This window comes from Acinetobacter baumannii, from assembly GCF_009759685.1.
Classification (GTDB): Bacteria; Pseudomonadota; Gammaproteobacteria; order Pseudomonadales; family Moraxellaceae; genus Acinetobacter; species Acinetobacter baumannii.
The window spans coordinates 2,535,483-2,593,153 of sequence record NZ_CP046654.1 but is presented as its reverse complement, the minus strand read 5'-3'; the positions used below and the strand labels follow the sequence as shown (position 1 = coordinate 2,593,153).

The 57,671-nt window shown below is 41.8% G+C and carries 50 protein-coding genes and 6 pseudogenes (2 of these 56 cut by a window edge); 22 read left to right on the top strand and 34 right to left on the bottom strand.

Annotation, left to right across the window (positions count from 1 at the left end):
• Together kdgD and gudD are read right to left on the bottom strand one after the other, a co-directional pair.
• On the bottom strand, window positions 1-114 hold the start of the coding sequence (gene kdgD, locus GO593_RS12405; protein WP_000339250.1) for a 5-dehydro-4-deoxyglucarate dehydratase. It extends 798 nt beyond the left edge of the window; the window shows 114 of its 912 coding nt (coding positions 1-114); it begins with the start codon at window positions 112-114; its stop codon lies beyond the left edge, outside the window.
• A gap of 163 nt (window positions 115-277) precedes the next feature.
• Window positions 278-1,612 carry a glucarate dehydratase gene (gudD, locus tag GO593_RS12400; RefSeq protein WP_000235940.1) on the bottom strand — a complete coding sequence of 445 codons (1,335 nt, stop codon included), beginning with the start codon at window positions 1,610-1,612 and terminating at the stop codon, window positions 278-280.
• A 285-nt stretch (window positions 1,613-1,897) separates the two neighbouring features.
• Between gudD and GO593_RS12395 the strand changes: the two genes are divergently transcribed.
• The 3 genes from GO593_RS12395 (at window position 1,898) to GO593_RS12385 (ending at window position 5,897) form a co-directional block, all read left to right on the top strand.
• Window positions 1,898-3,256 (top strand): MFS transporter, encoded by a 1,359-nt coding sequence (locus GO593_RS12395; protein WP_000369462.1) that lies wholly within the window; start codon window positions 1,898-1,900, stop codon window positions 3,254-3,256.
• Window positions 3,257-3,326: 70 nt separating this feature from the next.
• Window positions 3,327-4,874, top strand: a complete 1,548-nt coding sequence (gene garD / locus GO593_RS12390) for a galactarate dehydratase (RefSeq protein ID WP_000917354.1) — start codon at window positions 3,327-3,329, stop codon at window positions 4,872-4,874.
• A gap of 126 nt (window positions 4,875-5,000) precedes the next feature.
• Window positions 5,001-5,897, top strand: coding sequence for a DMT family transporter (locus tag GO593_RS12385; RefSeq protein WP_001181019.1), 897 nt, complete (start codon window positions 5,001-5,003; stop codon window positions 5,895-5,897).
• A 15-nt stretch (window positions 5,898-5,912) separates the two neighbouring features.
• On the opposite strand, the gene GO593_RS12380 is transcribed toward GO593_RS12385, so the two are convergent.
• Window positions 5,913-6,983, bottom strand: a complete 1,071-nt coding sequence (locus GO593_RS12380; RefSeq protein WP_001125598.1) for an AraC family transcriptional regulator — start codon at window positions 6,981-6,983, stop codon at window positions 5,913-5,915.
• A gap of 129 nt (window positions 6,984-7,112) precedes the next feature.
• On the opposite strand from GO593_RS12380, the gene GO593_RS12375 reads away from it, so the two are divergent.
• The gene (locus tag GO593_RS12375) at window positions 7,113-8,573 is read left to right on the top strand and encodes a coniferyl aldehyde dehydrogenase (protein WP_000438219.1); all 1,461 of its coding nucleotides are present in this window, start codon (window positions 7,113-7,115) and stop codon (window positions 8,571-8,573) included.
• 34 nt (window positions 8,574-8,607) lie between these two features.
• Here the strand turns inward: GO593_RS12375 and GO593_RS12370 are convergent, their stop codons facing one another.
• The 7 genes and pseudogenes from GO593_RS12370 to GO593_RS12340 form a co-directional block, all read right to left on the bottom strand.
• Window positions 8,608-9,165, bottom strand: coding sequence for a hypothetical protein (locus GO593_RS12370; protein WP_000564984.1), 558 nt, complete (start codon window positions 9,163-9,165; stop codon window positions 8,608-8,610).
• A 73-nt stretch (window positions 9,166-9,238) separates the two neighbouring features.
• Window positions 9,239-9,571 carry a hypothetical protein gene (locus tag GO593_RS12365; RefSeq protein WP_000332832.1) on the bottom strand — a complete coding sequence of 111 codons (333 nt, stop codon included), beginning with the start codon at window positions 9,569-9,571 and terminating at the stop codon, window positions 9,239-9,241.
• A 51-nt stretch (window positions 9,572-9,622) separates the two neighbouring features.
• Window positions 9,623-10,069: a DUF4265 domain-containing protein gene (locus GO593_RS12360; RefSeq protein WP_001060374.1), complete on the bottom strand. Its 447-nt coding sequence runs from the start codon at window positions 10,067-10,069 to the stop codon at window positions 9,623-9,625.
• Between the two features lie 72 nt (window positions 10,070-10,141).
• Entirely contained in the window at window positions 10,142-10,516 is a 375-nt protein-coding gene (locus tag GO593_RS12355) for a hypothetical protein (RefSeq protein WP_001984926.1), read from the bottom strand.
• Window positions 10,517-10,783: 267 nt separating this feature from the next.
• Window positions 10,784-12,247: an amino acid permease gene (locus GO593_RS12350; RefSeq protein WP_000041930.1), complete on the bottom strand. Its 1,464-nt coding sequence runs from the start codon at window positions 12,245-12,247 to the stop codon at window positions 10,784-10,786.
• Between the two features lie 398 nt (window positions 12,248-12,645).
• A pseudogene (gene astA, locus GO593_RS12345) lies at window positions 12,646-13,739 on the bottom strand (arginine N-succinyltransferase).
• Window positions 13,736-14,971 carry an aspartate aminotransferase family protein gene (locus GO593_RS12340; RefSeq protein WP_001058609.1) on the bottom strand — a complete coding sequence of 412 codons (1,236 nt, stop codon included), beginning with the start codon at window positions 14,969-14,971 and terminating at the stop codon, window positions 13,736-13,738. Before GO593_RS12340 ends, astA begins: the two are co-directional and overlap by 4 nt.
• A gap of 135 nt (window positions 14,972-15,106) precedes the next feature.
• Between GO593_RS12340 and GO593_RS12335 the strand changes: the two genes are divergently transcribed.
• The 9 genes from GO593_RS12335 (at window position 15,107) to GO593_RS12295 (ending at window position 24,864) form a co-directional block, all read left to right on the top strand.
• Window positions 15,107-15,529 carry an Lrp/AsnC family transcriptional regulator gene (locus GO593_RS12335; protein WP_001984922.1) on the top strand — a complete coding sequence of 141 codons (423 nt, stop codon included), beginning with the start codon at window positions 15,107-15,109 and terminating at the stop codon, window positions 15,527-15,529.
• Between the two features lie 320 nt (window positions 15,530-15,849).
• Window positions 15,850-17,280 (top strand): gamma-aminobutyraldehyde dehydrogenase, encoded by a 1,431-nt coding sequence (locus GO593_RS12330; protein ID WP_001140782.1) that lies wholly within the window; start codon window positions 15,850-15,852, stop codon window positions 17,278-17,280.
• 28 nt (window positions 17,281-17,308) lie between these two features.
• A complete protein-coding gene (locus GO593_RS12325) occupies window positions 17,309-18,079 on the top strand; it encodes a nuclear transport factor 2 family protein (RefSeq protein ID WP_001041176.1) in 771 nt (256 codons plus the stop codon).
• Window positions 18,080-18,138: 59 nt separating this feature from the next.
• Window positions 18,139-18,858 (top strand): FadR/GntR family transcriptional regulator, encoded by a 720-nt coding sequence (locus tag GO593_RS12320; RefSeq protein WP_001277437.1) that lies wholly within the window; start codon window positions 18,139-18,141, stop codon window positions 18,856-18,858.
• Between the two features lie 65 nt (window positions 18,859-18,923).
• Window positions 18,924-19,631 carry a cache domain-containing protein gene (locus tag GO593_RS12315; RefSeq protein ID WP_000193721.1) on the top strand — a complete coding sequence of 236 codons (708 nt, stop codon included), beginning with the start codon at window positions 18,924-18,926 and terminating at the stop codon, window positions 19,629-19,631.
• Window positions 19,632-19,826: 195 nt separating this feature from the next.
• Window positions 19,827-21,158: an APC family permease gene (locus tag GO593_RS12310; RefSeq protein WP_000428065.1), complete on the top strand. Its 1,332-nt coding sequence runs from the start codon at window positions 19,827-19,829 to the stop codon at window positions 21,156-21,158.
• Between the two features lie 19 nt (window positions 21,159-21,177).
• Complete coding sequence (locus tag GO593_RS12305; RefSeq protein WP_000691961.1) at window positions 21,178-22,623, top strand: NAD(P)/FAD-dependent oxidoreductase; 1,446 nt, start codon at window positions 21,178-21,180, stop codon at window positions 22,621-22,623.
• Between the two features lie 144 nt (window positions 22,624-22,767).
• On the top strand, window positions 22,768-24,126 hold the full coding sequence (locus tag GO593_RS12300; protein ID WP_001984920.1) for an amino acid permease: 1,359 nt from the start codon (window positions 22,768-22,770) through the stop codon (window positions 24,124-24,126).
• A gap of 378 nt (window positions 24,127-24,504) precedes the next feature.
• Window positions 24,505-24,864 (top strand): hypothetical protein, encoded by a 360-nt coding sequence (locus GO593_RS12295; RefSeq protein ID WP_000416091.1) that lies wholly within the window; start codon window positions 24,505-24,507, stop codon window positions 24,862-24,864.
• A 140-nt stretch (window positions 24,865-25,004) separates the two neighbouring features.
• Here the strand turns inward: GO593_RS12295 and GO593_RS12290 are convergent, their stop codons facing one another.
• From GO593_RS12290 to GO593_RS12280, 3 genes are read right to left on the bottom strand one after another with little or no spacing between them, the layout of a single operon-like run.
• A complete protein-coding gene (locus GO593_RS12290; RefSeq protein ID WP_000592254.1) occupies window positions 25,005-25,682 on the bottom strand; it encodes a DUF799 domain-containing protein in 678 nt (225 codons plus the stop codon).
• The gene (locus GO593_RS12285; protein WP_000721818.1) at window positions 25,679-26,047 is read right to left on the bottom strand and encodes a DUF4810 domain-containing protein; all 369 of its coding nucleotides are present in this window, start codon (window positions 26,045-26,047) and stop codon (window positions 25,679-25,681) included. Before GO593_RS12285 ends, GO593_RS12290 begins: the two co-directional genes overlap by 4 nt.
• A 17-nt stretch (window positions 26,048-26,064) precedes the next feature.
• Entirely contained in the window at window positions 26,065-26,736 is a 672-nt protein-coding gene (locus tag GO593_RS12280) for a CsgG/HfaB family protein (protein ID WP_000721905.1), read from the bottom strand.
• Between the two features lie 299 nt (window positions 26,737-27,035).
• Between GO593_RS12280 and GO593_RS12275 the strand changes: the two genes are divergently transcribed.
• Complete coding sequence (locus GO593_RS12275; RefSeq protein ID WP_000735024.1) at window positions 27,036-27,506, top strand: hypothetical protein; 471 nt, start codon at window positions 27,036-27,038, stop codon at window positions 27,504-27,506.
• 140 nt (window positions 27,507-27,646) lie between these two features.
• Here the strand turns inward: GO593_RS12275 and GO593_RS12270 are convergent, their stop codons facing one another.
• Entirely contained in the window at window positions 27,647-28,189 is a 543-nt protein-coding gene (locus GO593_RS12270; RefSeq protein WP_001984914.1) for a TetR/AcrR family transcriptional regulator, read from the bottom strand.
• Between the two features lie 789 nt (window positions 28,190-28,978).
• Window positions 28,979-29,857: a MetQ/NlpA family ABC transporter substrate-binding protein gene (locus GO593_RS12265; protein WP_000732870.1), complete on the bottom strand. Its 879-nt coding sequence runs from the start codon at window positions 29,855-29,857 to the stop codon at window positions 28,979-28,981.
• An 842-nt stretch (window positions 29,858-30,699) separates the two neighbouring features.
• On the opposite strand from GO593_RS12265, the gene GO593_RS12260 reads away from it, so the two are divergent.
• Both GO593_RS12260 and GO593_RS12255 read left to right on the top strand, forming a co-directional pair.
• Window positions 30,700-31,788: a YjgN family protein gene (locus GO593_RS12260; RefSeq protein ID WP_001153950.1), complete on the top strand. Its 1,089-nt coding sequence runs from the start codon at window positions 30,700-30,702 to the stop codon at window positions 31,786-31,788.
• Between the two features lie 20 nt (window positions 31,789-31,808).
• Entirely contained in the window at window positions 31,809-32,900 is a 1,092-nt protein-coding gene (locus GO593_RS12255) for a M48 family metallopeptidase (RefSeq protein ID WP_000076010.1), read from the top strand.
• A gap of 391 nt (window positions 32,901-33,291) precedes the next feature.
• Here GO593_RS12255 and GO593_RS12250 read toward each other — a convergent pair.
• A pseudogene (locus GO593_RS12250) lies at window positions 33,292-35,634 on the bottom strand (type VI secretion system Vgr family protein); the annotation flags it as partial.
• A 160-nt stretch (window positions 35,635-35,794) separates the two neighbouring features.
• Between GO593_RS12250 and GO593_RS12245 the strand changes: the two are divergent.
• Window positions 35,795-36,385, top strand: a complete 591-nt coding sequence (locus GO593_RS12245; RefSeq protein WP_000990621.1) for a TetR/AcrR family transcriptional regulator — start codon at window positions 35,795-35,797, stop codon at window positions 36,383-36,385.
• Between the two features lie 122 nt (window positions 36,386-36,507).
• Here the strand turns inward: GO593_RS12245 and GO593_RS12240 are convergent, their stop codons facing one another.
• The 5 genes and pseudogenes from GO593_RS12240 to GO593_RS12220 form a co-directional block, all read right to left on the bottom strand.
• Complete coding sequence (locus GO593_RS12240) at window positions 36,508-37,404, bottom strand: recombination directionality factor (protein ID WP_000589666.1); 897 nt, start codon at window positions 37,402-37,404, stop codon at window positions 36,508-36,510.
• Window positions 37,405-37,580: 176 nt separating this feature from the next.
• Window positions 37,581-38,546: pseudogene (locus GO593_RS12235) on the bottom strand (YqaJ viral recombinase family nuclease); the annotation flags it as partial.
• Window positions 38,547-38,781: 235 nt separating this feature from the next.
• Window positions 38,782-42,033, bottom strand: coding sequence for a type I restriction endonuclease subunit R (locus GO593_RS12230; RefSeq protein ID WP_001046789.1), 3,252 nt, complete (start codon window positions 42,031-42,033; stop codon window positions 38,782-38,784).
• Entirely contained in the window at window positions 42,030-43,436 is a 1,407-nt protein-coding gene (locus GO593_RS12225; protein WP_001151877.1) for a restriction endonuclease subunit S, read from the bottom strand. Before GO593_RS12225 ends, GO593_RS12230 begins: the two co-directional genes overlap by 4 nt.
• Window positions 43,436-45,721 carry a type I restriction-modification system subunit M gene (locus GO593_RS12220; RefSeq protein WP_000183811.1) on the bottom strand — a complete coding sequence of 762 codons (2,286 nt, stop codon included), beginning with the start codon at window positions 45,719-45,721 and terminating at the stop codon, window positions 43,436-43,438. The genes GO593_RS12225 and GO593_RS12220 overlap by 1 nt, the downstream gene beginning before the upstream one ends.
• Window positions 45,722-46,022: 301 nt before the next feature.
• On the opposite strand from GO593_RS12220, the gene GO593_RS12215 reads away from it, so the two are divergent.
• Together GO593_RS12215 and GO593_RS12210 are read left to right on the top strand one after the other, a co-directional pair.
• Complete coding sequence (locus GO593_RS12215) at window positions 46,023-46,193, top strand: YhfG family protein (protein WP_000935322.1); 171 nt, start codon at window positions 46,023-46,025, stop codon at window positions 46,191-46,193.
• Window positions 46,194-46,205: 12 nt separating this feature from the next.
• Entirely contained in the window at window positions 46,206-46,802 is a 597-nt protein-coding gene (locus tag GO593_RS12210) for a putative adenosine monophosphate-protein transferase Fic (protein WP_000362163.1), read from the top strand.
• 67 nt (window positions 46,803-46,869) lie between these two features.
• Here the strand turns inward: GO593_RS12210 and GO593_RS12205 are convergent.
• From GO593_RS12205 to merT, 7 genes and pseudogenes are all read right to left on the bottom strand, one after another.
• A pseudogene (locus GO593_RS12205) lies at window positions 46,870-47,445 on the bottom strand (ISL3-like element ISPpu12 family transposase); the annotation flags it as partial.
• Complete coding sequence (locus GO593_RS12200; RefSeq protein ID WP_425265850.1) at window positions 47,442-47,525, bottom strand: hypothetical protein; 84 nt, start codon at window positions 47,523-47,525, stop codon at window positions 47,442-47,444. The gene GO593_RS12200 and the pseudogene GO593_RS12205, both read right to left, overlap by 4 nt.
• A gap of 17 nt (window positions 47,526-47,542) precedes the next feature.
• Window positions 47,543-47,785 (bottom strand): annotated as a pseudogene (merD, locus tag GO593_RS12195) (mercuric resistance transcriptional repressor MerD); the annotation flags it as partial.
• Window positions 47,786-47,801: 16 nt separating this feature from the next.
• The gene (gene merA, locus GO593_RS12190) at window positions 47,802-49,487 is read right to left on the bottom strand and encodes a mercury(II) reductase (protein WP_000209295.1); all 1,686 of its coding nucleotides are present in this window, start codon (window positions 49,485-49,487) and stop codon (window positions 47,802-47,804) included.
• 38 nt (window positions 49,488-49,525) lie between these two features.
• Window positions 49,526-49,951: an organomercurial transporter MerC gene (merC, locus tag GO593_RS12185; RefSeq protein WP_000522996.1), complete on the bottom strand. Its 426-nt coding sequence runs from the start codon at window positions 49,949-49,951 to the stop codon at window positions 49,526-49,528.
• 27 nt (window positions 49,952-49,978) lie between these two features.
• Window positions 49,979-50,254 carry a mercury resistance system periplasmic binding protein MerP gene (gene merP, locus GO593_RS12180; protein WP_004178136.1) on the bottom strand — a complete coding sequence of 92 codons (276 nt, stop codon included), beginning with the start codon at window positions 50,252-50,254 and terminating at the stop codon, window positions 49,979-49,981.
• A gap of 13 nt (window positions 50,255-50,267) precedes the next feature.
• Entirely contained in the window at window positions 50,268-50,618 is a 351-nt protein-coding gene (gene merT / locus GO593_RS12175; RefSeq protein WP_001294659.1) for a mercuric ion transporter MerT, read from the bottom strand.
• A 71-nt stretch (window positions 50,619-50,689) separates the two neighbouring features.
• Here merT and merR point away from each other — a divergent pair, with 71 nt between their 5' ends.
• Window positions 50,690-51,124, top strand: a complete 435-nt coding sequence (gene merR / locus GO593_RS12170; RefSeq protein ID WP_001166630.1) for an Hg(II)-responsive transcriptional regulator — start codon at window positions 50,690-50,692, stop codon at window positions 51,122-51,124.
• 32 nt (window positions 51,125-51,156) lie between these two features.
• On the opposite strand, the pseudogene GO593_RS12165 reads toward merR, so the two are convergent.
• From GO593_RS12165 to GO593_RS12155, 3 genes and pseudogenes are all read right to left on the bottom strand, one after another.
• A pseudogene (locus GO593_RS12165) lies at window positions 51,157-51,369 on the bottom strand (transposase family protein); the annotation flags it as partial.
• A 21-nt stretch (window positions 51,370-51,390) separates the two neighbouring features.
• Window positions 51,391-51,903, bottom strand: a complete 513-nt coding sequence (gene lspA, locus GO593_RS12160; RefSeq protein WP_000905420.1) for a signal peptidase II — start codon at window positions 51,901-51,903, stop codon at window positions 51,391-51,393.
• Window positions 51,904-51,906: 3 nt separating this feature from the next.
• Window positions 51,907-52,803: a cation transporter gene (locus GO593_RS12155; protein WP_000041515.1), complete on the bottom strand. Its 897-nt coding sequence runs from the start codon at window positions 52,801-52,803 to the stop codon at window positions 51,907-51,909.
• Between the two features lie 95 nt (window positions 52,804-52,898).
• Here GO593_RS12155 and cadR point away from each other — a divergent pair, with 95 nt between their 5' ends.
• Window positions 52,899-53,306: a Cd(II)/Pb(II)-responsive transcriptional regulator gene (gene cadR, locus GO593_RS12150; RefSeq protein WP_001219640.1), complete on the top strand. Its 408-nt coding sequence runs from the start codon at window positions 52,899-52,901 to the stop codon at window positions 53,304-53,306.
• Between the two features lie 189 nt (window positions 53,307-53,495).
• Here the strand turns inward: cadR and GO593_RS12145 are convergent, their stop codons facing one another.
• The 3 genes from GO593_RS12145 to GO593_RS12135 form a co-directional block, all read right to left on the bottom strand.
• Entirely contained in the window at window positions 53,496-54,392 is an 897-nt protein-coding gene (locus tag GO593_RS12145) for a recombination directionality factor (protein WP_000589668.1), read from the bottom strand.
• 139 nt (window positions 54,393-54,531) lie between these two features.
• A complete protein-coding gene (locus tag GO593_RS12140; protein WP_001069149.1) occupies window positions 54,532-55,623 on the bottom strand; it encodes a YqaJ viral recombinase family nuclease in 1,092 nt (363 codons plus the stop codon).
• Between the two features lie 88 nt (window positions 55,624-55,711).
• Complete coding sequence (locus GO593_RS12135) at window positions 55,712-56,752, bottom strand: DUF932 domain-containing protein (RefSeq protein ID WP_000940839.1); 1,041 nt, start codon at window positions 56,750-56,752, stop codon at window positions 55,712-55,714.
• Between the two features lie 687 nt (window positions 56,753-57,439).
• On the opposite strand from GO593_RS12135, the gene GO593_RS12130 reads away from it, so the two are divergent.
• Window positions 57,440-57,671, top strand: the 5' portion of a protein-coding gene (locus GO593_RS12130; protein ID WP_000845021.1) for a hypothetical protein. It continues 26 nt past the right edge of the window; the window shows 232 of its 258 coding nt (coding positions 1-232); it begins with the start codon at window positions 57,440-57,442; its stop codon lies off the right edge, out of view.

Genomic DNA, 57,671 nt, shown 5'->3' with positions numbered 1-57,671 from the left:
CTCAAGACGTTTTGCATAAGAAGATTTATTAAAATCTCCGTTTTGATCGAAATCTGTTACCGGGAAAGACAGTAAACCATCAGAAATAATGTTTTTTAACTCAAGAGCATCCATTTGCAAGTTTCCATACGTGTTTATGTTGTCAGACATCTTACATCATCAATCTAATTTCTTTCAATATCTTTTTTCTTTTTAAAATTAATTTTTTTTATAGCAATAAAAAAGCTGCCCCAAAGGACAGCTATCAATTCAATATTTAAATACGAATCGAGTCAGATTAACGAACCAAACATGGCTTTTTATTATTAAAAGTCCAATTAGGAATCAGAAATTGCATCGCATCCGCATCATTACGAGCTCCTAAACCTTTTAACTTATAAAGTTCATGGGCTCGATTAATTCGATCCCAATCAAGTTCGACGCCAAGTCCCGGTGCTGTTGGTACCTGAATTTTACCGTCTTTAATTTCAAGCGGTGCTTTAGTCAGTTGATCTGTACCTTCTTGCCAAATCCAGTGCGTATCAATTGCAGTCACATTACCCACGGCAGCCGCCGCAACATGGGTAAACATGGCAAGGGAAATATCAAAGTGATTATTTGAATGCGATCCCCACGTTAAGTTATACATTTTACATAACTGAGAAACACGCACCGAACCTTCCAATGTCCAGAAATGCGGGTCAGCTAATGGAATATCAACAGCTTGCAATTGAATACTATGCGACATTTCCCGCCAGTCGGTCGCAACCATATTCGTGGCGGTCGGTAACCCCGTTGCTCGCTTAAACTCAGCCATAATTTCACGGCTTGAATAACCTTGCTCTGCACCACACGGGTCTTCTGCATAGGCCAGCACACCTTTTAAATGTTTACCTAAAGCAATTGCTTCATCTAAAAACCACGCACCATTTGGATCAAGCGTCACACGTGCATCCGGGAAACGGCGCGCAATTGCAGTTACTGCCTCAGCTTCTTGTTCGCCCTGTAACACGCCACCTTTTAACTTAAAGTCTTTAAAACCATAACGGTCATAAGATGCTTCTGCTAAACTCTGCACAGCCTCAGGTGTTAACGCTTTTTCATGACGAACTTTATACCAATCATGGTTATGTTGAGGTGTAGTCGCATAGTCTAATGAAGTCTGTTTGCGGTCACCAATAAAGAATAAATACCCTAATACTTCAACTTCACTACGTTGTTGCCCTTCACCAAGTAAACTTGCAACATTTACATTTAAATGCTTACCAAGCAAATCAAGTAATGCCGATTCATAGGCCGTTATAACATGAATTGTGGTACGTAAATCAAAGGTTTGATTGCCTCGACCACCACTGTCACGATCGGCAAAAGTTTGCTGAATTTTTTTGAGCAAGTTTTTATATTCACCAATCGGCTGCCCTTCTACCAAGGCTTTAGCATCATTTAATGTCGCTAAAATTTTCTCTCCGCCTGGAATTTCACCTACACCAATATTGCCAGAGTTATCTTCAATGATGAGTATATTACGAGTGAAATAAGGTCCATGGGCACCACTCAAATTGAGCAGCATACTGTCATGCCCAGCAACAGGGATTGCTCGAATGGATTTAACAAGAGGTGTAGAGGTCGCCATTAAAATACTCCTTGGCATACTGATACTATTTTTTCATTACCAAAACTTATAAGACATCAGACAACTTGTCAATATAAACTCGCACAAAAATTATTTTTCGAGCCTACTTGCCAAAATAATATTTTTAATCATATGATGTCATACATCTAAAGGCGCGGTTTTAGAATTAGGACTATAGAGTAGATACAACATTCCGTTTTCTCATCTATTCTATCGATGAATTTGACATGACGTCACCTATTTCACGGATATGCAAATAGGTCGATTATTAAAAAGAGTTTGTATATGGATAATCTGCAAACAAATATTGCTGTAGTGACTCAGCAAAGAGCCAAGCATACAAAAACTCGCTATTACATTCTTGCGATGATTTTTTTGGTCACGGCTTTTAATTACGGTGATCGTGCAACTCTCTCAATGGCAGCAACGCCAATGTCTCATGAACTGGGAATTGACTCAGTCACTATGGGATATATTTTCTCGGCCTTTGCATGGGCCTATGTGATTGGTCAAATTCCAGGCGGCTGGCTACTCGATAAGTTTGGTGCTCGCCGTGTATATTTCTGGAGCCTGTTTTTATGGTCTTTGTTCACTGTTTTAATCGGTTTTACCGACATTTTAGGTGATACTGCAACCATCATTACTTCGCTCTTTATACTCAGATTTTTAGTCGGTCTGTCTGAGTCACCTGCTTTTCCGGGTAACAGTAAAATTGCTGCTGCATGGTTTCCAACAAAAGAACGTGGAACTGCCGCTGCCATTTTTAACTCATCCTCTTATTTCTCGACCGTACTTTTCGCTCCCCTCATGGGCTGGCTTGTTGCAACCGTCCACTGGCAGTCTATTTTCTGGGTCATGGGTGGTTTAGGAATCATTCTTTCCTTTATCTGGCTCAAGGTCATTTATAGCCCGACCAATCATCCAACAGTAAATCCTGAAGAAGTAAAATACATTGCTTCAGAAGGTGCTTTACTCGATATGGGCGAAAACAGCCAAAACGCTAAAAAAGAGAAAATTACTTGGAGTAAAGTTAAACAACTTCTTGCTTCACGTATGATGCTCGGTATTTTTATTGGCCAATATTGTGTAAATACACTGACCTATTTTTTCTTGACTTGGTTCCCTGTTTACCTTGTCAAAGAAAGACATCTCAGCATTTTAGAAGCGGGTTTTGCAGCGGTTGCACCAGCACTCTGTGGCTTTGTAGGCGGAATTTTAGGTGGCTTAATTTCAGATAAGTTAATTCGAATGAATTACAGCTTAAGCTTTTCGAGAAAGCTCCCTATCGTAGTCGGCTTCTTGGTTTCAACCTCAATTATTTTATGTAATTACGTAGATTCTCAAGCAGCAATTGTATTCTTTATGTCCTTATCATTCTTCGGTAAAGGAATCGGCTCTTTAGGTTGGGCAGTGATGTCTGACGTTGCACCCAAAGAAATGGTTGGTTTATCAGGTGGAATGATGAATGCATTTGGTAATACAGCAGGAATCGTGACCCCAATTGTGATCGGCTATATCTTGGCAAGTACTGGCTCTTTCAACCTTGCATTAACTTATGTCGGTGTACATGCCATCGCAGCTGTCATTTGCTATACCGTTATTGTCGGTAAAATTCAGCGTTTCGAATTAAAACCTACTTCTTAAACCTTTACACCATAACGCTTAAACACATTAAGCGTTATGACCTCTCTTCAAATGTATACAAGGAACGATCATGCTGAAGCCTCTCCTAATAAGAATCAGTCCTCTCGATAATGTAGCCATTGTGGTCAATGACGGTGGCTTACCATCCTCTACATATATTGAAGAATACCAACTCACCTTGGTTGATGAAGTACCACAAGGACATAAGGTTTTATTGGAGCCGTTAAAGCAAGGTGAAGCAATTGTTCGTTATGGCGAAATCATTGGCTATGCCAATAAAGATTTAACCGCAGGTTCTTGGGTGAATGAAGCCGTTACCCAAATGCCAGAGGCACCTGAGCTAGATGATCTTGAATTAGCAACTCGCCCCGATCCTAAGCTTCCTCCACTGACCGGATATACATTTAAAGGTTATAAAAATAAGGATGGCAGCGTCGGCACAAAAAATATTTTAGGTATTACGACCAGTGTTAACTGTGTAGAGGGTATTGTCGATTATGTCGTTAAAATTATTGAACGTGATTTACTTCCGAAATATCCAAATGTAGATGGTGTAGTTGGATTAAACCATTTATATGGTTGTGGTGTGGCAATCGATGCACCCGCTGCAATTGTTCCTATTCGTACCATACATAACCTTGCACTCAACCCTAATTTTGGTGGAGAAATTATGGTGGTGAGTCTGGGCTGCGAAAAAATGCAACCCGAACGACTTTTAAATATTCCTAAAGAAAACAAATATATTCCCCTAGCAAACGAAGATATTATTCAATTGCAAGATGAGCGCCACAACGGTTTTGAAAGTATGGTGAACCATATTTTAACCGTGGCAGAACAACACCTTGAAAAGCTTAATCAACGTACTCGAGAAGAAGTTCCAGCCTCTGAATTAGTTGTAGGCATGCAATGTGGTGGGAGTGATGCATTTTCCGGAGTTACCTCTAACCCTGCCGTTGGTTTCGCAGCTGACTTGATTGTGCAATGTGGCGGTACAGTCATGTTCTCTGAAGTTACGGAAGTCCGCGATGGTATTCACCTACTTACTCCACGTGCAGCAAATGAACAAGTTGCCAAAGATCTAATTCGGGAAATGAAATGGTACGATGACTACTTAGCAGCAGGCCAAGTAGACCGAAGTGCCAATACCACACCCGGCAATAAAAAAGGTGGACTGAATAACATTGTAGAAAAAGCGATGGGATCAATTGCAAAATCGGGCCGTTCACCGATTGTAGAAGTTCTCGCACCGGGCCAAAGACCGACTAAAAAGGGTTTAATTTTTGCGGCCACCCCTTCGAGTGACTTTATCTGTGGTACGCAGCAAATGGCATCGGGTATTACCGTTCAAGTCTTTACCACAGGCCGCGGTACACCCTATGGGTTAGCAGCCGTACCTGTCATTAAAATGGCAAGCCGAAACAATATTGCAAACCGTTGGTATGACCTGATTGATATCAGTGCTGGCGATATTGCGATTGGGAAGAAAACTATTGAAGAAGTGGGCTGGGAACTTTTTGAGCTGATTTTACTCGTGGCTAGCGGTGAGAAACAAACGTGGTCGGACCGTTGGGGTATTCATAACTCACTCGCTGTATTTAACCCTGCACCAGTGACCTAATAAGGTTTAAAAGATGAGGCATATCACCTCATCTTTTTCACATTTCCCCTATTAATTACGACACATTTCACCAAAACTTAACATCGCTGCTAAAATAACATCGAAAATTAAGAACTCTATTTCTCTATGCAAAATCAGACTGCTTCAAATCTCCCCTCAACTCAACTTGGAAAAGCGCTGCTTTGTCTTATGACATCAGCGTTATTGTTTTCCATTATGGGAGTGTGCATTCGTTTTGCTTCACAAACGGTAGATAACGCGACCGTCGTGTTTTTTAGAAATGCAGTGGGTTTATTTATTTTTATTCCGATGCTCTTTAAACAAGGTTTAGACTTTATTAAAACCGATAAACTCTGGATGCATACGTGGCGAAGTATTGTCGGGCTAGCCGCAATGTATGGTTTTTTCTATGCTATTGCGAACTTAAAACTATCGAATGCTATGGTTTTTAGTTACTCATCTCCTATCTTTATTCCACTGATTGCATGGCTTTTCTTAAAAGAAAAAATTACTAAATCGATGATTTTTGCTGCTGTTATTGGGCTCGTTGGGGTTTTATTTGTCGCTAAACCCGACCAAGGTTTATTTAATGCACTATCTTTTATTGGCTTGGGTGCATGCTTTTTATCAGCAATGGCTTTTGTCACCGTAAGAGCTTTAACCAGTACAGAGCCGCCTGAACGTATTGTTTTTTACTTCTGTATTTTTGGTAGTTTAATTTCCTCTATTCCGATGTTTTGGCATTGGCGTATTTTCACTTGGCACGAATTAAGCCTACTGATTGCCGCAGGACTTTTAGCAAACATTAGCCAACTATTTATGTCTTATGCCTATAGCTTAGCGCCAGCAGGACAAATTGGCCCCATGAATTACATTGCTATTATTTTTGCAGGAATATGGGGATTTGTTTTTTGGCATGAATTACCGGATCTGTTTAGCATTATCGGCATATTTATTATTTTATTTGCCATTTTGCTCTGTAATCCATTTTTGCAGAAAAAGTTACTTTCTCGATTTAAATAGCCGGCATACCTGATTCTAATTTAGATACTGTATTCGATACTCATTTGGTGAAATGCCCGTCCAGTGGCGATAGGCTTTTCTAAAATTAGAAGTATCTGAAAAGCCAATTCTTTCGGCAATTTCATCTACGGTTAAAGTTGTTTCTCGCAAATATTCATCCGCAAGACGGCGCCGAGTCTCATCTAACAACTCTTGGTAAGTCAAATTAAACCCTGCCAAGCGTCGATGTAAGGTCCTCTTTGACATATGTAAGCGTTCGGCCATTTCTTGAGCCGATGGAAAAAGCCCTATTCCATCCAATAATATTAAACGGATTGTTTTCACCAACTCGGGCTCCTCAAGTTCAGCAGCACCTAACATCCGCTCACAAAACGACTTACACATATCAGCGGTAATCGGGTTGGCATTTGGGCAAGGTACATCGAGCCACTTTAAATCAAAGTGCCATTGCATCACCCCAGCATTAAACTGAACAGGACAATGAAAAATTTTTTCATATTCTTCTGCATAGTCAGGCGCTGGATAGGGCAATAAAAGCTTCTTCGCTTGAAATGGTCCTTCAAGCACACGTTCAATTAAGGTTTGCATGGAGCTAAACCAAAACTCGCACACTAAAGGCAAAAGTTTACCAAGTGCAATAATGTCCTGCCCTTCAAAAATGGCAACATCATCTCGAATATAAAATGACTTCTTTAAAATAGGCCCTGCAAGCTTAATGTGTCGGATACCAAGCTCTACCGCTTGTCTAAAATTACGTGAGGAATATAACGCATAGCCATATACCCCAAAATCAGACAACCGCTGCTTTTGCCCTGCGCGCAGACCAATGAGTGGATCATGTGATAGCTTTTGAATATTTTGAAATAGCTGAATTTTTTGGACTTGGGAAATATATAAAGAGGATTGATTTATCTCATCTGTTGAAATATTCGTGCCAGATAAAACATCGGATATTGAATGGCCTTGCAAACCCATTTCATCAAATAAACTGGTTAAACCTAGCAAATATGTATTGGCACCCAAGAGTGTATTATCATAATTTCCTTCGATAACACTATTTGCATTTTTATAAATATTTTTAGGCATTTAATTCACACCATCCCTAGAGTGACGTGCATAATGGCACTAAACTACCTCTTGTTGTCTCAATTTAACATCGACCATATGACGCTTCAAGCATAAAGTATGATAAGCAAAAGTATGGAAGGAATAATAATGGAACAGTCCACCTTAAAAGAATATAGCGGCTCTGCCACTGAACATATGGAACTTATTTTTTCCAAACAACGTGCCAATTTTGAGGCAGATCCTTACCCAAGTCTTGAAGCACGCCGCACAAAACTGCATAAACTTAAAAAACAAATTATCCGTTATCAAGATGCTTTGGCTGCCGCGATTAATGCTGACTTTAGTTCAAGATCACTCGATGAATCTAAACTACTAGATTTGCTTGGTTCTGTGTTGGAAGCTGATCATGCGATTCATCATTTACGCCGCTGGATGCGTCCAAGTAAACGCCGTACCGAGCTTTTATTTTTATCGAACCGTTTAAGTGTGCAATACCAACCTAAAGGCGTGGTTGGTGTGATTGTTCCTTGGAATTTCCCCGTTTATTTAGCACTTGGCCCGCTCATTGCAGCTTTGGCTGCGGGCAACCGAGTCATGATTAAACTCCCTGAAATTACACCGAATACCAATGCAATGCTAAGACGCATGCTTGCTGAAGTCTTTAATGAAGATGAAGTGGCGGTTTTTGGTGAAGAAATTACAGACCCAGCAAGATTTACCTCTTTGCCATTTAACCATATTGTATTTACAGGTTCTCCTGCCATTGGCAAAGTCGTCATGCGAGCTGCTGCTGAAAATCTAACACCTGTTACACTTGAGTTAGGTGGCAAATCACCGGCCATTGTGAGCCGTAATTACCCACTTGCCGATGCGGCAAAACGTATTACCCATGGCAAAGCAACTAATAGTGGTCAAATCTGTGTAGCGCCTGACTACGCGTTGGTTCCCAAAGAAAGTATTGATGAATTTGTTGAAGCTGCGAAATCAAGCTTTATAAAAATGTTTGGTCAAAACATTGAAAATAATGAGAATTACACATCCATTGTGAACGACCGCCATTTAAAACGTATTCAAGATATTTTGACCGATGCGCAAGAAAAAGGTGCCCTTATTATTCCTTGCGATACTTATAGCTTTGACCAACAAGGTCGCAGGATGCCTGTGCACATTGTGCTGAATTGCACGCCAGACATGCGGATTATGAAAGAAGAACTCTTTGGCCCTATTTTACCTGTGGTGGCTTATGATTCTTTAGATGATGCGATTACCTATGTGAAATCGGACGAACGGCCTTTAGCACTTTATTGCTTTACGCATAGCTCAGTAGAACGCGACCGGATTTTACGTGAAACTCATTCGGGTGGTGTGACCATCAATGACTGGGGTTGGCATGTAGTTAACCATGATGCTCCTTTCGGGGGTATCGGCAACTCAGGTATGGGTTCATATCATGGCGAAGAAGGTTTCCGCGAACTTTCACATGCAAAAACTGTATTTATTCGTCATCGGTTTTTCCCGACTCAGCTTTTCCACCCTCCTTATGGAACATTCCTTCAAAAGTTAGCGATTCGCTTTTTCTTGAAAAAAGGCGATCCAAATATTAAGTAACCATTATAGAAAAAGCCTCGTAATGAGGCTTTTTCTATAACAAACGACCTGTAATAGATCTATTAATTTGTTCTTCTGTTAAACCAAAATCTACAAATCGATTTCTTTTAGTTTTTTCAAAAACATAATCTTTTAAATACTCTAATAAAGTTATATTTGTTTTTTCTAATACACAGTCGTCAGCATCATGTAATGACCATATAAAGTCATCATTTTCAGCAGTTAATAGATAGTAAAAATATGTCTCATACTCTCTTGATAAGTAAAACATTTTCATATCAACAGGATCTAGTTTACCTTTACTTGTTAATATATAACCCAAATCTTCTTTTTCAGATTGTTGAGCATGTCTAAACTTGTTTGGGTTCCATAAATTTTTATACATATAGAACTCATCACTCCATATTAATCCCCCAGAACACCTCCCCATTTGAAGAAGAAATTCTCTAAATTGTCCATGTATATCAAGATTAAGATTTTTAGCAATCAACTCTACCTCTTTCTCAGTATAACCTTGTACTTTTTCAGGATAAAAAGGAAGTTTTGTTCCCTCAACACGGCAGGCAGATAGTTCTTTAACAAAATCGATCATTTTCTTCTCAATAAATTAATTTATATATAGACTAAATAAATTTCCAAATGAAAAATTTACTATTTTATAAAAATTACTCTTCCAACAATTCAAAGTTAAAAAATTTAAAGAGAATTCTATCCTCTTCTAATTGATTTAAGTTGTATTTAACACCATCCCATCCATCTAAATTTTTCTCAATATACATTCTACAAAACTGAGTAAACCTATTACCAACATCATTCAGACAAAGATTAGTAATATTAAAGAATCTAATTTTTATTTTTTCACTATATATATCCGATAAATCTTTGGCTAAAACCATATCTAAATTATAGACTCCATCAAAATAATCAAAATATATATTAATAGAGTATAATTGATCATATTTAACAAATTTTCCATTTAAATTATCAATATCACACATGGCTAAATTCTCCTCTCTTTCATTTTTAATATTTTAAAATAATTGTAAAAGCTAAAACAAATCACTTGAATGCTTATCTGACAAGCATGATTCCTCATAATCAAGAAAATCACTCTTATCATCTAAACATTTTTTAATTAGAGCATAATCAACCTTTTTAGGTATATTAATTGCATAATAGAGTCCACCTTCAAACCCCTCCCAACCACATAAATGAGACTCCAAAGTAGTTAATATTTTTTCAATATATTTAATATCGTTATTTAAAAATACAATTCTTAATGTTGAATTATTAGATGGCTTTATTAAATCATCAAAATAGAGCGTTTTATCATCCATTTCAACCTGAATAAGATCATTAAATGCAAGGTTAGGCGCAAAGAAAGGAATACTTCTAACAAAGTATTGATCAGTCTTGCACATCTCTCCCCATATTAACTCTTTTGAGAGTTCATTGTTTTTATCTAAGTAGTCTATTACAATTTTTTTATTATTCATGATATAACCTTTTATTTAAATATTTGTTGTTTAAATGATATATATTTTAAATACTATTTTCCCCTTATAGATTTAATCATAATATCCTTCTATAAATATTATAATTGCTTCAACTGGTAAAAATGGTTCTTCTTCATAATTCGGCTCACAAAAGCCTATCCCAAATTTAAATGAAGTTAGACCATCCCCATCAATAGCAATATCTTTATCTAATGAAGCCATTAGTTTATAAGCTTCTGATGCAGAAATATTAAATATCTCTATACCATTAAAAGCAACTTGAGCGGGTTCATAAAATTCTAATGCTATAGTTTTATCAGCACTATCATAATATATATTAATACCAATTTCATCATAGCCATCAGTAGCAGACTCTGAATAAGAATTTCGCCAAAATGCTCTAGGCTCATACTCAGAAAAAACCTTTCTTACTTCTTCTCTTTTCATACCAAACTTAATTAAACTAGCTCCCACATATGGGGTTATTTCAAACATTATTATTTCTCAACTATTTTCTAGGTGATTAGTATCTATAAGTAGTATATATAAACACATTTATAATTTTCATCATATCTCTTTTAAAATTTAATTTATATATCACCTATCTATTTTAGTTAATATTCTTCTTTAAGTTTTATCTTTTAATTAGCTCCTTATTTTAAAAATAAAAAAGCTAGACATGCGCCTAGCTTTAAAAATGTTTCATCCTCTAGCTTAAATATAATCAACCTTTTGAGCTTTTAAGATATCAAGCTGCAACATCTTTTTCTTTTTATATTTATAAGCAATAAATAAACCTATAAACCAGATTGGTGAACACTCAAGTGCAATTAAAGTATCATGGTCTAAAGCCAAAATTACGATAGTAAACACTAAAAACAACATGGTCATCCATGCCATAAATAAACCACCTGGCATTTTATATTTTGACTGGATATGTAGCTCAGGACTTTTCTTACGATAATAAATATATGAAAGCACAATCAACATAAACGTAAAAATACATAAAATTGAAGTGAGTGCTGAGATAATCGTAAACGCGGTCATGACATTAGGCACAATAAATAAAATAGAAGTACCAACCGTTACGCATGCCATTGAAAATACGAGTCCGCGAATTGGAACTTTTCTTTTTGACAGCTTACTAAAGCTTTTAGGTGCATCGTTGTCTAAAGCCAAACCGTATAGCATCCGGCTAGTTGCAAAGATTCCACTGTTTGCAGAAGATAAAGCTGAAGTCGCAACAACAAAGTTGATTAAACCTGCCGCAATTGGTAATCCAACCAAGGTAAACATTTCTACAAACGGGCTTTTTTCTGGTGAAACTTTTGCCCAAGATGTGACTGCAATAATACAAACCAACGCGCCCACGTAGAACAATAAAATGCGTAAAGGAATAGAGTTAATCGCTTTTGGAAGTGATTTATGCGGGTCTTTGGTCTCAGCGGCAGTTGTACCAACAAGTTCAATACCTACAAACGCAAATATGGCAATTTGGAAACCAGCCAAGAAACCTGTTACACCATAAGGAAACATCGATTCTGTTTCAAATAAATGGCTCATCGAGGCCTTAACCCCATTTGGAGAAGTAAATCCGGTACCTATTAAATAAATACCCGCCAGAATAAACAGAATAATTGCGGTAATTTTGATGAGGGAGAACCAAAACTCAAGTTCACCAAAAAGCCGCACAGCCACAAAGTTGAGTATGGTTAAGATCGCCAATGAAGTAAATGCCGGAATCCAAACAGGTAAATCAGGATACCAAAACTGCATATACCCCCCGATCACGATTACATCGGCAATGGCTGTAATAATCCAGTTACACCAGTAGGACCAACCAAGGAAAAACCCCGCCCATGGACCCAGATAAGCCGTTGCAAAATCGGCGAATGTTTTAAAATTGGTATTCGCAAGCAACAATTCACCCATTGCCCGCATTACGAAGAAAAAGAAAAAACCAATAATTAAATAGGTTAAAACAATTGAAGTACCCGAAACACTTAATGTTTTCCCGGAACCCATAAATAATCCAGTACCAATTGCACCACCGATTGCGATCATTTGAATATGACGATTTGTCAATGAGCGCTGCAATTTCTCTTCTTCTTGCTCAGTCATATGTTGACTACCAAGAAGATCTCCTTCCAGGAATTGCTTTCCTTTATTCTTACTCATGTAATATTTACTCCAATTTATAGTAACCGTCGTAAATGCTTTAATAATAAATAAATTATATGATTATTAATTTAGTCCATTAAATCATATTAAAAATATTATTAAATCATTTAAAACCTTATAAATTCCTTTTTAAAAGCTATCACCTATAACAATAAAAATTATTCATCATTCCTTTCCTTCATTATTATATTAGCCTGCATTTAAAAATATAATTTTGAAAAATTCTTAAAACATATAAATTAATTACACATTTTATTGAATTATCTTTTATATAATAAAACAGGCTAATTAATCCCAGCTCAGCGAGCAAGATTGTATTTATCCATATACCCATCTTGCGCTAGCGATAATATAGTATTCCTTCTTAAATTTGGTGAAATGTATAGTATTTCTGTTTAATTAACAGCCATTCGCAAATGTTCTGTTTCTTTAAGTTTGTTCACTATCTGTGGGTTCGAGTCCTGTTTAACATGGACGCTTAACACACGGACTAAACCACCATTTTCAACATTTAATTGTTTTGCTTGTGCTTTTGTTATTTGCAATGACTCCTGATAAGGTGTGCCGAATACAAGAATTGCTCGATAATTTTCATAGTTATCGTTGGCCACAATATAGGGTTCATCACCTGAACTAAGAGGAATAGACTCTACAACTTGTACAGTTAAAATCTGGCTTTCTTTAATTGCTCGTAAATTTTCAATATCTGCTTGCAGCGTTGCACCACCATCAAAAATATCTATATAGCCTTTGTAGCGCAGTCCTTCTTCAAGCAAGAGATTGTAGGCTGGTCGAGTATTGGGATGAACAATACCAATCGCGGCTTTAGCATCATCAGGCAGCATATCAACATAGAGTGGATGTCTCGGCATCAACTCAGCAATAAAAGCCTTTTGTCCCACCCCACTCAAATAATCGGCTTTGGTAAATTCAATATTAAAAACTTATGGCCTACCGCATTCCAAAATGGTGACTGCCCATTTGCATCAGAGTATCCACGCATTTCGGCAACAATCGTTTCTTCAAAATATTGGCGAAAGGCAGAGAGAAACAAAAAACGGACTTTAGATAAAAATTTGCCATTTTTATTTAAGCGATAGTCAGGATCTAAAAATAAAGTACAAAGCTCGCTACAGTTAGTATGGTCATTACTCAAATACAAAGTAGGTAAAGCATTATAAACACTTAACGGTTCTGAAGCATGAACTTGGGTTCCTACATGGAAATTGTACCAAGGCTCTTTTAAACCAAGTGCGACTTCAATTCCGCAAACCCCGATAACTTTGTTGAGTTCAGTATCTTCTAAAACAAATAAGTAAACCTGATCTGCTTTTGGAAGTTCACCTGCTACGGTTTTACAGGCCCGTTCAATACGTGCAGCCAACTTTTCCATATTTGGCTGCAAAGATGTCAAACCAAAACCTGCTTTTTGCGCCAACAGGTAAAGGTCATTAACATCCCTAGGTTCAATGTAGCGAATAATCATCATGCTGCTTGTTCATCCTTTTGAATTTCCACAAAGCGAGCAAGCGCACGTTCAAAGCGTTTTAAACCTTCATCAATATCAGCAAATGGAATAATTAAAGAAGGTGTAAAACGTACAACATTTGGACCAGCAATAAGACTCAGCAGACCTTCTTCACCCGCAAGGTTATTAATATCTTTTGCTTTACCAGCAAACTCGTCTTTTAAAACACATCCGAGCAATAAACCACTGCCACGAATTGCTTTAAAGACTTCATATTTTTCATTTAATTGATTTAAAGCGTTTTTATAGTAGTCGTGACGCTCTTTCACACCTTCAAGTACTTCTGGAGTATTAATAAACTCGAATACAGCGCCAGCAACCGCACTTGCTAGTGGATTACCGCCATAAGTTGTACCGTGTGTGCCTACAGAAAAATGCGGCGCAAATTTGTCAGTTGTTAACATTGCACCGACCGGGAAACCACCGCCCAATGCTTTTGCAGTCGTAAGTACATCTGGAATCACACCGTAGTTCATGTAGGCATAAAGTGCACCGGTACGGCCAACACCCGTTTGTACTTCATCAAAAATAAGTAAGGCACCAAACTGATCACACAGTTCACGTAAACCTTTTAAAAATTCGATATCAGCCGGAATAACCCCGCCCTCACCTTGTACAGGCTCTACAATTACTGCACAAGTTTGTTCATTTATGACTGCTTTGGCAGCTTCTAAATCATTAAAGGCAACGTGATTAATGCCATTTGGAAGTGGTGCAAAGTCTTGTGAATATTTAGGTTGACCACCCGCTGAAACGGTAAATAAGGTACGGCCGTGGAAAGCATTGTTAAATGCCACAATGCCACTTTTACCTGCAACACCGCTGTCGAGTCCAACTTTACGCGCAAGTTTTAATGCTGCTTCATTCGCTTCAGCACCTGAGTTACAGAAGAATACCTTATCGGCAAATGTATTTTCAGTGAGTTGTTTAGCAAGGCGTAGTACTGGTTCATTGGTATAACCATTACCGACGTGCCAAAGTTTTTTTGCTTGTTCTGTTAACGCATTGACTGCCACTGGATGCGCATGACCTAATGCATTTACTGCAATCCCGCCTGCAAAATCGATATATTCTTTATTTTCTTGATCCCAGATACGTGAACCTTCACCACGTACCGGAATGAAATTTGCCGGTGCAAATACTGGAACCATCCACTCGTTAAAGTCACCACGAGAAACTGCAAAATTATTCATCTTATCTAGTCCATTAAATTGAATTATTCGGGTTAACTGATGACCTTATTATTCAAAATCAAATTGATTCACAAAATTTGTAATTCAGTAAAAAATGAATTATTTTTTACCAATCTGATAATTGACAATTACATTATGGACAATATTGATCAAATTATTTTAGGTTTACTTAAAGATAACGCACGGATGTCTGTAACCGAGTTAGCCGAAAAAGTTCACGTCTCAAGAGCAACGATTAAAAAGAGAATGGAGTATCTTGAATCTTCGGGCATTATTACCGGATATAAGGTTCGTTTTAAACCAAATGCGGAACGGAATGTCATCCGTGCATGGATGAGCATTATGGTCGAAGGCACCAAAGCACAGTCTGTGATTAAAGAACTACGCCTAGAAAGTGCGGTTGAATGTCTGCATAAAACCAACGGTAAATGGGATATTCTGGTTGAGCTACGTTCCGACACTTTAGAAAACTTCGATAAAGTATTAGAAAGAATTAGAAATATTTCAGGTATTTATAACAGTGAGACCAGTATTTTACTTGCTAGCCATAAGACCTAATTACTGCGTTCAAACTTAAATTAAACATGGGGTGAGCCAACTATACGGCTGAGCTCATCCATTCCCTTTCATTCAAAAATTTCTCTATCACCGCTCGTTAAATCTAAAAGTGCCATCCTCATGATGAACCTCCCCTAACAATCCTCAATAAATTTTTAATTTTTTAAAATAATCAAAATCAAAAACTTAAAATCTAATTTGATTTAAATTCCTACTTTTTTCACTCACTCCCCTCATCAAAGCATTTGACAGAAAATTTAAAACATAATACATATAGTATTATATGTTATATGTTAAAACCTAAGGACAAGGTATAAAAAATGGCTAAAACTCAACTACAACACTTCATTAACGGCGAATATGTTACTAGCAAAGGAAATGATTTCTTCGATTTGGTAAGCCCAGTCACTGGTGAAGTCTATGCACAATCGCCGAATGCGACCGAGGCAGAAGTTGATGCAGCTTATGCTGCTGCAAAAGAAGCATTTAAAATTTGGGGACGTAGTACACCTTCGACTCGTCAAAAAGCATTACTTAACTTGGCAGATGCTATTGAAGCAAATGCTGACCGTTTGATTGAAGCTCAAAGCCGCAATACAGGTCAGTTAAAACATTTAATTGCATCTGAAGAAGTAGGTGCATCGGCAGATCAAGTTCGTTTCTTTGCAGGCGCTGCCCGCTTACTCGATGGCACAGCAACTGGCGAATATTTAGAAGGTTTAACTTCTTCTATTCGTCGTGAACCAGTCGGTGTGGTTGGTCAGGTTACGCCTTGGAACTATCCACTCATGATGGCTGTTTGGAAAATTGCTCCAGCTTTAGCCGCAGGTAATACTGTCGTATTAAAACCAAGTGACACCACTCCTGAAAGTACCCTTTTACTTGCAGAAATTGCTGCACCATTTTTTCCGAAAGGTGCATTTAACGTGGTGTTAGGCCAAGCGCAAGTTGGTTCAAAAGTTGTATCACACAAAACCCCTGCTCTTGTTTCGATTACAGGTTCAGTTCGCGCCGGATTACAAGTTGCTGCTTCTGCTGCGGCAAATTTAGCAAAAGCTCATCTTGAACTTGGCGGTAAAGCACCTGTACTGGTTTTTGAAGATGCAGACCTTGATAAAGCCGTTGAAATGATTGCTTTAACAGGCTATTTCAACGCAGGCCAAGACTGTACTGCTGCAACACGTGTGATTGTGGCTGAATCTGTTCATGACGAGTTTTTAGCTAAACTCGTTGAAGCTGCAAAAAATACCCGTTTTGGCGATCCAGATGATCAAGATGCACTTTATGGTCCACTTAACAATGCCAATCAATTAAAGAATGTTAAAGCGTTTATCGACAACTTACCTGCTCATGCCAAAGTTGAAACAGGTGGAAAACAGGCAGACCGCCCAGGCTTCTATTTTGAACCGACTGTTATTAGTGGCCTAAAACAACACGACGATGCTATTCAGAACGAAATTTTTGGGCCAGTGATTACCGTTCAGAAGTTTACGGATGAAAATGATGCGATTGAAAAAGCCAACGATGTTGAATATGGCCTAGCTTCAAGTGTTTGGACCAAGGATCATGCTCGCGCAACACGTCTGTCACGTGAACTTGATTTCGGTACAGTTTGGATTAATACCCATATTCCTTTAACCGCGGAAATGCCACACGGCGGCTTCAAAAAGTCAGGATATGGTAAAGATTTATCTGGCTACGGTTTTGAAGAATATACCCGTGTTAAACATGTGATGAGTTCAAACGAATAATAACAATGCGTTTTGAAAGGAGATCAAAATGAATAAGCAAGAAATGAAAGATTTGGTGACTAAAGCACACCACGAGTTATTTAATTTGCATGACACCACTGCTCTAGACCGTTATTTTTCTGAAGACTTTATAGAACACTCACCACTCGTTGCAAATGGTATTTCAGGTTTACGTCAACTGGTAGAAGATTGCCCCGATATGCAACATGAAGCTGTACGTGTACTCGCAGATGGTGATTTGGTTGCGATTCATGGCCGCTTTCAAGGCTTAGATGAAAACCCATTGGTTGGTTTTGATATTTACCGAGTAAAAGACGGCAAAATTGTCGAGCATTGGGATGGTCTTGTGGCAGAAGCTGCGCCAAATGTAAGCGGTAGAACTCAACTAGATGGTCCCACTGAAATCGTAACTCACCATGACCCAGAGAAAAACCGCGAGATTGTGACGTCTTTCTTTAAGAAGTCATTAATTGATGGCAATTATGATGCCTTTAAAGAATATACCGACGGCGACCAGTTCATTCAACATAGTCCAGATATTGGTGATGGCGTTAAAGCCGTGATTGATTTTTTGAACAATATCCGTAATGAAGGACAAGGTTTGGTATACTCAAAAACGCATCGCTCCATTGCTGATGGTCAATTTGTATTGACACATTCCGAAGGCAGTATTGCTGGTAACCGACATGCCTATTTTGAACTATGGCGTGTAGATAATGGCAAAATTGTTGAACTTTGGGATGCAATACCTGCTGTGCCTGAAGATGAACAGGCTGTCCATGGTTATGGCGTGTTTTAATAACTATTTATCCGCTTCATTAAGCTAAGTCTTTTGACTTAGCTTTTAGAGAATTCGCCATGTCAGCATATACGATAATTTTTGCACCTATTGCTCAAGCAACTCGTTCGGAACAAGTTGTAGAACGCTTGGAAAATGCAATTATCTCTGGTTTGCTCAAGAGCAATGAACAACTTCCTAATGAAGCAGACTTAGCACGCTTAATGGGAGTTTCACCAATTACCGTTCGCGAAGCACTAAATACTTTACGCGTAAAGGGTTTAATTGATACACGTCGCGGAAGAAATGGTGGAAGTTTTGTTTGTGAGCTACCTTCTGATTTACTTTTAAATCAACATCCTTTGCGCCAAGCTTCAAATGAGTATCTTGCCGATTTAGGCGAGTTTCACAGTGCAATTTTAAGTCATAGTGCCTATCTGGCCGCTCAAAGAACTACTGAATATGAACTTAACAAAATAAAAGAGTTAATTGAACAATTTGAACAAGCCGTTGAAGCAGATACACGTGCACAGCTTGATTTACGTTGTTTACTCACACTCACCTCATTTGCCCAGTCTTCAAGACTGGCAAATCAGGAACTCACGATTCAGGCTGAATGGGCTCCGCTTATCGCCGTACTTTATCAAGATGATGATTTTCACCGTGAGGTTGTAAAACAATATCACCATCTTTTGTCGTCTTTTATGCAAAACAATGAAAATGAAGCTGTGATTCAAGCCCGAAAAATAGTTTCAATGCTGACTGACCAAATGCTTCGATATAAGTTATCGAGTGAATAAAAATAATAAATATGATGGCTTATCAATACACAAGTTAGAAATATGGAATTTTAGGAGTTATAGGAATGACCCAACAGTTAGATATAGAAGAGCTACAAAATTTGTTAAAGACGGTGGTTGACGAAACAACCTCTATTACAGAAAAACTCGCAACTAAGGCGAGCAAGATTTTGTCAAAGCATGCATCTGAAAAAAATGCAGATATTAAGCTTTCAACTTCAGAACGCTCTGCTTTGCAAAAGGAAATTAAAAAAGCACTTAATCAGAGCCATTATAGTCAAGGAACTGGTTTTGCGAGTTATAGTCCGGCAACTCAAGAGGAACAAGACTACTGGACACTCGAATGGTGGTATAAAAAAGAAGATCAATTACAACAAGCAAAACTTGAAAACTATCAAAATGCGCAGCGTTTTTTAGATTTCCGCTCATTTGAGTGGTTCCATAAACCTGCACAAAATAAAAGTCCATGCATACATGGACCTTATGTTGATTATATCTGTAATGGTGCCTACACCATTACCATTGCCCACCCTGTCATGATTCATGACCACTTTATTGGCGTCATTGCGACCGATATTTTAGTTTCGGCTCTCGAAAAACTGCTTATGCCCAAACTCAAAAATATTAAGCAAAAGACTGTCATTATGAATGATTCATCTCGGGTCATTACTTCAAATGACATTAGCATCAGAACCGGGACATTATTTAAAGAAAAGACTGATCAACAGTTTTTCTCGCAACCATGTCAGTCTTTCCAGCTGGTTGTCATCTAAAAAGCAAAGAATATTGGCCTTTTATTCTCGCTTTAGTGTGCCATCAAGGTGATATAGCACTTTAAGCCATTAGCTGTTGTTCAAACTTTCTTCAAACAGACTTGTTTATTCAGGTCTAGGGGAAGTTTTGGCCTAAAAATAGCATCGCCTTTCTGGATGAAAAGCAAAAACAACGAAATTTGAGGTTGAAAAGACATGGAAAATAAAGCGTCTTCCTTAAAAAAACTATCACTATGGCAAGTCACAATTATTGGTATTGCCTATATGACCCCCATGACGGTTTTCGATACTTTCGGTATTGTTTCCGGAATTACCAATGGTCATGTTCCCCTCGCATATTTACTTGCTTTAGGCGCGATGCTGCTTACTGCTTGGAGCTATGCGAGGTTTAGTAAAAACTCAGAAAGATCAGGTTCGGCCTATAGTTATACTGCAGAAAGTTTAGGGCCTAGAAGTGGATTTTTCGTTGGCTGGTGCTCTCTACTCGACTATCTGTTATTACCGCTTATTAATGTGTTGCTGGCTGCAATTTATCTCACCGCACTCATTCCGAGTATGCCTTATTGGTTTTGGGTGCTGGTATCGGCGGGCCTTGTGACTTTAGTCAACTGTTTCCGTATTCGGTTACTTGCCAACTTAAGTCTCGTATTTGTGTTTGCTCCGATTATCCTCATGGTCATTTTTGTATATTTAGTGGTTCGAGGTATTGGTTCGACCCAAGGTTATGAGCATGTGCTTACTCTGGCTCCACTATGGCATGGTCAACAATCGCTATTACCGCTTGTTGCTGGTGCTTCGGTTTTATGTTTTTCATTTTTAGGTTTTGATGCAGTTACTACCCTTTCAAATGAAACCAAACAACCCACCAAGAATATTCCCCGAGCAGTCATGTTAACCACACTTGCGGGTGGGCTTATTTTCTTCACAGCTGCTTGGTTTATTCAACTTTATTTTCCAAACAATGTTCGCTTTCATCATCCTTCAGAAGCATTACCAGAAATTGTGCTTTATGTGGGTGGTGCTTTGTTTCAGTCCATATTCTTATGCGGCCAAATTATGAACACAGTCGCCTCAGGTCTTGCCTCACATGCCAGTGCTTCGCGTTTACTGTATATAATGGGGTCCGACAATATTTTTCCTAAAAAGTATTTTGGAACCATCCATAGCTCTTTAGGGACACCATTTTTCTCGGTTTTATTTGTCGGGCTTATTTCAATGTCGGCTATTTTCTTAGATTTAGCTCAAGTTGTTAGTCTGATCAGTTTTGGTGCGCTCGTTGCTTTTACAGCCGTAAACTTCTCAGTTTTTATGAAATTTTATATTAAAGATAAACAACGTTCAGGTTTTAAAAATAAATTTCTAAACCTATTTTTACCGTTGTTATCGGTCATTAGCATTATTTGTTTATGGCTCAATCTCGACTCATCTTCACTGATTTTTGGATGCTTCTGGTTAACTTTAGGCATTCTCTTATTCATTTATAAAACGATTAAAAAACAAAGTATTGCAATTAGTAATGCTTATTAATTTTTTAAGGAACATCGTCATGAAAATTATTTCTAAACCTCAACTTTTAAAAGATGTGGAATATAAACCAAGTCAGTCTTTACAAGTGGGTAAAGAATGGAGCTGGTTAAATCCAAAACACGCGAAATTTGACTCAACTACGGTTAATGGCACTTCGGTAAATAACCCAGCAAACTACTATGAAAGTTCCCTGTCCGATTGGCATACATTTGACAGTTTAAATGCTGATATTGAATGTGATGTCGTGGTTATTGGTGGTGGTTTATTAGGTTCATCGACTGCCCTACACTTAGCTGAACAAGGCGTAGATACCGTTTTATTAGAAAAAAACCGTATTGGTAGTGCAGCTTCAGGGCGAAATGGCGGACAACTTACCCCAGGTTTAGCACGCTGGGAAGCTCAAGAAATGGCTGACCGATTAAGTTATGAAGATGCCAAAAAGCTATGGCATTTTACTTCTACGGAAGCCATGCAACTCATTGATGATATCTCTGAAAAATACCAACTCAACTTTGACCGTAAATACGGGCATATTACTGCCGCCGTTCATGAAGGACATTTGGTTGGCTTAACCCAAGGTGCCGATGCCCGAAAATACTTAGGTGAAGACCATACTCGTATTGTGGGTAAACATGAACTCATGGACTTTATTAAGTCAGACTACTATACAGGCGGTTTAATTGATGAGTTAGGTGGACAAATTCATCCGTTGGCTCTAAACCGTGGTTTAATTTATGGCTTTTGCAAAAACGGCGGTAGTGTTTATGAACAAACAGAAGTTATTTCAATAGAAGAAAAGGCAGATGGTATTTATGTTCACACAGCAAATGCAGTCGTGAAAGCCAAAAAGTCTGTAGTTTTAGCGGTACACCATGCCTCGTTTAAACTTTTATCTGAGCAGAACAATACCACTATTCCGTTTTACACTTATGTCGCGACCACCGCTCCTTTAGAGTTTGATACCAAAGAGCTTCTGCCATTTGGACATCCGGTTTATGACACTCAGTTCCAGATTGATTACTACCGTCCTGTGTTTAACAACCGCTTATTATTTGGTGGGCAAGGTACTGGCACATGCTGGGGGCCAGAGAAAACTTTAAATTACCTAGAGCATCGAATTCATACAGTTTTCCCTCAAATTAAAAATCTAGAAATGGATTTTGTCTGGAGTGGCACTACTGATTTAACCGTTAATGGTGCAGTCGACAGCCGTAAGTTTGGTAACAAGTTCCCGATTTATGCAGTTCACGGCTGGAGCGGTCACGGCGTGGCACAAACGGTACGTATTGGTAAAGCCATTGCAAATGACTTTGTTGGGCAATCTAATGACTTTGAAATGTTATCTAACATTGACCATCAAAATATTATTTTTGGCCGTACGCTTGCCCCTGTCGTTATTCCACTCGCAAAAAGTATGTATGGCATCGGTGCAATGATTAACCCAGGCAAAATGGTATCTTTCTAATTTAGAAAAACATCATTTTCTAAAAAGGATTCGTACAGTTTTGTGCGAATCTTTTTATATAAAGGCAATATTGCTTTTCAAACTAGGTTATCCCTATTCAATCCATTACAATAGCGCCAGCTTTTTTAGACAGCGCATAGTATTTTGAGTAACTCATCTTCCCAATTAAAACGTGGACTTAAAAATCGTCACATCCAGTTAATCGCTATGGGTGGTGCTGTGGGCACAGGACTTTTTTTAGGCTCTGCACAAGTCATTCAGTCTGCTGGTCCTTCAATCATTTTGGGTTATGCCATTGTTGGTTTGGTTGCATTTTTAATTATGCGCCAAATGGGTGAAATGATTGTCGAAGAACCTGTAGTTGGCTCTTTTAGCTATTTTGCACAAAAGTATTGGGGAAGATTTCCCGGTTTTTTATCGGGCTGGAACTATTGGGTTGTGTACATTTTAGTTGCGATGACTGAGCTTACCGCCGTGGCTAAATATGTACATTATTGGTGGCCTCATATTCCAGCATGGGTTTCGGTTTTATTTTTCTTTGTGCTGGTCACGTGCTTGAACTTAGGCAATGTTAAATTTTATGGCGAATCTGAATTTTGGTTAGCCATTATTAAAGTTACCGCAGTCATTTCAATGATTGTGTTTGGCTTATATTTATTACTTACAGCCGGCAATGATTCTATAGCGAGCTTTTCAAACCTATGGCAACATGGCGGATTTTTCCCGCATGGCTTTTCGGGTTTGTTCTATATGCTCGCCTTTTTAATGTTTGCATTTGGCGGTATTGAACTGATTGGAATGACCGCTGCTGAAGCAGAAAATCCTGAAAAAAGTATTCCACAAGCGATCAACCAAGTTATTTTTCGAATTTTGGTTTTTTACGTGGCCTCGCTCGCAATTATTATGTCGCTTATTCCATGGAACCAACTGGACCTTGGTGGTTTAGATAAAAGCCCTTTTGTCATGATTTTTAGTCAGCTTGGCATTGGTTGGGCGGCACATTTACTTAACTTTATTATTTTGACTGCTGCACTTTCAGTTTATAACAGCGGCATGTATGCCAACAGCCGAATGTTGTATAGGCTGGCAGTACAGGGCAATGCCCCTAAAGTCTTTGCAAAAGTAAGCAAACAAGGTGTACCCACAGCTGCTGTGATCTTCTCTTCTATCCTGATTTTTGGGTGTGTTTTACTCAACTACTTTGTACCAGAAGAAGCTTTAAGCCATCTTATGTATATGGCTGTTGCAGCTTTGGTTTTGAACTGGGCAATTATTAGCTTTACCCATTTAAAGTTTAAGCAAGCTATGAAACTAGATGGAAAAGTTGCCAAATTTCCTGCTCTATTTTCGCCTTTGAGTAACTATGTCGTGCTCGCTTTTATCGGCATGATTTTATACATTATGTGGACTCAAGGCTTTAAAGAATCAGTAATTTTAATTCCGATCTGGATTACTTTAATGCTTGCTTTATATAAAGTTTTAAGGTTAGATAAATCACTCTGAACGTCCTAAAAGGCTTATTCAAACAGAATAAGCCTTTATTGTTTTAAGCGGTTGTAAACAAGTCTCACCTCTTTGCAAATTTCAACAGACCAAATATCTGCATCTCGTCTGATCAATCATCCATCACTTAGTAGTTTTTAGTTATATGCTATCCATTTAAAAATAGTGCTTAAGACATTTTTAAGAGATGATTATTAAGGTACAAGTGTTTACATGATCTATAAATATTTGTGTCAATGTTCAGCTAAAATCGTGGCTGACCAGATATATCGCGATCATCAATCAGGAAAAGACGCTTCATAAATAGCTCTTTTATCCACTTTACTGATTTTGCTCCATTCACTGCGTCGCTTAATGATGAAAGACAGGAAAAATTTTATGGAAAAAACGCTGCAATGCCCAAAGTGTGGTTCTACAGAAATTGAAACACGTGACCATGACAAACTACTTAAAACCACTGGCGGTGTTTTATTAACAGCTGCAGGGACTACAGCGGGTACCGTAGGTGGTGCTGCAACAGGTGCTTCTATAGGAGCAGCGATTGGTACTGTAGCTGGACCATTGGGTGTAATTGTTGGCGGTACTGTAGGCACATTTGTCGGTGCAATCAGTGCAGGTATTACTGGCGGTGTAGTGGGTAATATTTTTGGTAAAAAAGCAGGTGTAATGATCGATAAAAATATATTTCAGGACTACCGCTGCCTAAAATGCAAATACCGTTTTAAAGTAAAGAAATAAACTAATTTCAATTGAATTAAGCAGGTAAAATCAATTTTCAACTGACTCTCCTGCTTAAACTCAACTTTTATAAAGTGCTCCACATAGCAAATATATGAAGCAACTTATTTAAGAAATTAAGAAACTAGCTTGAGTTTAATTTACTTAGCTACGCCATCTTGTTGAAATTTAGGTGAACGTGGTCCGTATAATAACCCCATACCTGGATTATAATTAGTCGGGGTAAACAGTTGAGTATTGACCATACTTGCTAATGGATAAGCTCTATCATTAAAGCTGCCAGCAATCTGTTCAACTAAAGCCCCAACGACCATCCCTATTAAACCCGCATTACCATCACTACTCGCTTGAACAAGTTTTTTCTCACCTGTCCAAATCACATCTCCCGTTTTCAAATCAACAAGTTTTGCATCTGCACTTACTGTAGCAACACTTTGAATGACTTGATATTTAGAGCCATATTCTTTAATTCGAATATAGAGAGCAGCATCTGCGCCAAAAATTTCTTGTAATTTCTGAGGTGAAATAGACTGAGCATCGTTGCCATTAGTAACGCCATTCTCTTTAAACATGTTGTCTACAACAGAGATTGGAAAAACATAATAGCCAGCTTCTGCTACAGGTGCCACCACGGTAGGCCAATAACTATAGGTCGCTTTTACATCAGGTGAATCATTGACTGGTGGCAATACCAAAATTGACTTTGGCATATGGGCTTTATAGGCCGTAATATCTTTATTAGGTGGTGCAGTAACTGCACATCCTGTAAATGCAAGGCTAGAAATGACCAAGCTGGCAATGAGAAGTTTCTTAATCATGATTTTGCATTCCCACCATTCGCATTCATTTTTTGCAATAAGCGATCCATTAAAACAGTAGATTCTGGATATACTTGACGTTCAAGTTGGAAATACTCGATTGCTTTTTGAGAATTATTTTCTTGTAAATACAATAATCCTAAATGAGCATATAACCCCGGTGGTACAGCTAGGCCCTTACCTTTGGTTTTTTCAATCTCTGCTTCTAATTTTGTGATCTGCGTATTTGGCGTTGCTTTTTCAGGTGCGTTATACATCAAATAGGTTTGATGAGTATAAGTTCCCCAATTGTATAAAGGTTGAGGACCAGCGGCACAACCCACCAAACTCATCGCAAGAAAACTGCTAAAAAGAATTTTTTTCATCTAACACATATCCAAAATTATTGAATTGACCAACGGTTATTTTGAATATCTGTCACAAGATTATTTACTGCTTCACGAACAGCTAAGTCGAGTACTTTACCATTTAACGTAGAATCGTAAGAAGCTGTAGTACCAAAGCCTAAAACTTCACGTGCACCTAATGCATATTCACCAGCACCTTGTACCGAATGCACAACTTCTGATGTTTTTACATCAACAATATTTAAATTAACTTTGGCATAAGCAACTTGTTGTTTACCGCGTCCTAAAATACCAAATAACTGTTGATCGCCTACTTCTTTACGACCAAATTCAGAGACATCACCAGTAATAACGTAGCGAGCACCTTTAATAGATTGAGCAGTATTGCTATAGCCTACTTCTTGTTTAATTTCTGATAGATTGTCACGGTTTAAAACTGAAAAATAGCCAGTTTGCTGTAAATGTGTTTCAAGAATAGTTTTCGCCTGCCCACCTAAACGATCGACATTATCAGAGAAAACGCCTCTCATATAACTAGAGCGATTATCAAACTTACCAATAGAAATAGGAGTTTTTACTCCGATATATTTTGTTGTAGCAGTAGCAGCAGTGACTTGTGGACTTTGTATCGTTCTTGAAGTTTCAGTAGTTGAACACGCAATTAAACCGAAAGAACTCGCCATAGTAATGATTAATATTTTTTTCATGTTTACTCTATAAAGATAAATAAATACAAAGAATACATATTATATACAAAAAGACTATCCAATAAGCAAATAAATTAGGACTCTGATAAAAAATTTACTTAATTCGTTTAAATAATTTTTAAAGAAGCAAAAAATTTATTCTATAGATAGTTAATTATATGAAACCTATTATTAGTAAATTAATTATGGTTTGCCGTGGTATAGAAAAATCTATCTATAATATAAAAATCAGCTACTTACTTTACGCTTTAAAGAAGATATGAAACAATTATGCCCTAATACAACTTCTGAAATTACAAATGAAAAAATTATTACTTTTAAGCTTAGTTAGCATTTTCAGCTCATATAGTTTTGCAGAGGAAAATAGCTCGATTTATCGGGGACTTGGTACTGGTCCTGAAGATTTTTTAAAGTTTCAAATTCTTAAACAAAAAGGTTTCCTAGCCAAAAAACCTAATATTTCAAGAGCAGACTATAACGATATATACAAACTCAAAAAACCTTATGAATTTATGGGACAAAACGTTGTACTTATTTCAGATGAATATATGTCTGAATATGTGGGCTGTTGTGTGAGTGAGGGTTGGGGAGCTGTATTTAAGCAAACCACCAATTTAAAATTAATTGAAAAATTTGCAAAAAAGAAGCAATGTAATATCGCTCCGATAGAAACCGATAGCACTTACTATGGGTTTAAAATTAGTTCTCTGCCAAAAGGTAATTATTATGAATTATCATGCCGCGAACGTGATTTAGATGAGTCTCAATAAGTCAAAATCAAACTCTGAAAATAAGAGCCAATAATCCTGTTTATCTTAAAATATCAGATCCATATAAACTAAGTGAGCAAGATGCTTTAGAACTACCTTTTCAAAAGCATCTTGTTCCAAAGCACTATTCATCAAGTTATTTAAAAAAACCGCTCCAACACCTCATCCCTTTCACTCAAACTATTGGTACTTAAAAACCCAAACATCAAACCATCTATTAGGTTTAAAACCATATCGGCATCAGGTTTTAAGGCGCGAGTTTCCAAACTAAAAATTAGGTCAAAAAGTTCTCGAGTTAGCCATTTTCTATACTCGATTGCCATACGGTAAGCTTGAGGATATGTCCCTTTAATTTCAAAAAAGGCTTTAAGTAATAAATGGTACAGACTATTCAAGTTGACATGTAAAACCACAATTTCTTTGAGCTTATCAGTTGGCGTGCAGTAACGGTTTGAGTAAATAATCGCGAGCACTTCTTCTTTCAGCAGGCTTTTTTGAAAGGCGATGCACATTTCAATTAGACCTTCTTTTGAGTGAAAGTAGTTATAGAGCGTAGCTTTTGGAATTTCGGATTTTTTAACAATCAGATCTACACCCGTGGTGTGAAATCCATAGGTAGTAAATAAGTTTATAGCCGTACGAATAACATGTAATTTTTTGGAAGAGGTTTCTAAATTTGGCATAGTTTTACCGTTATCAATTCTTGTTGTTTCTAAAAGAGATACTTTTTTGGGAGAAAAAAGGCACAGCAAAGCCATAAAGACTGTGCTTGGCACATCTCAAGTTTTATAGTTAATACAAGTTTTTTGAGCCGTAATGACTTAAAGCATGAAAACCCTACAGGCTATCAAGCTGCTTTAAATTATTAAGTTGTGTCGTTATAGCTTATGGCAATGAGTGCCAAGAAATAATGGATGTGCAAAGCCAACTCCTTTTTATTGGGAGTTCTGCCAAAACATTTAAATTATGGTGGCAGAACGAAAGGGGGTTAGCAGACTGGCCGAAAAAACCCAGCACACCCGAAGGTGTCCCCCTCCCGTTCCGCCGTAGAGGGGGCACGAGGGTTCGTCACTAAAAGATTGCTCTTTTAATGCTTTTCGGAACGGTCTGCTAAAACCGACTGGCATTGTGGCCAGCATGCGAAGAATAGTATTCCACCCTCTTGTAGTCAAGCACACAAAATGACATTTGATTTAAATTAGATCATTAAAAAGTAAGGATAAATAATTAACAAGTTATTGTTAAAGTAGGGTTTATAAAGAGAATGAACACTAGATAATTAAGACTTAATCTTCGATCCTCCTATTAAAGAGGAATTCCTATAGAAAGCGTTAATGCATTTAAATAGTGTTGGGTGAAAAATTTCTAGATACATATACGGAGGAAGAAAATGGCATTCTTCCAAATAAAATAAAGCTAAGCCACGATAACCGCGACTTAGCTTTAAAAAATAATTTTAATTAAAAAATTACTTATTTGATGTCTGCAAATTCAGAAACAGGTTTGTTCACTTCAACTTTTGTGCCGCCAAATTTTTCATTTACAAACTTTTGAACTTTAGGTAAGTGGTAAAGTTCACCAAGCTTCGTATAGATCGGGTCATTTTTGTTCGCTTCAGCAACACCCAATAAGTTGACATAAAGCTTAGTAGACTGATCGATTGGCTCACGGAAGATTGCGTCTTTCATTACATTGAGGCCACCCTCAAGTGCCAATGTATTACCCAGTACAATTGCATCTACATCGTTTTTAACACGAACCGCTGTAGTCATTTGAATTGGTTTTAATTGTAAGTTTTTAGGGTTTTCAGCAATATCATTCACTGTCCCTTTTACAGGGTCAAAACCTGGTTTAAGTTTAATCAGTTTAGCAGACTGTAATAATGTTAATGCACGCGCTTCGTTAGCAGTATCGTTTGGAATTGCAATGGTCGCGCCTTGTGGAAACTCATCAACGGTTTTAACTTTATTTGCATAAATACCCATTGGTTCCAAGTAAGTTGTCGCAACAGCAGCAACTTTAGCTTTATTTGAAGCATTATAAGCTGCCAAATAGTTGAATGACTGGAACGCATTTACATCTTGTTCGCCACTTGCTACAGACGTATTGAGCACAACATAGTCAGTTAAATTGGTCACTTCGAGTTTAATGCCCGCTTGAGCAGTTTCAGGAAGTGTTGCTACATATTTCCATACGTCCGTATCAGAACCTGTTGAAACCAATTTAATTGTACGAACCGACTCAGTTTTATCTTTGGCTGCTGCTGTATTTTCAGTTTGTGCAGGCTGTTTATTACATGCAGTCAGTGTCAGTACAGAGGCACTGAACAGTACGCTAAATAATTTTTTCATAAATATATCCTAAAATAGGAAACGCCTACTCTAAATCAGAGTGAGACATTTCCAACCATTGGGTCGAAATGCAATATTTGGCTGGATATAATTTCCAGATATAGGGTTTAGAAGCCTGATTTCAGCATCATTCCTTCCGTGAATTTGCACGCTGAACAATAGAATTATGTTTTGAAACAGTTTCTAAATATGGGCACATCATATATCAATAATTAAACGTTCGACAAATGACTTGTTCAATTTTGATCGATAAAGCTTTTAACACTAAGATGATGAAAATAAAAAAGATATTATATAAATAAAATAATTTTGATTAAATTATATACTTGTTTGATTTATATGAAATTTTCAGGATTTGTTAGCAATATTTAAGCTAAATGAAGTTGTAATTTTTATCCTTGGCTTAAAAAATCTTCGGTTTCACAAAGACTTTTGAATTTGGCGTAAGCGACAAAATTTCTCATTAGCAATATAAGCTATTTATATAAATTATTTTTTATTATTTAAGTTTTTAATAAAAATAAATTTTATAAAGATATATTCTATTAGCTCCAAGGAAGGTGAATAGTATAAAATAAACGATGTAGAAAAGTTCCAGTTCAAATTAGTGTTACTACTAAATTTAAAACATAATAATGCATCAATATCTCTTCAAAACTATTATGTAAATTTCTTGCAATAATTTTTTGTTCTACACAACTCAGTGAAAGGCCATAATAAATTATTGTTTGCTTTTTATCCTATTTATTTCAATTTATAAAAAATATATAATATTCCTCAATAGTTTTCTAATTATCTATTACATTCATTCATGATCATATATTTTCAAGAAAGAGAATAAAATGCAAGACCAAGCTTTGCCATCATTACCTCAAGATTTAAATGAGGATCAAAGTATTACACGTCCACCAATTTCACACTCAGGTATTCATCATTTTAAATTTCACGGTAATGCCTCAGAATATTTTGGAATTTGGATCGTTAATATTCTTTTAACTATTATTACTTTAAGCTTATATGCGCCTTGGGCTAAAGTTCGTCGTTTACGTTATTTCTATGGAAATACAGAGTTTTTTGAACGTCGTTTTGATTTTACTGGTATTCCAACCAAGATTTTGATTGGGCGTTTAATTGCATTAGGAATTTACGTAGCATTTTCAATTTCATCACAGTATTCAATGATTGCAACTGTAGTTGGAATAGTTGTGTTATATATGGCTGTGCCTTGGCTAATTCGCGCTACTTTACGTTTTACTGCAAGAAATAGTAAGTATGGTAACGCACGCTTTTATTTTGGTGGCACTATAAAAGAATCTTATAAAATTTTCCTTTTAAGTATATTGGTATATATCTTTACATTAGGAATTTTTACGCCTGTAGCTATTTGGCTATATAAAAAATATTATCTTAATCACCTATATGCTGGACAATTAAATTTTAAATTAAACGCGAACTGGACTGCATATATGGCTGCAGTTTATGTACCCATTTTTATTGCTCTTGGCATCATTGCTATCTTTTCAATTATTTATTTTAGTATTTTAGGAACACTTTCCGGGTTCTCATCGAATTCTGTAATCTTTGGGATATTTATGATGTATGCCATTATTGGATTATTTATTTATCCATTAATTGCTGCGCGTCTTTTCATTACTACATGGAACAATACTACAGTTGGAAACAGTCAATTTAAAACAGACTGTAATCAATGGCGTTTTGCATGGATTGTAGCATCAAACTGGGTAGTAAAAATCTTAACCCTAGGTTTAATGTCTGCTTGGGCCGCTGTTCGCATTCACAAATATCAGGTTGAATCAATGAGCTTAATCTTGCTAGATGATCCAGATAAAATGATGAATCTAGCTCAGCAAGAACAAAGTGCTTTAGCTGAAGAAATCAGTGATATTTTTGATATTGATATCTCCCTATAATAATCTGAGTTTAATAATTTATGTCCCAAGCAGTAGATATCATTTTCTATGATGGCATAGTGTCTAAACCATACCATGCTCAGATTTCAGCTCAATCTGAAACTGAAGTTCTGATTCGATATGGTGAGCAATTAGAACAACAGCGTCATTATCAATACACTGATATGAAATTGATTGGTGCTCTGGGACAGTTACATCCAGTAATTGAATTAGACGATGATGCACGAATTGAATTTCATGGTGCATTACCTGAATGGTTTAATTATTCAACTAAAAAGATTCAACATTCGATCTGGAAATTTGAACGTTCTCCAAGTCTTATTTTTTTTAGTTTAATTTTTGTGATTACTTTCGGAATCAGTTTAGTAAAATGGGGAGTTCCCGCCACTTCCCATTATGTTGCTTTTAAATTACCAGAGAATAGTTTAAAGAAACTAGGAGATGAAGCCGAGAATTATGTACTAAATAATTGGACTGCACCTAGCCAATTAGCTCAAACTCAAAAAGACCAAATTACTAAACAATATTTGAATACTGTTGCTGAAAACAAACCAGCCAAACTAGTGTTCCGTAAAGGTAATCGATTAGGGGCAAATGCTGTAGCACTACCCAATAATACAATTATCATTACAGATGAACTGATTCAAATAGCCCATAATAATCAAGAAATATTGGGAGTATTAGCCCATGAACAAGGACATTTAGTTTATCGCCATAGTTTACAACAAGGATTAACTAGTTTAGGACTAAGTGTATTATACATTGCGATGACAGGTGATAATTCAGATTTATTTACGTCGTTACCTGCTGCTATGCTTGGTGCAAATTACTCACGTAAATTTGAGTCCGAAGCCGATCTATATGCATTACAGCTGATGGATAGGAAAAATATAGAAGTCTCACACTTTGCAAATTTCTTACAACGTTTAAACGATAAAACAGAAGAAGATCTAAATAAAGCAAGTCAGTCCACCTCACCAACCTCTCAAAAAGAATCTTCAGATAATAAGCTATCTATAGCTGTTGTTGATGCTTTATCTTCTCATCCTGCAACTGAAGAACGTATTCGAATGGTTCATGATTTTGAGAAAAAACAACACGCTAAATATTAAATACTAGAAAAATTAGTATTCAACCTTAAGAAATTATGAAATATAAAATTAAACTGGAATCTAATTCTGCCCAACTCAATCTAATTTTTTATATAGGGGAGGATGAGGGGTAAAATAATAAATATAAAAAAAGCCCCTGCTTTTAACAGGGGCTTTTAGAATTTGGCGGAAGCGGTGACAGTCAAATTAAATTCCCAACCACCTGATTTATAAATAATTATATATTAACATTTAATTTTTTACTGCAATTTTTACTACAATGGATTTCTTTCTAACGACCGTACATTTATCGAGCTTCTTGCCGTAACAGCACCATTGTCGAGGATATCCTATACTCTCTGTCATGGCAAACTATCGCAGAACTTAACTACCCTTTGTACAATCTCTGGAATGATACGATCAATGACTTCTCACCCTGCGCTTGTACTTCAAGTTTGCCCTTGGCTGCATAAAGTCTTGCGCCCTCTTGTGCTGCAAACAGGCTGATCTTGTTTTGTGCATGTGCAATCAGGTTCTTCTGAGTGCTTAGGCTAATGCTGTCCCCAGCAGTTTGGCTTAACTGACCATCTGCGCTTAAATGAATGTCTTCATTACTGGCTAGAGCAATACTGTTAGGTGCGGTTAAAACCATCAAGGCTTGCTTAAATGCAGCAGCTTTGCCCTGATCTTGTTCTTCGATTTGTTCTAAAAAGGTTTTTAAATTTTCTAAATGCTCTAAAGGGTCAGTCTGCTGATTCTTTGCAACATCACTGAGTGCCTTAGCATTGTTCAGGTTGCCATCAAGCTGTTGTTTGGTTTCCTTCGCATCGAGATGCGTTCCCTGAGCTTGGTCTTGTTTATGGGTACTGACATATAAGCCACTACCTGCACGTACTGCACCCCATTGGTCTGTTCGCAGTTCAAAGCCTTCGCCACGACCATCGCTTTCCGCTTTTTCTTTTGGATGACTTAAGTTACCCAAGTTGAGTTGGCTAGCAGCATGGCTACTTTGCAACTGGGCACTGATTTGCCCTGTGGTGTCGTCAAAGCGTAATTGGTTAAAGCCTTTTCCATCGACTTCTTCTGAACGGATACCACTGAGTTTTTTGGTGTCCGGCAGCTGCCCTTTTTGGTCAAATTGAGTCGGGTGACGTTCTGCTTCATGGATGCGTCCCACCACAAATGGTCGGTCTACATTGCCATCAAAGAAATCAATCACCACGATTTCACCAATACGTGGTAGAAAACGTGCGCCATAACCTTCGCCAGCCCAAGGGGTTAAAACATCCACCCATGCTGAGTCGGTATCATTGTCATTACTTCCTGCTCCACCATCATGACGATGATCATCAGCTCGGGTAAACAGGAATCGGACTTTAATGCGCCCCCATTGATCGACATGAATACTTTCACCTTCAGGTCCCACTACACGCGCACGTTGTACAGAGGCTTGAGGTCGATCTTGTAATGGCTGGTATTCTGGTACTGTCTTGATATGACGACGTTGTAAAATCAGTTCATTGCCTTGCCGTTCTTCATTGTTAATTGACCAATGGCTTTGTCGAACTAAGGCTTGGATTTGCTGGTTTAAGTCTTTAGGTAAATTATTTTGGTTGTAGTAATGCTTACCGATGATCAGAAACTCTTTATCCGAACCGTTATGCTGATCTATTTCAGGGTGTTCATTCAGTTCAAACCAATAGCCGACTTGTGTATCCCGTACTGTAGTTTGAGCAATAAACTGCTTGGACTGAGCATCATGAAAAGCGCTTAAGTTCTGGTTAAATTTTTCCAGTTGTTGATTACTTGCAGAGGTTGCCCCATCTTCACCTTTTAAATCTTGCATCCATGCCGGACTAAAGTGCCATGCATCTTCAAGACTTAAGCTTTGATTATCATAGTTGGTACTATGTTGATGTGTACTTTGTACACTGCCTGCCCCATCTGTTTGTTGTAATACATCTGACTGCCAACGCTGTACAAAAACCGAAGTCGGCTGCAAACTACGGTTAGCCATAAGGCTGGTCATGCTATCAAATTGTTCAGTTGCATGACTTCGATGGTAGCGGATCGTTCTTCTGCTGAGTGCCTGATACTGGCTATTGTCATCAATAAGACGTAACTTTTGTGGCTGGATATGATCTGTATTGCTTGGTACAGTAAGCTCAGCTTCATCAATCAGCCAATTAATGCCTTCACTACGCCATAAGCGAGTTAAAAAGTCGTAGTCACTTTGGTTCAATTGCATAACGAAAGGGCGTATGTCATACGCCTGCTTTAAGCCGCTTAAATCTAAAGTTAGACTCGATGCGAACAACGGGCTTTTACCCTGCCACTCCTGAAATAAAATTTCAGTAATTTCCCGCACACTTTTGTTCATAAACACACGGCTGTTTCTGCGTTTATGCCAGAGATAAGTTGGATCACTTATGGTGAGTTTATATAAGGTTAAAGCACCATCACTTTGCCCTTGTGATGCACCCGTAATAATACCTGTAGTGCGAAACAACTGGCCTTGATCTGTTACCTGATCAATCGCAACCTGTACCCCAATAAATGTCTTGAGTGCAATATGGGCATTTGTTGATAAGCAAATCAGCTCGGCTGTCATGCCCTCATTAAGATAATGCTGCCCCTCTATACGTTGTAAAAAGACCTGACTATTCAGGGATGCATCAGAAAATTGGAGATGCACCGAACGATGCTGAGAGAGGAAACCCAAACTCTCTAAAACTTGGGAAATATTATTAAACATTACATTTTTATAAATTTAGATCATAATCGAACGCATTTTATTAAATACTTACAGTTCTGTCTATTTTTTATATTTATCTCAGTCCTGATGGCTAGTCGGACAACCTATCTATAAACTAAAATAACAAACTTAATACTTCAGCATATTGTGCTCCTCCCCTATGAACGCAGATATACACTTCAAGAAAAAGTACCCAAAACGAGACATCGTTCTAAGCACTGCAACTCAGCTCTTTATTCAGGAAAATTATATCTCTGTGGGGGTCGACCGTATTATTGCGGAAGCCGATATTGCCAAAGCGACTTTTTATAAACATTTCCCATCTAAAGAAGAGCTCGTATTCTATTGCTTAAAGCAATTAAAACTCGATATTCAAATGGCTGTGGAAGAGCACATCTCGAAACTCACAACACCATTAGAGAAGCTAGAACAACTTTATCTGTGGTATATCGACTGGGTTAATCAAAATGGTGTTAGAGGATGTCCATTTCACAAAGCTGGCATGGAAGTAGGAAACTTATACCCATCCATTCAAGTCGCTCTGGATGAATATTGGAACTGGCTTTTTAACCTAACAACTTCTATTTTGAAGGAAATGGAAATCAAGGACCCTATCGCTTTAACGCGTCTCGTCCTCTCACTTCTGGATGGCATCATTAATAGTTCTGTTTGTGAACAAGGTCCAATTGAACCAGAGAAAACATGGGAATTTATACAGACCTTGATTGAACTCGAAAAAAATAAGAAATAAGCCATGTACTTTGGAGTAGAACCTTAATAAAAAAACAAATTAAAACCAAGTAACGCCACCCTAAAAAAATGAAATCTACAAGAGCACTGATGCAAGAAATCACAGGATTTCTTGCATAAGCTCTAATTCACAGCTCTAACGCTCTGTACTAACTCCTTTTTGAATGTTGCCGCATTTACGTGCAAGGGTTCTATCTGAGCCTGATGCTCCTGTTCGTTGTGACTATAGAACTCATCAACCACATCCATTCCTTCTTCATCCTCCACTTCAAATTTGGCATTGGCATAGCCTTGTCGTGCCACCTGATCTAAAGCTTCCTGATAAAACCCTGCCTGTTTGCTCTGCTCATCAATTTCCTTCGCTGTGGTAATTGCATCTTGTAAGCTAGTTCCATCTCTTAAGGTTAAGTCCACATAATAGATTGGAGTTCGATAACTTTGCGTAGTGCTTTTACCCCGCAAGGTCAATTGCAATGGTAAACATGAAAGTAACTGGCCTGATGCTGCATGGTAATAGGCCAGTCGTGCAGCTAATGTTCGGATACTATTAAAACCTGTAGTTCTAAAGATAAATGTACCAAGCTCATCTGCATCATCTAAATTGACGTAAAGTCTGCCATAGGGTTTACATAAACCGCCTTGTGCCAGCGAATATAAACTTGGTGAAGGACATGAGTGCTGTTCAATCCCCTTCTGGCCTGATCGCTGACAAGTCTCGCCGTTTCCAATGCAAATGGGACGCCCAGTCTGGCGATCAAACAAGGTGTACTCAGCTCGAAGATTCAGTTCAGGGTCATTAAAGATCATTCTGACTGGAATGCTTCGGAGCTTGTTATTGCTGGCTTTTGTCCGTAAAGCTTCATCCATCGGGTGTTTAACCCATCCGTCTTTCCCTTGTATCTGGCTAGTAATCGTGAACTGGTCATCTTTTTCAGGGATACGTTTACCATTCTTTTCTACGATTTTACCAATACTGATACGCCCCAATATCGGAGGTGTAATTGCTAAACCTTTAATCATGTAAATTGTCCTTTAACTAAATTTTTACTGATTACCCTTGTTATGTAGGTAAACAGAAATGTGAAATTCTGCATCTTCGTAAAACGCCATAGTTGATCTGCCACTCCAACGAAGGAGTGGCAGATCAAGGGTGCTTTTCTACTTGGAGAAAAATTGGAAACATCCACGTTTTTGATTCAATCATCGGTATAAATTTGAAAACGTCGTGTTCCTGCTTTGTGCTGTGGAAATTGTTGAAGCATTTCTGGATGTAATTTGAGTACAGCTTTGCCATCTAAAACAGTGGAGTCTTTGGATTTCTTCCAAGTTACTGAACCGTGAGCAAAAGTGGCCCTTTCTGCATCCTTCATCAGCATTTGAATTTGATGTTTGGTTTCATCAAAAAGGTTTTGGTGAATCTCGATATGATGTCTTTCTTTCAACAATTGGCTAAACAATTGATTAGCTTGATCGTTGTGGCTGAGGTCTTCTACCGTCAATGGCACATGTTGTGGATAAAGTTGCTGGATGGCTTTGGCTGAGGATTCACTGGCATCCACATCCGGTGGTATGTCTTTTTCCACACATTGCCAAAAGTAACGCTCTGCTTCAATGATGTGTTTAATCACTGTTTCACTACGTGTGACTTTATAAATTCGGGTTTCATGCCCACAAATCAATACACAAATATGTGCTGCTTTTTTACCTGTCACTGCCAATTGATGTTGTACCTGACACAGCACGTATAAAGGCACACCGTCTCGCCACAATTTGGCGCCATATTCCCCTGCGGTTTTGCATTCTAGAATTTGTACATCTGCATCACCTGCTACCGAATAATCCAAGTTGGCTAACATAAAGTGTTTATCAGCTTCGGGATGTTGTAGCACAGCATTGACTCTACGGACTTTATAATTGGTGTGCATGCTGTAGTATTCAGCGACCAAGGGTTCAAGGCGTTTGCCCCAGTACAACGGTGCATGTCCTTCACTCTCATCTTCAATGCTTTGTTGAATCCGCCCTGTCTTGATCATCCACAGTTCCAGCATCGACATATAGGGATTCAGCCCACAAGCGGCAGCACAGTCACTACTGCCAAAGCCTTGGCGTCGGAGGCTTAACCATTCAGCTTGGCTCATATGTTTGGTTTCTGCCAAACGTTTGGGACACAGTGTTCCGACTCGGCTTTGTCTTTGTCCTTGCTGGGTTTTAGGATAATGCTGTTGTCGTGTTCTGCTTGGCCGTTGCGAGGTTTCCGATGTTGAATCGGGTGATGTAGGTAAAGGCAATGGCATCGGCAAGGGTGGTATGGAACTGGGGATAACGGGTGTTGTTAGCGGCAGTGTAAAAATGCCCCCTAACCGCATTTAAAAACTGCCCCCTTGGTTAATTTAGCGGTCATCTTGGACTGATCAACATATCAAAAATCACCCGTGCAAATATGCTGGCCTTCGCCGGATCAGAAAGTAACTGCATCATCTGTTCCTGATGTGCGGCACTGCTACCAAGAATGGCATCATCCATCGCTTTCGGGAAATCACCCAGCATGGCTTGTTCACGGGTATTGTTGGCAATCTGCTTCATCACAATCTCATTTTCCGCCAGCTTGTCACGTACCGTATAGGCATAGTTCAGCATGTCTTTATCGGTTAGGTTATCAGTGATAAAGACATCATTCAGACGCTCTATAATCTGTGACAGGAACTCTTCTTTCTTGTCACGTGGCTTGGCTGCACCGAGGTCATTGCCCGGTTCTAGCTTAAAATCTTCGGCATCTTCTTTCAGCTTGATGTCTTGCTGACGGATCTTGGACAAGCGGTAATGGCTCATGCTGACATTACTCAGATCCACCTCATCATCTTTCGTTGCGGTTTCACGCAGCAATGGACGCAGGTTACGCGCATACAGGCTGAGCTTTTCCAGTTCTTTGTCATCGTAGTCCACGATCTGTGACATAAACTCGTAGAAACGGGTAAAACTGCCCAAGTCCTTTTTAAAGATTTCCAGCTTGTCTTTTTCAAGCTTGGCCTCTTTAAAGGCATTGTCGGCATTGGCAATCAGCACCGCATCATTGGTTTTCTTGCAGCGTTCCAGCATATCGCGACTGGTGTTATAGGCTTCGATGGCTTGGCTATAGCGTTTCTGCCAGCGTTCAACCGCGGGTTTGCAGATATTACTGATCGCAGCATTGGATTTGTTCTTGGTAAAGAAGGCTTCTACAAACTGTTCAACTTCCGTCCACAGAAAAATCTTGCTGGCTTTCAGTTTTTCAAACAGGTCAAAGATCTGATCCGGATTCGATACATCAGCCAGTTCTGCGGTTTGATAGTAAGGCTGGAAGGCCCCAAGAATGTCTTCGGGATCGTTAAAGAAGTCCAATACAAAGGTGCCAGATTCCGCTTTGCCCGGATAGGTGCGGTTCAAGCGTGACAAGGTTTGTACGCACTCAACACCACCCAGCTTTTTGTCTACGTACATGGCACACAGTTTTGGCTGGTCAAAGCCAGTCTGGAACTTGTTAGCCACCAGCATCACCTGATAGTCATCACTGTCAAAGGCCTTGCGCATTTCCCGACCTTTCAGTCCTGGGTTCATGTTGCGTTCATTAAAGGTCTGCCCGACTAAACCACTGCTGTCGGTATCCTTGTCATTAAACTCAACCTCACCCGAGAATGCGACCATGGCCTGAATGGACTTATAGCCCTGATCCGCCACGTATTTGTCAAAGGCCAGCTTGTAACGCACCGCTTCCTTCCGTGAACTGGTCACCACCATGGCTTTAGCCTGCCCACCCAATAAGCCCATCACGTTATTTTTGAAATGCTCGACAATGACTTTCACTTTCTGAGAAATGTTGTGATCATGCAGACGCACCCACTGATTCAGTCTGATCTTGGCTTTTTTGGCATCGACCTGTTTGTCGGCTTCTTCAATTTTCTGTTTGAGCTTATAAACCACTTTATAGTTGGTATAGTTTTTTAGCACATCCAGAATAAAGCCTTCTTCAATGGCTTGGCGCATGGAGTAGACATGAAAAGCTTCTGGCTTGTTCTGCTTGGATGGCGGTAGCTCAGGATTGGGTACACGGCCAAACAGTTGCAGGGTTTTGTCTTTCGGTGTCGCGGTAAAGGCATAGTAGCTGAGGTTATTACTGCCCTTACGTGCAGCCACCACCGCATCCAGAATATCTTCCGAAGACAGTTCAGCATCCTCTTCGCGCTCTTCCAGCATCAACACTTCTTTGAGTTGTCGTGCCGTAGAGCCGCTTTGTGAAGAATGCGCTTCATCGGCAATCACCGCATAACGTCGCTGTTTCAGATTGGTACTGTTTTCAATCGCACGCAACACAAAGGGGAAAGTCTGGATGGTCACAATGATAATCGGCTGTGAGGTTTCCAGTGCTTTGGCCAGTTTTTCCGATTTGGAGCCATCGCCTTCTTTGTTATTGATGCGTCCGACCACGCCATCGGCATGTTCAAACTGGTAGATGGTGTCCTGTAGCTGGGCATCCAGAATGGTACGGTCAGTGACCACAATCACCGAATCAAACAGTTTCTGATTGTGTTGATCGTACAGGGTCGACAGCTGATGTGCTGTCCAGGCAATCGAGTTGGACTTACCTGAACCTGCACTGTGCTGAATCAGATATTTCTGTCCAGTACCCTCCTCTAAGGCGGCATTGATCAGTTTGGTGACCACATTCCACTGGTGGTAACGTGGGAAGATCAGCAGTTCTTTTTTGTACTTGCGTCCTTCCCAGTCTTCTTTTTCTTCAATTTGCAGATGGACAAAACGTCCAATGATATTTAGCAAATTGTCCGGTGTGAGGACTTCATTCCACAGATAGGCGGTGGCGTACTGATTCTGGTCTTCTGGCACATCATTGCCTGCGCCACCGTCATGCGTGCCTTTATTGAATGGCAGGAAGAAAGTATCTTCTCCAGCCAGCTGGGTCGCCATATAGACTTCGTATTGACTCACGGCAAAGTGTACCAATGCGCCACGCTTAAACATCAGCAAGGGTTCAGGCTTGTTGGTTTCTGGATCTTTGGGCAAGCGGGTGCGTTTGTACTGCAACATGGCATTCTGCACGGCCTGTTTAAACTCGGACTTGAGTTCCAGAGTAGCAACAGGAAAGCCGTTAATGAACAATACCAAGTCAATACGCCATTTCTTGGCCTGTTTGCCCATGTCCTGTAACTCGGCAGCGGTAGCATACGGGCTATAGACCAATTCCGGTACAATGCGGCAGATGTTCTTCTTGTAGTTGGCTAAGGTATCGGGATTTAGCGCATGTTCAGGTTTAAACTGACAGAGGAAAAAACGGGCACTGCGGGTTTTCACTCCGTGACGCAGCACACCTAAAGTGCCATAGCTACGTGACTGTTCATCAGTGGCATTGATGTCGGCTTTCTTCAGCTGGGCAACCACGGCTTCCAGAAAATGCCCTTCCGTGCCTTGCGGAAAAATGCGCTGAAACTTCTGCCAGTCCTGGCTTTGCGTCTGTTGCACAAAGTCTAGAACGTCCTGCTCATACAAGGCAGATTCACGGTTATAGCCTTGGGGCGTACCGAGTTGCCAGCCCTGAGCCAGCATCTGTTGAATAATGTCGTTCTGGAAAATACTTTCACGGGTGGCGTCTAGATTCATGCGCTTAACTCCGTCTGTGCCTCAGCAACCGTTGGCGCATGCCAGTGGCGAACATCAATCTTGCCGGTAACTGCGGCTGAGATGAGAGCGGTTCGGCGTTCTTGCATGAGCTGAATTGCGGTTTGTGCTTTGGCAATCATCAATTGATAACTTTGATCTTTTTCTAAAATATATGATGATATTTCTAGTTGCTCATGTGATGGTGGAATTGCAACAATCAAATCACCTTGAGCAATTAAACCTACATATGCTCGTGTTGATTGCTTTGCACCAATAATTTCAAGTTGAGTCTGAATTGAAGAAGATTGAAATTGATAATAAAAATATTTATTAAGAAACTTTTTACCCTGCCAACGATAATAGGTAACTTGAGGAGTAAGCATCCAATAATCCTCTTTTATATCTTGTGGGACTAAAGCAACTTCTCCAACTGTTCCTTTATGCGTTAACAGCATATCTCCTGCTTTAGCAAAACCAATCCTTAATGTATCGGCTAAATGTTTAGGAATTCTCTTCACGTCCTCCATAAAAAGATTACCATTACGAATATTATTTGCCATTAAAAAGGGAATACCCGTTTCTACATAATCATTTGCAGTTGGATGTAGCTCACCATGATTACCATCTTGTAAAATCAGATTGCCCGACCTGATTAAGTTTCTAATAGGTGTAATATCCCAATGCTCCGGCACTTCCCCTAACCATGCCACACCCGAATCTTTCATCGGGACATTGGGGTCAAGTCCTTTGGTCACGGCATGGCTAATCACCGCCTGACGTTTTTCTTTGAGCAGTTCAATCAGTTTTTGTTGTTTTTCAATCAGGTGATCGATTTTGCTGGTTTCGTGGTCGAGGAAGTTAGCGATTTGGGTTTGTTCATCAAATGAAGGAATGGTTGCTGGATAATCAACCATAGCAGTATCACTGATATTTGGTTGCGCACCACCAAAAGCTGTGAGCTTGATATATTCCTGATAACCATCAGTTTTCAATATGTACCATAAATATCTATAGTTCATATTCTGTGCTAGAAGCTCAAATTTACCTACTCGTTGATTTAAAAATGCTGGCTGATTGCTAGTATATAAACCAGCTTTCCCGATTGTTGCTCCAGTCATTGCCATCAATAATTGATTTTTTTCAACTAAATAATCACGACTATTAACTGCCAACGACTCTGGAATGTATTTACAGTTTTCCAAGTTAATCGAACCATCAGTTTTAATATCACCAATTCTAATTACAGGATATCCAGTATCGATAAATGCATCACTTGAAAATGCAAAACCACCTTTAACATAACAATATCTTTTTAAAGTAGTAATGATCCAATGAGAAGGCACTACCCCCAACCACTCAACCCCTGAGTCCTTATACTCCGCATAAGCCTGATACTTTGCCATTACGAATGCACCTCTTGGAGCAGCTGCATAATCTCGGCACTCACCGCATCCAGATCGGCATCAATCTCGCTTAAATCACGTGGCGGTTCATACACATAAAAATGACGGTTAAACGGAATTTCATAACCCACAATACCAATCTCGCCATCTTTCTCGTCACGCTTGTCGGCATTGATCCAGGCATCGGCCACGTGTGGCTGTACTTCACGTTTAAAGTAGTCTTCAATCAGTTCTGTGGTGCTGACTTTTGGATTCAGTGCAATGTTCTCGGCATCACGCAAATCTCCATCCTGCACAAACTCGACCACTTTGCCCTGGTAGCTGAACTGGCCATACAGCGGGTTTTCTGCCTGTTTCAGCACCTTGTTAATCACCGGTTCCGCTTCCGGATTCTTCCAGGTAATGGCATCTAACAGCTGTTTCTTCTCTTTGGCATCCAGCTTGATGTCGGCCTGCTTGAGGGCTTTTTTCAGCACTTCATCAAACTGGTTAAAATCATCAAACTGCTCAGTGCCAATCACCTCTTGTAACGCCTCGGCTTTTTCCATCAGGGCTTTCTGGAATAGCCAGATTTTGCTGTCCAGTACCTCTTTAATGTCTTTTTCTTTTAGCTCAGGGAATTCCGCTTTAATCATGGCACGCACCTCAAGCGCCACGTCCTGCAACTGACCATAGCTTTCAGCTGTCCATGCTGTACCAAAGGCTGTGCCCAATTGCGCATCGATGCTTTGCATCACGGCATTAAACGGTTTCGGCGCAAAGCGTAATGCAGCAATCGCGCTATCCGTGATCTGTGCAGACAAGCGTAATGGACGTTCAATGGTCACGCGACGATAGCCAAATTCATGGTTATCAAAAATCTTGCTGGCGAATGGTTTTTGCTGTTCGGTTTCGCCATCATTTGCCAAAGTATCTACTGCGACAAATGCACCATAGTTCTGGGTAATGGTGGCAATTTCATTTTCAGTCAGATAGTTACGCTTTGAACCCAGCGACTTACGCATTTTGGTACTCAGGTTTGAGGCATTGATCAGCTGTACCTTGCCTTTACGTTCAGCGGCTTTTTTATTGCTGAGTACCCAGATATAGGTGGCAATCCCGGTGTTGTAGAACATGTCGTTGGGTAGGGCAATAATGGCTTCCAGCAAGTCGGCTTCTAAAATATAGCGACGGATCTCACTTTCGCCACTGCCTGCACTGCCAGTAAACAATGGTGAACCATTCAGGATAATCCCGATGCGGCTGCCACTCTCGCTACTACTGGCATCACGCATCTTGCTGATCAGGTGCATCAGGAATAATAGTGAACCATCGGACACACGTGGCAAGCCTGCACCGAAACGACCATCAAAGCCCTTGTGTTCATGTTCGTCCTTGATGTCCTGTTCGATCTTTTTCCAGTCCACGCCAAAGGGTGGATTCGACAGCATGTAGTCAAACTGATCCACAGCAAGCTGGTCATTCGACAGCGTGTTGCCGAGTTTAATCCGGCTCACGTCCTGGCCTTTGATCAGCATGTCGGCTTTACAGATGGCATAGGATTCCGGATTGAGTTCCTGACCAAACGCACGCATCACCGCATTCGGGTTCAGCTCATGCAAATATTCCATGCCTGAAGACAGGAAGCCGCCTGTTCCCGCAGTAGGATCGTAAATGGTACGGATAATGCCGTCTTTAGTCAGGACGTCATCATCTTCCATAAACACCAGTGCCGTGGTCAGACGCACGATGTCACGCGGGGTAAAGTGTTCCCCTGCGGTTTCATTAGAACCTTCGGCAAAACGACGGATCAGTTCTTCAAACACCAAGCCCATGTCATGGTTGGATACGTTCTTTGGACTCAGATCCGTGGTAGCAAACTTTTGCACGACTTTATACAAAAGGTTGGCATCATCGAGTAAGCCCGCAAATTCGATGAAGTTAAAGTATTCAAATATCTCACGGGCATCTTTAGAGAAACTTTGCACATAGGTGCTTAAGTTGGCCTTGATATCACTCTGCCCCATTTTGCTAAGATCCATTGGGGAGGTATTAAAGAAGGCTAGACCGTTGGTGGCACGCAGCAATAACTTTTCTTGAGCTTCTTCTGGCAGATTCAGCTTGGAGACTTTTTCATGTTCTGCCAGTACCGCAGCCTTGCTTTCTTCCAGTACACATTCCAAACGACGTAACAAGGTAAATGGCAGAATGATGCGACCGTATTGCGATTGTTTGAAGTCACCACGCAGCAGGTTGGCAACCGACCAGATGAAAGAAGCGATTTGAGAAAAGTTATTGTTGGTCATAGTGGCGAATCAATTCCTGAATTCTTATCTGTGATCAGTATCTGGCGACACTTCGGTTGCTAGAGATAATACTGATAATTTTTTAACTGTTGGATAATATTATATTATTTAAAAAGCAGATTGTTGATTATTCATTTATTGCATGACAGTTAAGCGACAAATTTTGTCGTCTGGTTTCAGATTTTTCTCATAGAAGGTTCATCCACCATAACGCTACAACCCTGCTTTTGAAAGCCGTGCCTATTTATAAGCCCATCTGCTAAACTAGGCTTACATCACCTTTGTTCAAGGAAATTCCAGAATGCTAAACACTCTCGAACAGAAAAAAAAATATATCCAAGCTACGCGCTTGCAGAATTATCAAGCCAGTTTAAAGCTGGAAGGCATTAACCCGTCCTCAACCGCACCGGCACTAAGTAAAGCTCAGATTCTACAGAAATATAAGAAATTCTCACAGACCTCGGAATCGTGATCAGGCTTCCTTATGGATAAATATGGTGAAATGGATGACAGCATTTACTGTTACCCCGACTCGGACGTCCTCAAAAACAAACTGAACATTCAGGATGCTGAAATTCTGCAACAGGCAGAACTGGAGTTGACTGAGTATGCCAGCACACGAATTGAGTATGCGGAGCCACCTTACGATCTCAAATACCTGCAATCCATTCACTTTCAGCTCTTTTCAGACCTGTATGCCTGGGCAGGTGAACTAAGACAAGTGGATATTGCCAAAGGCGATACCCGCTTTTGTACCTTCCCGCGTATTGAAATTGAAGCCAATAAGCTCTTCAAGCAACTTGAGCAGCAGAACTATTTTCAAGGTTTAGCCAAACCAGCACTTATCCAAAAAATTGCCGATTTTTATTGTGAAGTCAACGTGATTCACCCATTTCGTGAAGGCAATGGACGCACCCAGCGTATCTTCTTTGAACACCTACTTGCTCACTGCGGCTATGGGGTACAGTGGAGTAAAATTAACAATAAGGAAGTATGGATTCAGGCCAATATTGATGGATTCAACTGCCGACTAGATGGACTGATCGCTATTTTTGAAGCCTGCATTATCACTCCTGAATAACAAAAAAATGGGTATACGGATTTAATGGTTGATGGGGCACCTTCACCCCATCAATCTGATACCACCCTCAGATGGTTGATAGATCGACTCCGTAGTTGAGTTCCTCTGCGAAGTCCGGCAGTCCGTAACCGATGGTTTTCTTGTAGAAAGGAGAGACCTTCGCAGTCGGTGCCTTCTTCTTGTGCTTCGTGGTGTAGAGCATTCGTGCCCGCATCACCTCGAAGGAGTAACCGCGCCCTTCACGGTTCTTGTCCTTGGCCAGTCGGTTGATGGACTCCGTGTAAGCGTTGGTGACGGGCATGTCCGTCTCGAAGTAGGTCATGGTCTCTTCGCGCCAGTTTCCCACTGCCCTGACCAGATCGCTCCAGACTTCCTTTTGGCCCTTCGGGATGGTGGCTATCCACTCGTCCAGGGCGGCTTCTGCCTGGAGCCGTGTGGTGGCGTCCCAGATGCCGTAGAAGCGCTCCTTGTGCTCGTAGGCGGCCAGCAGTTGCGGGAACGCGCCTGTCCAGGTCTCCATGATGAGGCGCTCCCGGTCTGAGACTTCGTGAGCGCGTTTCAGCAGGATTTCCCGGTCTCCCTTGAGAGTCCGGCTCTGGGACGGTTTCAGCTCCTTTCTGAGGCCCTTGCGCACTCTCTCTAGGTCAACACGGCCAGCGCACCCCACAGGTAGCCGGAAACGGGTTGGCGCGTCTCGGGCGGCAGTTTGTCAGGGGCGTTCACGGCAATGCCTCCTCGTGCGCCCGCTCGGCTGGCATGGAGGCCAGTTGCGCGTCCAGATGGGCCAACGCGTCCAGGCCGATGCCCGCCTCGAAGGCCGCCCGCACGAAGCACAGCCGTTGCAAGGCGGCATCATCGAACAGGCCATAGCCGCCCGGGGTGCACGCCACCGGACGCAGCAATCCGCGCAGCAGGTAGTCGCGCACGATATGCACGCTCACCCCGGCATCAAGGGCCAGCCGGGACACGGTGTAGGCGCTCATTGAAAACCTCCTTTTTTTATCCAGCGCAGCAGGAAAGCTGCTTCACGTCCTTGTTGAAGGTCTGCGCCGCAAGCTTCAACCCCTCGACCATTGTCAGGTAGGGGAACAACTGGTCAGCCAGTTCCTGCACCGTCATGCGGTTGCGGATGGCGAGCACCGCCGTCTGGATCAGTTCGCCCGCTTCCGGGGCCACCGCCTGCACGCCGATGAGCCGTCCGCTACCTTCCTCGATGACCAGCTTGATGAAGCCGCGTGTGTCGAAGTTGGCAAGCGCTCGCGGAACGTTGTCGAGTGTCAGCGTGCGACTGTCGGTCTCGATGCCATCGTGGTGCGCTTCCGCCTCGCTGTAGCCCACGGTGGCGACTTGCGGGTCGGTGAACACCACTGCCGGCATCGCGGTCAGATTGAGGGCTGCGTCGCCGCCGGTCATGTTGATCGCGGCACGGGTGCCGGCCGCTGCCGCCACATAGACGAACTGCGGCTGGTCGGTGCAGTCGCCGGCCGCGTAGATGTTCGGGTTGCTCGTGCGCATGCCTTGGTCGATGACGATGGCACCTTGCGCATTGACAGTGACCCCCGCTGCGTCCAGCGCGAGGCTGCGCGTGTTCGGTGTCCGACCGGTGGCAACCAGCAGTTTGTCGGCGCGCAATTCACCGTGCGTGGTGGTCAGCACGAATTCACCGTCCATATGGGCGACCTGGCTGGCTTGCGTGTGCTCCAGCACCTCGATGCCCTCGGCACGGAAAGCGGCTGTCACCGCCTCGCCGATGGCCGGGTCTTCACGGAAGAACAAGGTATTGCGCGCCAGGACCGTGACCTTGCTGCCCAGCCGGGCAAAGGCTTGCGCCAGCTCCAGCGCCACCACCGACGAGCCGATTACGGCAAGGCGTTCGGGAATGGTGTCGCTCGCCAGGGCCTCGGTGGAAGTCCAGTAGGGTGACTCTTTCAAGCCCGGAATCGGCGGGACCGCCGGGCTGGCACCCGTGGCGACCAGGCAGCGGTCGAACATCACGACGCGCTCGCCACCCTCGTTCAAACGGACGGTAAGGCTCTGGTCGTCCTTGAAGCGCGCCTCACCGTGCACAACGGTGATGGCCGGATTACCGCCCAGGATGCCTTCGTACTTGGCGTGCCGCAGTTCGTCGACGCGGGCCTGCTGCTGGGCCAGCAGCTTACTGCGGTCAATCGTAGGCACAGTTGCCGCAATACCGCCATCGAACGGGCTTTCCCGGCGCAGATGGGCGATGTGGGCGGCGCGGATCATGATCTTGGACGGCACACAGCCGACATTGACGCAGGTGCCGCCGATGGTGCCGCGCTCGATCAGCGTGACCTGCGCGCCTTGCTCGACGGCCTTCAGTGCTGCCGCCATTGCCGCGCCACCGCTACCAATGACGACGACCTGCAACGGGCGTTCGTTGCCACTGGGCTTATCAGCGGCCCCTATCCAGCCGCGCATCTTGTCGAGCAGGCCGGCGCGGTTGTCCGTCGGTGGCGCATCGGCAAGCGTTGCCTCGTAGCCCAGTCCGGCCACGGCGGTAGTCAGCGCATCCGATGACGTGCCCGCCTCAATGGCGAGTTGCGCTGTGCCCTTCGGATAGGACACCAGCGCCGATTGCACGCCGGGCACTTTCTCCAAGGCTTCCTTGACGTGAGCCGCGCACGAGTCGCAGGTCATCCCGGTGATTTTCAGGGTGGTCATGTATTTTTCCTTTTCTGTGGTGGCTACGGCTGTTGCCGTCAGCCACGTTGTTCTGGCAATTCACAGCTGTCCGGCCCGCAGCGGCGATGTGCTGGCGAGATGAAATCCCAGACCGACACCCCAACCATCAAGGCCAGGCCGACATAGAGCAGTCCACCGCTCTGCCAGCCGTAAGCCCGCATTAAAAACACCGCTGCCAGCACCAAGATCGGGCCTATCGTGCCGAGCGCCGTGCGTCGCCACTGTCGATGATTGAGCCAAGCGATAGCATTGGCGAGTAACGCGATGCCGGCGAACATCGGCAGCAGGATGCCAATGAATAGCCCCTCGTACTGGCTCAAGAAGCCCAGTCCGATGGCCGCGCCAAAGCTGGCGATGGCAGGAAAACAGGCGGCGCAGCCCATCGCGGAAACGACGCTGCCGAGCGCGCCGGTTTTGCCAGCGATGCGCGTGATGAGTCCCATGTGTCGCTCCCGAGTTCGGTTAACGGATCAGCGTTTGAGGCTGGACGGATAGCCCGCGTCCTCGGTCGCCTTGGTCAACTTCTGGACGTTGGTCTTGGCATCGTCGAAGGTGACGACGGCCTGGCGCTTGTCGAAACTTACGTCGGTCTTGCTCACGCCCTCAACCTTGGAAAGCGCGTGCTTGACAGTGATCGGGCAAGAGGCGCAGGTCATGCCAGGCACGGACAGCGTTACGGTCTGAGTGGCGGCGAACACGGGGGCAACGAAAGCGGCGAGAGCGAGGGAGGCAAACAGCTTTTTCATGATGAACTCCTGATTAGTAGAAAAATGGCATGACGTAGGGAAAACCAAGCGCGACCAAGACCAACACGGCGACGAACCAGAAAATGAGCTTGTAGGTGGTGCGCACTTGCGGAATCGCGCACACCTCGCCCGGCTTGCAGGCTGCGGTCGGTCGGACGATGCGCCGCCAGGCAAAGAACAGTGCAACCAGCGCCGCGCCGATGAAGATCGGCCGATACGGCTCCAATACCGTCAGGTTGCCGATCCATGCCCCGCTGAACCCCAAGGCGATCAAAACCAGCGGCCCCAGGCAGCAGGCCGACGCAAGAATGGCGGCCAGCCCACCGGCGAAGAGCGCGCCGCGCCCGTTTTGTGGTTCAGACATACGCTTGTCCTTTCAAATTTGGTTTGGATAGCTTAAGCTTACTTCCGTAGTTATGTACGGAGTCAAGCGATATGCAAATTAATTTTGAGAATCTGACCATTGGCGTTTTTGCCAAGGCGGCCGGGGTCAATGTGGAGACCATCCGGTTCTACCAGCGCAAGGGCCTGCTGCCGGAGCCAGACAAGCCCTATGGCAGCATTCGCCGCTATGGGGAGGCGGACGTGGTTCGGGTGAAATTCGTGAAATCGGCACAGCGGCTGGGGTTCAGTCTGGACGAGATTGCCGAGCTGTTGCGGCTCGACGATGGCACCCACTGCGAGGAGGCCAGCAGCCTGGCCGAACACAAGCTCAAGGACGTGCGCGAGAAGATGGCCGACTTGGCGCGCATGGAAACCGTGCTGTCTGAACTCGTGTGCGCCTGCCATGCACGAATGGGGAATGTTTCCTGCCCGTTGATCGCGTCACTACAGGGCGAAGCAGGCCTGGCAAGGTCAGCTATGCCTTAGCGTGCTTTATTTTCCGATTTCTGAGGTGCCCCCACCCAGAGAGTGACCCGCTTGCCGTGGATGGGCAGATCACGATAGGGAACGTCACGCTTGCCGAACCGTACGAACTCACCCTGCACGCCGCATTCCTCGCAGGCGATGGGATCGGGCACGTCCACCTGGAAGTGCATTTCGTCGTCGGTTGATTTGCAGCCCAGTACTTGGTATTGCGGCAGGTGAAGGATGTTGTCGGGAAGTTCGGTCATGGTGTTGTATAGGCGTAGGTGTCAGTCAGATCCATCCGACTCGGCATTGGTGTTTGCTTTTTTACCCAACAAGCTGCTGGAAACTAAAAGTAAGGCACCGAGGACAATTGCAATATCAGCCAGGTTGAAGGCCGGCCAATGCCAGTCTCGCCAATAGAAATCAAAGGAATCCACAACATAGCCGCGAAAGACCCGGTCAATCAGGTTGCCCATGGCGCCACCGAGGATAAGACTGTAAGCGATGGCTTCTCCTTTATGACGATTTTCAAGGATCAGCTTGATCAGAAAAATCGAGACCACTACCGCGATTCCGATAAAAAAGTAGCGCTGCCAGCCTCCACCATTCGCAAAAAGACTGAATGCGGCACCGGTATTCCATACGTGTACCCAGTTAAAGAATGAGGTCACTGAAATAGACTCGCCATATGCCATTGATTGTTGCACCAGCCATTTTACGGCCTGATCAGACGCTGCCAGCAGGCCCGATATGGACAATAGGGCATACGGCGAGAGCTTTTTGCCAATAATGAGCATTATTTAACCCTTCAACGCCAAAATGCGTCTAGCACCGTTAAGTACAATTACCCCCACGATGGTGCCGATAATCAGATCCGGATAATTGGACCCGGTCCACGCGACCAGAGCGCCGGCGGTGATGACCCCCAGGTTGATCACCACGTCGTTGGCCGAGAATATCCAGCTTGCCTTCATGTGCGCTCCGCCCTCCCGATGTTTGGATATGAGCAGCAGACAACTGGTATTGGCAATCAATGCGACGAAGGCGATCGCCATCATCATCAGCGATTCAGGCTCACTACCGAAAACAAAGCGTCGCACCACCTCGACGAGTACGCCGATAGCCAAAATCAGTTGCAGTACCCCTGCCAGATGCGCGGCACGTACCTGCATTTTCGCACTGCGCCCTACGGCATAGAGAGCCAGGCCATAGACGGCTGCATCGGCAAACATATCCAGGGAATCAGCGATCAGGCCGGTAGACTGGGCGATCAGGCCAGCAGTCATTTCCACCACGAACATGATCGCATTGATACCGAGCAACACGCGCAGAGTGCCTGACTCCTGCGTAGCAGAGACTGCCGAGCTCTCAGCGGCCTTGATCGTCTCTGGGTCGGCAATGACGGTTTCCTGAAGCAAGGCGCCTAGCCCCAAGGTCGCCAGTTTCGCGGTAATGGGCTCAGCCTCGCCGTCATGCACGACCTTCAACCGGCGGTTCGACAAGTCGAAGGACAGTGCCCGAATCCCCTCAACGCCGTTCAGGGCCAGGCGAATCATGCGCTCTTCTGATGGACAGTCCATCTTCGGCACGGCATAAACACTGACCCATCTCCCTGGCGCCTCGGAGGAGGCCTGCATATCGATATCCGCCGCAGGCCTTGCATGGTCGCCACAGGGGCCTCCGCAGTTTTTACTCATGATATGACTCCACTTGAATGTGATCGGGTTTTCATTTAAAACTATATAGTAGCTATAATGTCAATAGCGTAGAGAATCCGTTGCGGAGGAACCCGATGCGTATTGGTCAGTTGGCACAGTCAGTAGGGGTAGATACACAGACGATCCGCTTCTACGAACGGCAGGGCTTGTTGCCGCCGCCTGGTCGGCAGGAGAACGGTTACCGTGTCTATACCGAGAAACACGTTGAGCGGCTGGCCTTTATTCGTCGCTGCCGCATCCTGGATCTGTCACTGGCAGAAATTCACGAACTAAAGCGCTATCAGGACGACCCTCATCAGTCCTGTACCGCTGTCAATGCCTTGCTCGATGATCACATCTCTCATGTGCGCTCGCAGATAACCGCTCTACAGGCGCTTGAGAAACAACTCGTTTCACTAAGAGCGCGTTGCAACGATGACCGGGAAGTTAAGGCGTGTGGGGTTCTTGCTGGAATTAGCGAAGGAAACATGCACCAGCAGTAGGTGAAGCATCAACCAGATAATCCGATGAGATGCCGGTCTGTCTCACTCTCATGCAAAGGTAAGATCAACCATTTAATCCGCTTACCCAAAAAAATTAAGGGAGCCAAAGCTCCCTTCAATTAGTGACTAGCCAACTTGTTCAGAGTCCATTAATTGACTTACCAAGCTGACTAGATAATTCAACTGTGCTCAATTCACAGCTCTAACACTCTGCTGCAACCCCTGCTGAATCTCCTGCACATAGCTCAATTGCGCTGAATGCTCTGTATCTACAGCACTGTCACTGTGTGGATAAAATTCCTCCAGCAATTCCATCCCCTCCTCTGCATGCACCTCAAACTTGGCATTGGCAAAACCCTGCCGTGCAATCTGATCTAATGCCGCCTGATCAAACCCTGCCTGTTTTCCCTGTTGGTCAATCTCCTTAGCCGTCTGAATTGCTGTTTGCAAATCCACGCCTTCCCGTAACGTTAAATCTACGTAATACACGGGCTGACGATAGCTTTGGGTGGTACTTTTTCCCCTTAACGTGAGTTGCAATGGTAAACACGACAACAAACCACCTGATGCTGCATGGTAGTAATTCAAACGTGCTGCCAAAGTGCGAATGCTGTTAAAACCAGTGGTTCTGAAAATAAAAGTCCCAAACTCATCGGCTTCGCCTAAATTGACATGCAGGCGTCCATAAGGCTTACAGTGCCCGCCTTGTCCAAGTGGGCATAAATCGGGGGATGGACAAGGATGTTGCTCTACACCTTGTGATGTCATACGTTGGCAGGTTTGACCATTCCCCACACAAATCGGGCGACCTGTCTGTCGGTCAAACAAGCTGTACTCGGCACGTAAGTTCAATTCAGGATCATTGAAGATCATACGTACAGGGATGCTACGTAACTTTTGATTCGGTGCTTGACTACGCAATTGCTCATCCAAGGGGTGTTTAATCCAACCGTCCTTCCCCTGTATTTGACTTGTAATAGTGAACTGATCGTCTTTCTCAGGGATGCGTTTCCCGTTCTTTTCGACAACTTTGCCGATACTGATTCGCCCTAAAATAGGCGGTGTAATGGCTAGACCTTTAATCATGTTGAAATTCCTCTGTCGTTGATATGTTTAGAAGTGTTGCACTGTTTGCTTAAATTAAAATCGGCATAAAAAAATCCCATGCAGGGCTGCACGGGATTTCAGATTGCTTCTTGCAGAGTGATTGGCTCTAAGCTTTGAGCTAATCTTGATAAATGTTGAAACGACGACTGCCTGCTTTCTGTAGTGGATACTGTTGGATGAGTTCAGGTTGGTGCTGTAGTAAGGATTTGGTGTCTAGGCTGATACTGTCCTTGCTCTTCTTCCATGTCACTGAACCTTGCTGAAATACAGCACGTTCATGTTCCTGCATCAGTGCCTGAACTCGGTGTTTGAGTAGGTCATACTTGCTTTGGTGTTGTTCAATCTGCTTCTTTTCATCAATCAGCTGATCAAACAGTTCATTGGCAAGTTCGACCTCCGTTAGATCAACACAACTGAGCGGGGTATGTTCAGGATAGAGCTGCTGTAAAGCTTTGGCTGCCGATTCGCTGGCATCCACTACTGGTGGAACGTTATTTTCAACACACTCCCAAAACAGCCGTTCTGCCTGAATGATTTGTTCAATCAGGGCTTCGTTACGACTGACTTTGTAGATTTTAGTTTCCTGTCCACATAGCAACACACAAATATGTGCCGCTTGCTTACCTGTTACCGCCAGTTGATGTTGTACCTGACACAACACGTATAACGGCACACCATCTCGCCACAGTTTGGCACCATGTTCCCCAGCGGTTTTACATTCTAGGATTTGCACGTCTTCATTGCCCACTACGGCATAATCCAAGTTCGCCAACATAAAGGCTTTATCAGGATCAGGATGCTGTAACACCGCATTAACCCGACGGACTTTATGGTTGGTGTGCATGCTGTAGTATTCTGCGACTAAGGGTTCTAACTGCTTGCCCCAATATAAAGGTGCATGTCCTGAGCTTTCATCATCAATGTTTTGCTGTACCCGTCCTGTTTTGATCATCCACAGTTCCAGTATCGACATATAAGGATTCAAGCCACAGGCGGCTGCGGCGTCACTACTGCCTATTCCCTGTTTACGCACTTCCAGCCATGCTTGATACTCCAGTTGTTTGGTGTTGATCAGACGTTTGGCATTTAAACTACGTTTTGAAGGGCTTGGTGGTGGATGTAGCCGTCCTGAATCAACGACAGCAGTTGAATTGGTTGTAGTTAAAGTGCTGTGATGCACTGTTGGTGTTGTGGTCATGTTTGGGTTCATGTGATGTTCCTCATCTCAATACGTTCTAAAAAACGGCATAAAAAAAGCCACATCCGAAGATGTGGCAAAGAGGGATACAAGATAAAATTTAGGCTGCAAGATATAATGCTTGCTCTAATCCACGTTGCTTTAATGCTGCCCCTGCACCAAACCAAGCAGAGTCAAGGCGGTGATCAGTACTCATCGCACGACGTTCATGGTCGACAAACTCGGTGATCGAACAGAGTAATCCATAGGCAGTATCTTTAACTGAAGAGAGGCTTGCTCCACGCCCTTGTCCATTAAACATCTCCATAGCTTTACTCATGGATTTAGCATTCGGTTCAGGTTTTTCTTTGCTATTGGCTTGAGCTTGGGTAGCAACATCACGGTAAAACTGAATGATATTGTCATCCTGTTCGGCAATACTCATCGCTGTGTTATTAAACACCGCATCAAAGTAAGCAGCAGCTTCATTCTGGGTAACTTTACGTTGACTGAGTTGCTTCATTTCATACATGTGTTCATCCCATGCACGCACTGAAATACCAAGTTGTTGCTTGATCTTTTCTGCATCAAACTTGGTACTGTGTGGAACTTTCACGACTCCTGCATTAGAGTTCTGCCCTTTCAAAGCAATCGCCAAAGTGTTGTTACACACCACACGTATAGAGGTAAATTGCGCCGTTGTTGCGAGTGTGCCGTCACATGCCGTTGCCAACAAAATATAGCCATTACTCACATCCTTGCCTTTCAGTGCTGCCGATTGCCCTGTACGAGCCAATGCCCAAAATTTACGTCCACCTTTGAGTACGCCCGCCGTTTCCAGCTCAAAGCCCGATTGCTCAGTCAGGTCACGATAAAACTCTAGAATCTCTTTAGGCTGTACTTCTTGAAAACGTTGACTTACGACGGATAACGGTGCATGTGTATCTGAGCGATATAACACACGCTGTTCCTCATAAGGCATAAGGATATTTTGCCCGCGTTCATTCTTTGCCATATAACTGACATTAGATGATTCAATACGCCAGTCCATGCCTGCCTGTTGTGCCCATACTTCTATCGGCTGATTTGGACTGAGTGGATTGCCTAATCCATGCCATGGGGTATCGCCAACAAATGCCATTGTTTCTACTAAATGTGCCATAAAGTAACCTCTCTATTCACGATAACTAAAATGTAAAAATTGAATTGCTGCATAAAAAAAGGCCTGCGGGGAGCAGGCCAAAACGGGAAGTTTTCTGAAAAGGGATTCAATCAGAATGAGTTCATTTAGATGGTATATATCTGAAAGTTTTTTAAATTATTTTTTAGACACATGATGCAACTTTACCGCACAGTAAATTGACGGGATCATTTTCAGAGATTATGATGACGTTGCTGGCCTACATTGCCAGCCGGCTTTGACAGGCTGATCCTTAAGTCACCAAAAAACTCGTTTTTTGGTGTTGTGTACCCGTCCCTCTTTTTTGTTGCGGTAGGACGGAAGAGGGACGCCTCGCGCGTGCTGGGTTCTTAAGGCCAGTCTGTCAACCCTCTTTCGTTCTGCCACCATTAATCTTTCATGTCTGGTAGAACTTCTTATCTATATAGGAGTGGTTACTATGGCGCACATTATTCTTCAACGCCCTTCTCTGTTTTTATTGGTTTATTCTCAGTTAAGCGATTATTCAAATAAGCTCGTTGCTTTCAGCTAGCCTCCAATACCGTTTGTATTGAGCGCTTAGACTTCTGCTCGCCTATTATTTGACTCAGCAGAACCAACTAGCAACTAAAGCATCAATCCATAACTTCGATAACAACGTATATCAAAACAATTAAATAGGAAGAATTTATGAAGACTGCATCATGCCTTTTTATCATCAGCATTACCGTACTTGGCCTGACTGCCTGTGCCAGCAAAGCTGAACGTGAATTCGTGAATGGCTGTAAAACAGGGGGACTCGAACATAGCACCTGTGAATGTATCTATGACAAGTTAGAAAATAAATATGGTGAAGATGGTTTTAAAAATAATCTCTATACCTTAAGCCAATCCGAAAGCTTTCAGCATGACATGGTTCAGG

Coding starts and splice junctions, on each gene's coding strand:
- GO593_RS12370 (WP_000564984.1), bottom strand. CDS start 9,165: ATGATCGATTTTGTTAAAGAACTATCTGCCTGCCGTGTTGAGGGAACA.
- GO593_RS12255 (WP_000076010.1), top strand. CDS start 31,809: ATGTCCCAAGCAGTAGATATCATTTTCTATGATGGCATAGTGTCTAAA.
- GO593_RS12290 (WP_000592254.1), bottom strand. CDS start 25,682: ATGATTAAGAAACTTCTCATTGCCAGCTTGGTCATTTCTAGCCTTGCA.
- GO593_RS12355 (WP_001984926.1), bottom strand. CDS start 10,516: ATGAAAAGAGAAGAAGTAAGAAAGGTTTTTTCTGAGTATGAGCCTAGA.
- GO593_RS12240 (WP_000589666.1), bottom strand. CDS start 37,404: ATGATTAAAGGTTTAGCAATTACACCTCCGATATTGGGGCGTATCAGT.
- GO593_RS12320 (WP_001277437.1), top strand. CDS start 18,139: ATGTCAGCATATACGATAATTTTTGCACCTATTGCTCAAGCAACTCGT.
- garD (WP_000917354.1), top strand. CDS start 3,327: ATGCTGAAGCCTCTCCTAATAAGAATCAGTCCTCTCGATAATGTAGCC.
- merP (WP_004178136.1), bottom strand. CDS start 50,254: ATGAAAAAGCTGTTTGCCTCCCTCGCTCTCGCCGCTTTCGTTGCCCCC.
- merC (WP_000522996.1), bottom strand. CDS start 49,951: ATGGGACTCATCACGCGCATCGCTGGCAAAACCGGCGCGCTCGGCAGC.
- merR (WP_001166630.1), top strand. CDS start 50,690: ATGCAAATTAATTTTGAGAATCTGACCATTGGCGTTTTTGCCAAGGCG.
- GO593_RS12225 (WP_001151877.1), bottom strand. CDS start 43,436: ATGGCAAAGTATCAGGCTTATGCGGAGTATAAGGACTCAGGGGTTGAG.
- GO593_RS12155 (WP_000041515.1), bottom strand. CDS start 52,803: ATGAGTAAAAACTGCGGAGGCCCCTGTGGCGACCATGCAAGGCCTGCG.
- GO593_RS12305 (WP_000691961.1), top strand. CDS start 21,178: ATGAAAATTATTTCTAAACCTCAACTTTTAAAAGATGTGGAATATAAA.
- GO593_RS12220 (WP_000183811.1), bottom strand. CDS start 45,721: ATGACCAACAATAACTTTTCTCAAATCGCTTCTTTCATCTGGTCGGTT.
- GO593_RS12385 (WP_001181019.1), top strand. CDS start 5,001: ATGCAAAATCAGACTGCTTCAAATCTCCCCTCAACTCAACTTGGAAAA.
- GO593_RS12360 (WP_001060374.1), bottom strand. CDS start 10,069: ATGAATAATAAAAAAATTGTAATAGACTACTTAGATAAAAACAATGAA.
- GO593_RS12380 (WP_001125598.1), bottom strand. CDS start 6,983: ATGCCTAAAAATATTTATAAAAATGCAAATAGTGTTATCGAAGGAAAT.
- GO593_RS12340 (WP_001058609.1), bottom strand. CDS start 14,971: ATGAATAATTTTGCAGTTTCTCGTGGTGACTTTAACGAGTGGATGGTT.
- cadR (WP_001219640.1), top strand. CDS start 52,899: ATGCGTATTGGTCAGTTGGCACAGTCAGTAGGGGTAGATACACAGACG.
- GO593_RS12350 (WP_000041930.1), bottom strand. CDS start 12,247: ATGAGTAAGAATAAAGGAAAGCAATTCCTGGAAGGAGATCTTCTTGGT.
- GO593_RS12245 (WP_000990621.1), top strand. CDS start 35,795: ATGAACGCAGATATACACTTCAAGAAAAAGTACCCAAAACGAGACATC.
- GO593_RS12315 (WP_000193721.1), top strand. CDS start 18,924: ATGACCCAACAGTTAGATATAGAAGAGCTACAAAATTTGTTAAAGACG.
- GO593_RS12270 (WP_001984914.1), bottom strand. CDS start 28,189: ATGCCAAATTTAGAAACCTCTTCCAAAAAATTACATGTTATTCGTACG.
- GO593_RS12215 (WP_000935322.1), top strand. CDS start 46,023: ATGCTAAACACTCTCGAACAGAAAAAAAAATATATCCAAGCTACGCGC.
- GO593_RS12335 (WP_001984922.1), top strand. CDS start 15,107: ATGGACAATATTGATCAAATTATTTTAGGTTTACTTAAAGATAACGCA.
- merT (WP_001294659.1), bottom strand. CDS start 50,618: ATGTCTGAACCACAAAACGGGCGCGGCGCGCTCTTCGCCGGTGGGCTG.
- GO593_RS12330 (WP_001140782.1), top strand. CDS start 15,850: ATGGCTAAAACTCAACTACAACACTTCATTAACGGCGAATATGTTACT.
- GO593_RS12230 (WP_001046789.1), bottom strand. CDS start 42,033: ATGAATCTAGACGCCACCCGTGAAAGTATTTTCCAGAACGACATTATT.
- GO593_RS12135 (WP_000940839.1), bottom strand. CDS start 56,752: ATGGCACATTTAGTAGAAACAATGGCATTTGTTGGCGATACCCCATGG.
- GO593_RS12310 (WP_000428065.1), top strand. CDS start 19,827: ATGGAAAATAAAGCGTCTTCCTTAAAAAAACTATCACTATGGCAAGTC.
- gudD (WP_000235940.1), bottom strand. CDS start 1,612: ATGGCGACCTCTACACCTCTTGTTAAATCCATTCGAGCAATCCCTGTT.
- GO593_RS12325 (WP_001041176.1), top strand. CDS start 17,309: ATGAATAAGCAAGAAATGAAAGATTTGGTGACTAAAGCACACCACGAG.
- GO593_RS12280 (WP_000721905.1), bottom strand. CDS start 26,736: ATGAAAAAAATATTAATCATTACTATGGCGAGTTCTTTCGGTTTAATT.
- GO593_RS12145 (WP_000589668.1), bottom strand. CDS start 54,392: ATGATTAAAGGTCTAGCCATTACACCGCCTATTTTAGGGCGAATCAGT.
- merA (WP_000209295.1), bottom strand. CDS start 49,487: ATGACCACCCTGAAAATCACCGGGATGACCTGCGACTCGTGCGCGGCT.
- GO593_RS12275 (WP_000735024.1), top strand. CDS start 27,036: ATGAAAAAATTATTACTTTTAAGCTTAGTTAGCATTTTCAGCTCATAT.
- GO593_RS12365 (WP_000332832.1), bottom strand. CDS start 9,571: ATGTGTGATATTGATAATTTAAATGGAAAATTTGTTAAATATGATCAA.
- GO593_RS12265 (WP_000732870.1), bottom strand. CDS start 29,857: ATGAAAAAATTATTTAGCGTACTGTTCAGTGCCTCTGTACTGACACTG.
- GO593_RS12285 (WP_000721818.1), bottom strand. CDS start 26,047: ATGAAAAAAATTCTTTTTAGCAGTTTTCTTGCGATGAGTTTGGTGGGT.
- GO593_RS12375 (WP_000438219.1), top strand. CDS start 7,113: ATGGAACAGTCCACCTTAAAAGAATATAGCGGCTCTGCCACTGAACAT.
- GO593_RS12210 (WP_000362163.1), top strand. CDS start 46,206: ATGGATAAATATGGTGAAATGGATGACAGCATTTACTGTTACCCCGAC.
- GO593_RS12295 (WP_000416091.1), top strand. CDS start 24,505: ATGGAAAAAACGCTGCAATGCCCAAAGTGTGGTTCTACAGAAATTGAA.
- GO593_RS12395 (WP_000369462.1), top strand. CDS start 1,898: ATGGATAATCTGCAAACAAATATTGCTGTAGTGACTCAGCAAAGAGCC.
- GO593_RS12140 (WP_001069149.1), bottom strand. CDS start 55,623: ATGAACCCAAACATGACCACAACACCAACAGTGCATCACAGCACTTTA.
- lspA (WP_000905420.1), bottom strand. CDS start 51,903: ATGCTCATTATTGGCAAAAAGCTCTCGCCGTATGCCCTATTGTCCATA.
- GO593_RS12260 (WP_001153950.1), top strand. CDS start 30,700: ATGCAAGACCAAGCTTTGCCATCATTACCTCAAGATTTAAATGAGGAT.